Source organism: Micromonospora sp. C97 (assembly GCF_018070385.1).
GTDB lineage: Bacteria > Actinomycetota > Actinomycetes > Mycobacteriales > Micromonosporaceae > Micromonospora > Micromonospora parva.
In genome coordinates, this window is the sequence record NZ_JAGPXU010000010.1 from 171,751 (window position 1) to 213,285 (window position 41,535).

Annotated in this window: 35 protein-coding genes and 1 riboswitch (1 of these 36 only partly in view); of the genes, 23 read left to right on the plus strand and 12 right to left on the minus strand. The window is 73.0% G+C overall.

What is annotated here, in order from left to right:
- Together dapB and KBX26_RS16410 are read left to right on the plus strand one after the other, a co-directional pair.
- On the plus strand, positions 1-362 hold the 3' portion of the coding sequence (gene dapB, locus KBX26_RS16405) for a 4-hydroxy-tetrahydrodipicolinate reductase (RefSeq protein ID WP_210865795.1). Its footprint begins 391 nt before the window's first position; the window shows 362 of its 753 coding nt (coding positions 392-753); the start codon falls outside the window, past its left edge; its stop codon occupies positions 360-362.
- Between the two features lie 81 nt (positions 363-443).
- Entirely contained in the window at positions 444-914 is a 471-nt protein-coding gene (locus tag KBX26_RS16410) for a GNAT family N-acetyltransferase (protein WP_210865796.1), read from the plus strand.
- Between the two features lie 233 nt (positions 915-1,147).
- On the opposite strand, the gene KBX26_RS16415 is transcribed toward KBX26_RS16410, so the two are convergent.
- On the minus strand, positions 1,148-3,253 hold the full coding sequence (locus KBX26_RS16415; protein ID WP_210865797.1) for a glycogen debranching N-terminal domain-containing protein: 2,106 nt from the start codon (positions 3,251-3,253) through the stop codon (positions 1,148-1,150).
- Positions 3,254-3,399: 146 nt separating this feature from the next.
- On the opposite strand from KBX26_RS16415, the gene KBX26_RS16420 reads away from it, so the two are divergent.
- The 4 genes from KBX26_RS16420 to KBX26_RS16435 all read left to right on the plus strand — a co-directional run bounded on the left by KBX26_RS16420 (position 3,400) and on the right by KBX26_RS16435 (position 7,747).
- On the plus strand, positions 3,400-4,389 hold the full coding sequence (locus tag KBX26_RS16420) for a LacI family DNA-binding transcriptional regulator (RefSeq protein WP_210861581.1): 990 nt from the start codon (positions 3,400-3,402) through the stop codon (positions 4,387-4,389).
- Between the two features lie 24 nt (positions 4,390-4,413).
- On the plus strand, positions 4,414-5,664 hold the full coding sequence (locus tag KBX26_RS16425; RefSeq protein ID WP_210861580.1) for an extracellular solute-binding protein: 1,251 nt from the start codon (positions 4,414-4,416) through the stop codon (positions 5,662-5,664).
- 72 nt (positions 5,665-5,736) lie between these two features.
- On the plus strand, positions 5,737-6,858 hold the full coding sequence (locus tag KBX26_RS16430; protein WP_030336863.1) for a carbohydrate ABC transporter permease: 1,122 nt from the start codon (positions 5,737-5,739) through the stop codon (positions 6,856-6,858).
- Position 6,859: 1 nt separating this feature from the next.
- Positions 6,860-7,747 carry a carbohydrate ABC transporter permease gene (locus tag KBX26_RS16435; protein ID WP_030336860.1) on the plus strand — a complete coding sequence of 296 codons (888 nt, stop codon included), beginning with the start codon at positions 6,860-6,862 and terminating at the stop codon, positions 7,745-7,747.
- 43 nt (positions 7,748-7,790) lie between these two features.
- Here the strand turns inward: KBX26_RS16435 and KBX26_RS16440 are convergent, their stop codons facing one another.
- Complete coding sequence (locus tag KBX26_RS16440) at positions 7,791-8,366, minus strand: GNAT family N-acetyltransferase (protein WP_030336858.1); 576 nt, start codon at positions 8,364-8,366, stop codon at positions 7,791-7,793.
- A gap of 35 nt (positions 8,367-8,401) precedes the next feature.
- Between KBX26_RS16440 and KBX26_RS16445 the strand changes: the two genes are divergently transcribed.
- Positions 8,402-9,676, plus strand: coding sequence for a glycosyltransferase 87 family protein (locus KBX26_RS16445; protein WP_030336857.1), 1,275 nt, complete (start codon positions 8,402-8,404; stop codon positions 9,674-9,676).
- Here the strand turns inward: KBX26_RS16445 and KBX26_RS16450 are convergent.
- The gene (locus KBX26_RS16450; protein ID WP_030336855.1) at positions 9,575-10,126 is read right to left on the minus strand and encodes a GNAT family N-acetyltransferase; all 552 of its coding nucleotides are present in this window, start codon (positions 10,124-10,126) and stop codon (positions 9,575-9,577) included. The two genes, KBX26_RS16445 and KBX26_RS16450, sit on opposite strands and share 102 nt — an antisense overlap.
- 79 nt (positions 10,127-10,205) lie before the next feature.
- On the opposite strand from KBX26_RS16450, the gene KBX26_RS16455 reads away from it, so the two are divergent.
- The 5 genes from KBX26_RS16455 to KBX26_RS16480 all read left to right on the plus strand — a co-directional run bounded on the left by KBX26_RS16455 (position 10,206) and on the right by KBX26_RS16480 (position 16,397).
- The gene (locus KBX26_RS16455; RefSeq protein ID WP_210860208.1) at positions 10,206-11,435 is read left to right on the plus strand and encodes a winged helix-turn-helix domain-containing protein; all 1,230 of its coding nucleotides are present in this window, start codon (positions 10,206-10,208) and stop codon (positions 11,433-11,435) included.
- A gap of 55 nt (positions 11,436-11,490) precedes the next feature.
- Complete coding sequence (locus KBX26_RS16460; protein ID WP_307857826.1) at positions 11,491-12,012, plus strand: DUF2752 domain-containing protein; 522 nt, start codon at positions 11,491-11,493, stop codon at positions 12,010-12,012.
- A gap of 929 nt (positions 12,013-12,941) precedes the next feature.
- Positions 12,942-13,682 (plus strand): FAD-dependent thymidylate synthase, encoded by a 741-nt coding sequence (gene thyX / locus KBX26_RS16470; RefSeq protein WP_124816891.1) that lies wholly within the window; start codon positions 12,942-12,944, stop codon positions 13,680-13,682.
- A gap of 47 nt (positions 13,683-13,729) precedes the next feature.
- Entirely contained in the window at positions 13,730-14,656 is a 927-nt protein-coding gene (gene dapA / locus KBX26_RS16475; protein ID WP_210865800.1) for a 4-hydroxy-tetrahydrodipicolinate synthase, read from the plus strand.
- A gap of 52 nt (positions 14,657-14,708) precedes the next feature.
- Positions 14,709-16,397, plus strand: a complete 1,689-nt coding sequence (locus KBX26_RS16480; RefSeq protein ID WP_030336843.1) for a ribonuclease J — start codon at positions 14,709-14,711, stop codon at positions 16,395-16,397.
- A 64-nt stretch (positions 16,398-16,461) separates the two neighbouring features.
- Here KBX26_RS16480 and KBX26_RS16485 read toward each other — a convergent pair whose 3' ends face one another.
- Together KBX26_RS16485 and KBX26_RS16490 are read right to left on the minus strand one after the other, a co-directional pair.
- Entirely contained in the window at positions 16,462-18,120 is a 1,659-nt protein-coding gene (locus KBX26_RS16485; protein WP_081884068.1) for a YbjN domain-containing protein, read from the minus strand.
- On the minus strand, positions 18,117-18,596 hold the full coding sequence (locus KBX26_RS16490; RefSeq protein ID WP_030336839.1) for a YbjN domain-containing protein: 480 nt from the start codon (positions 18,594-18,596) through the stop codon (positions 18,117-18,119). The genes KBX26_RS16485 and KBX26_RS16490 overlap by 4 nt, the downstream gene beginning before the upstream one ends.
- Positions 18,597-18,709: 113 nt before the next feature.
- Here KBX26_RS16490 and KBX26_RS16495 point away from each other — a divergent pair, with 113 nt between their 5' ends.
- Positions 18,710-21,166 (plus strand): DNA translocase FtsK, encoded by a 2,457-nt coding sequence (locus KBX26_RS16495; RefSeq protein WP_036412384.1) that lies wholly within the window; start codon positions 18,710-18,712, stop codon positions 21,164-21,166.
- A 66-nt stretch (positions 21,167-21,232) separates the two neighbouring features.
- On the opposite strand, the gene KBX26_RS16500 is transcribed toward KBX26_RS16495, so the two are convergent.
- Both KBX26_RS16500 and KBX26_RS16505 read right to left on the minus strand, forming a co-directional pair.
- On the minus strand, positions 21,233-21,478 hold the full coding sequence (locus KBX26_RS16500) for a hypothetical protein (protein ID WP_030336834.1): 246 nt from the start codon (positions 21,476-21,478) through the stop codon (positions 21,233-21,235).
- 82 nt (positions 21,479-21,560) lie between these two features.
- The gene (locus KBX26_RS16505; protein ID WP_030336832.1) at positions 21,561-21,875 is read right to left on the minus strand and encodes a multidrug efflux SMR transporter; all 315 of its coding nucleotides are present in this window, start codon (positions 21,873-21,875) and stop codon (positions 21,561-21,563) included.
- Positions 21,876-21,936: 61 nt separating this feature from the next.
- Positions 21,937-22,007, minus strand: a riboswitch (guanidine-III (ykkC-III) riboswitch).
- Between the two features lie 92 nt (positions 22,008-22,099).
- Between KBX26_RS16505 and KBX26_RS16510 the strand changes: the two genes are divergently transcribed.
- The 7 genes from KBX26_RS16510 (at position 22,100) to KBX26_RS16540 (ending at position 28,463) form a co-directional block, all read left to right on the plus strand.
- Positions 22,100-23,023: an ornithine cyclodeaminase family protein gene (locus tag KBX26_RS16510; protein ID WP_030336829.1), complete on the plus strand. Its 924-nt coding sequence runs from the start codon at positions 22,100-22,102 to the stop codon at positions 23,021-23,023.
- 89 nt (positions 23,024-23,112) lie between these two features.
- The gene (gene rimO, locus KBX26_RS16515; protein WP_030336828.1) at positions 23,113-24,621 is read left to right on the plus strand and encodes a 30S ribosomal protein S12 methylthiotransferase RimO; all 1,509 of its coding nucleotides are present in this window, start codon (positions 23,113-23,115) and stop codon (positions 24,619-24,621) included.
- A 77-nt stretch (positions 24,622-24,698) separates the two neighbouring features.
- A complete protein-coding gene (pgsA, locus tag KBX26_RS16520; protein WP_030336827.1) occupies positions 24,699-25,289 on the plus strand; it encodes a CDP-diacylglycerol--glycerol-3-phosphate 3-phosphatidyltransferase in 591 nt (196 codons plus the stop codon).
- Between the two features lie 166 nt (positions 25,290-25,455).
- Positions 25,456-25,965, plus strand: a complete 510-nt coding sequence (locus KBX26_RS16525) for a CinA family protein (RefSeq protein ID WP_374224300.1) — start codon at positions 25,456-25,458, stop codon at positions 25,963-25,965.
- Between the two features lie 186 nt (positions 25,966-26,151).
- On the plus strand, positions 26,152-26,586 hold the full coding sequence (locus KBX26_RS16530) for a helix-turn-helix domain-containing protein (RefSeq protein WP_030336824.1): 435 nt from the start codon (positions 26,152-26,154) through the stop codon (positions 26,584-26,586).
- Between the two features lie 196 nt (positions 26,587-26,782).
- A complete protein-coding gene (locus KBX26_RS16535; RefSeq protein WP_030336822.1) occupies positions 26,783-27,655 on the plus strand; it encodes a PspA/IM30 family protein in 873 nt (290 codons plus the stop codon).
- Between the two features lie 22 nt (positions 27,656-27,677).
- Complete coding sequence (locus KBX26_RS16540) at positions 27,678-28,463, plus strand: hypothetical protein (RefSeq protein ID WP_030336820.1); 786 nt, start codon at positions 27,678-27,680, stop codon at positions 28,461-28,463.
- 29 nt (positions 28,464-28,492) lie between these two features.
- Here the strand turns inward: KBX26_RS16540 and KBX26_RS16545 are convergent, their stop codons facing one another.
- Together KBX26_RS16545 and KBX26_RS16550 are read right to left on the minus strand one after the other, a co-directional pair.
- The gene (locus KBX26_RS16545; RefSeq protein ID WP_210865801.1) at positions 28,493-32,110 is read right to left on the minus strand and encodes a hypothetical protein; all 3,618 of its coding nucleotides are present in this window, start codon (positions 32,108-32,110) and stop codon (positions 28,493-28,495) included.
- 165 nt (positions 32,111-32,275) lie between these two features.
- The gene (locus KBX26_RS16550) at positions 32,276-33,085 is read right to left on the minus strand and encodes an Fpg/Nei family DNA glycosylase (RefSeq protein ID WP_210865802.1); all 810 of its coding nucleotides are present in this window, start codon (positions 33,083-33,085) and stop codon (positions 32,276-32,278) included.
- A 108-nt stretch (positions 33,086-33,193) separates the two neighbouring features.
- Here KBX26_RS16550 and KBX26_RS16555 point away from each other — a divergent pair, with 108 nt between their 5' ends.
- Positions 33,194-34,444 carry a hypothetical protein gene (locus KBX26_RS16555; protein ID WP_030336815.1) on the plus strand — a complete coding sequence of 417 codons (1,251 nt, stop codon included), beginning with the start codon at positions 33,194-33,196 and terminating at the stop codon, positions 34,442-34,444.
- A 33-nt stretch (positions 34,445-34,477) separates the two neighbouring features.
- On the opposite strand, the gene KBX26_RS16560 is transcribed toward KBX26_RS16555, so the two are convergent.
- On the minus strand, positions 34,478-34,720 hold the full coding sequence (locus KBX26_RS16560; protein WP_030336813.1) for a CPCC family cysteine-rich protein: 243 nt from the start codon (positions 34,718-34,720) through the stop codon (positions 34,478-34,480).
- A 25-nt stretch (positions 34,721-34,745) separates the two neighbouring features.
- Complete coding sequence (locus KBX26_RS16565; RefSeq protein ID WP_210861142.1) at positions 34,746-35,546, minus strand: S-adenosyl-l-methionine hydroxide adenosyltransferase family protein; 801 nt, start codon at positions 35,544-35,546, stop codon at positions 34,746-34,748.
- A gap of 100 nt (positions 35,547-35,646) precedes the next feature.
- Between KBX26_RS16565 and KBX26_RS16570 the strand changes: the two genes are divergently transcribed.
- Positions 35,647-36,246 carry a hypothetical protein gene (locus tag KBX26_RS16570; RefSeq protein WP_030336809.1) on the plus strand — a complete coding sequence of 200 codons (600 nt, stop codon included), beginning with the start codon at positions 35,647-35,649 and terminating at the stop codon, positions 36,244-36,246.
- A 19-nt stretch (positions 36,247-36,265) separates the two neighbouring features.
- On the opposite strand, the gene KBX26_RS16575 is transcribed toward KBX26_RS16570, so the two are convergent.
- On the minus strand, positions 36,266-40,903 hold the full coding sequence (locus KBX26_RS16575) for an ATP-dependent helicase (RefSeq protein ID WP_210865803.1): 4,638 nt from the start codon (positions 40,901-40,903) through the stop codon (positions 36,266-36,268).
- A gap of 177 nt (positions 40,904-41,080) precedes the next feature.
- Here KBX26_RS16575 and KBX26_RS16580 point away from each other — a divergent pair, with 177 nt between their 5' ends.
- A complete protein-coding gene (locus KBX26_RS16580; RefSeq protein ID WP_210865804.1) occupies positions 41,081-41,467 on the plus strand; it encodes a hypothetical protein in 387 nt (128 codons plus the stop codon).
- Positions 41,468-41,535 lie beyond the last annotated feature (68 nt).

The following is a 41,535-nucleotide window of genomic DNA, read 5'->3' on the forward strand; positions in this document are numbered from 1 at the left end:
TCGAGATCATCGAGCAGCACCACCCGCGCAAGCTGGACGCCCCGAGCGGCACCGCCACCCACACCGCCCGGCAGATCGCCCGGGCCCGCGCCGAGGCCGGCCTCGGCCCGGTGCCGGACGCCACCAAGGACGAGGTGCCGGGTGCGCGCGGCGCCGACATCGACGGGGTACGCGTCCACGCGGTGCGCGCCACCGGCCTGGTCGCCCACCAGGAGGTGCTGTTCGGCGGCACCGGCGAGACGCTGACCATCCGACACGACTCGTACGACCGGGTGTCGTTCATGCCGGGCGTGCTGCTGGCCGTCCGCGCGGTGCGCAACCGCCCCGGCCTCACCGTCGGCCTGGACGCCCTGCTCGACTGACCGCAGATCTTGGACAGTTTCCGTTCTCCCGTGACGGAAACTGTCCAAGATCTCTCTGTCCGGGCCGGGTAGCATCCGCCGATGATCGATAACGCACACCTGGATCGGCTCGGTCGGCGGGTCACACTCCGGCCGGTCGACGACGACAACTGGCGAGCGGTCGCCGACGTCGCCCCGCGCGACGACCAGCGCCGGTTCGTGGCCGCGCTGGGTGCCCGCTACCTGCTGCTCAGCATGCGCTCCGACGTGTGGAACTCCCTGGCCGTGTACGCCGACGAGACCGTCGTCGGCCACGTCATGTGGGGGGTGGACGACGACGGCTCGCACTGGATCGGCGGGATGCTGATCGACGCCGCCGAGCAGGGCCGGGGCGTCGGCCGGGCCACCGTGCAAACCCTGGCCCCCTGGCTGGCGGCCCAGGACGGAAACCCCCCGGTCCGCCTCTCGTACCACCCCGACAACACCCCAGCAGCGGTCCTCTACACCTCCCTGGGCTTCCACCCCACCGGCGCGATGGACGACGACGAGCTGGTCGCCGAACAAGCCCGCTGACCCCCACCCCCGCGATCTTGCACTTTCTGCGGTGGCACAAGGGGCATTCCACGCATCCCGACAAGCGAAACCGCAAGATCGCCGGAGCCGCCCGGTCTGACCCTGTGTCGATCATGGAGTTGTGGTGCCTCGCAGAAGGGGCACACATGGAGCTTTCGCCCATCACAACTCCATGATCGACGGGGCCAGGGCCAGGGCCAGGGCGAGGGCGAGGGCGAGGGCGAGGGCGGGGGTTATTGGGGGAGGGGTTGGGTGGTGGGGCGGCGTTGGGTGGGGAGAGGTGGGGTCAGGGGGGTGGGCAGGCCGGTGATGGTGGCTTCGCCGGTGCGGTCGACGGTCACCGTCACCGGGGTGTCGGCCACGCGCAGGCTGTCGACGTGCAGCGCGCCGAGTTCGGGCCCGGCCAGCGGCGTCAGCCGGACCGTGCCGGCCGGTACGTCCGGGTAGAGCCCCGTGGCCGCCTGTAGCAGCAGCACCGCACCCGCCGCGGCCCAGGCCTGCGGTCGGCACGCGGCCGGGTACGGCACCGGACGGTTCACCAGTGCCCGGTCGTCGCCGCCGTACAGCTCCGGCATCCGGTAGTCGAACGCCTCGGCCGCGCTGAGCAGTCCGTCGGCCAGGCCGAGGGCGGCGTCGCGGTGCCCGGCGCGGGCCAACCCACCGAGCACGATCGCGGTGTCGTGGGTCCAGATCGAGCCACAGTGGTACGACAGCGGGCTGAAGCCGACATCGTCGCTGGACATGGTGCGCAGTCCGAACCCGGCGGCCATCGTATCGGTGGTGAGCAGGTGCGCGACCTGCGCCTCCTCGTCGCCGTCGAGCAGGCCGGTGCCGAGCAGGTGGCCGATGTTGCTGGTCAGCGAGTCGACGGGGCGCTTGTCGCGGTCGAGGGCCAGCGCTGGTTGTGGGCCGTGGCGGCCGTCGACCCAGAAGCTCTTCCGGAACCGGTCGACAAGCGCGGCGGCGTGCTCGCGCCAGCGGTCGGCGCCCGGTCGGCCGAAGGCGTCCAGCAGGGCGGCCCCGTTCACGGCGGCCTCGTGCGCGTACCCCTGCACCTCGGCAAGCACGATCGGCGCGGTGGCCAGGGTGCCGTCGTGGAATCGGACGGCGTCTCCGGAGTCCTTCCACCCCTGGTTCGACAACCCGCGACCGGTGGTGTCGACGTACTCGACCAGGCCGTCACCGTCCGGGTCGGCGTGCTCGCCGAGCCAGCGCAGCGCCGCCTCCAGGTGCGGCAGCAGGGGCTCGATCTGCTCGGCGGGCATTCCCCACCGCCACGCGTCGTGCAGCAGGTTGACCCAGAGCATGGTGGCGTCGACGGTGCCGTAGTACGCCGGTGGAAGGTGCAGGCCGTTCTCGGGCAGGGCGAACTCGTGGCGCCGCAGCTCGTGCAGGATCTTGCCGGGGGCCTCGCCGGTCGTCGGGTCGATCCGGGTGCCCTGCCGGCGGGCGAGGACGCGCAGGGTGCCGGCGGCCAGGTCGGTGCCGAGCGGCAGCATCATCCGGGCGGCCCAGAGGCTGTCCCGGCCGAACAGGGTGAGGAACCAGGGCACCCCGGCGCCGAGGAACACGTCCCCCGGGGCGCCGGTCTCGGCCAGCCGGAGGCCCCGCAGGTCGTCGAGGCTGCGATCGAGCAGCCGGACGAGGCGTCGGTCGTCGGCGCTCACCTCGGGTCGGGACCATTCGGGCTCGCCGGCCGGGCCGACGACGACGGCGCGCGGGTCGTCGACGGCCAACTGCCAGCGCAGCACGGTCTCGCCGCCGGGGGGCAGGTCGACCGGCCAGACCAGCCGGGGAGTGGTGGCCCGCTCGCCGTCGGCGAGCACGTCGGCGCCTGGCGCGGTGACGGTGACGGTGATCCCGGTGCCCGTCCAGGTGAGCGTGCCGGGCTGGCCGGTGCTGGCTGCCAGCGCGTCGGTGGCGCGACCGGACTTGACGACCTCGATGGGGGCGAGGTCGCAGCCGAGGTCGACGGAGACGGTGGCCCGTACGCCAACAGTGGCGGTGGAGCGGATGCGCAGCTCCTCGGTGAGACCGTTGCGGGTGGCCCGGCGGGTCCGGTCGACCCGGACGGTGGGGTCGGGTGTGGGGTCACCGAGCCAGCGGGCCAGGCTCACGAAGTGCGCGCCGTGCGGTCCGACGTCGCCCCGGGTCAGCCCTTCGAGCTCCTGGTCGTCGACAAGCAGCTCGGCGCGGGAGAGCACCCGGGCATCGGCGTGGAAGACGCCCTGGACGCCGGTCGGGCGGATCTGCCCGGTCGCGTCCCCCAGCGCGCTGGTGGGGGCGAAGACCACCCCGACCAACTCGTGCAGGAGGGGTTGCAGCTGGCGTTCGATCACGGTGTGGCTCCAGATCCTCGGGGTGCGGGGCGGACGTCTTGACAACGCGGCCCCTGGCGGTGCAAAGTGCGAAACATTCCAGAAACTTGAACGATCCAATCCTGCCTTATCCAAATTGGATCGTTCAAGATGGCGAGAGGGATTAAGTGGCCGAAAAGGTGACCATCGCGACGGTGGCCCGGCACGCCCGAGTCAGCCGGCAGACGGTGTCCAACGTGCTCAACGCCCCGCACATCGTGCGGCAGGAGACCCGTCAGCGGGTCGAGGACGCGATCAACGCGCTCGGCTACCGGGCCAACCAGGCCGCCCGGCAGATGCGCACCGGCCGGTCCCGCCTGATCGCCGCCCGGATCGAGCCGACCCGCGACGGCATCAACGGCTCCGTGCTCGACCGCTTCCTGCACGGCCTCACCGAGACCGCCGACGCGGCCGGCTACCGGGTGCTGCTCTACACCGCCACCGACGACGAACGGGAGATCGCCACCTACGGCGACCTGCTCGGCACCTACGAGTTGGACGCGTTCGTGCTGGTCGGCACCAAGTACGGCGACCCGCGTACCCAATGGCTCGCCGACCGGGACGTGCCGTTCGTGACCTTCGGCCGCCCGTGGGACGCGCTCGACGCACACCCCTGGGTGGACGTGGACGGCGCCGCCGGCACCGCCCAGGCCACCCGGCGGCTGCTGGACGCCGGCCACCGGCGGATCGCGTTCATCGGCTGGCCGGTCGGCTCCGGCGTCGGCGACGACCGGCGGGCCGGCTGGCGCGACACGCTGCACGCGGCGGGCGTCGACCCGACCGGGCTGCACCGGGAGACCGAGGACGGCATCGCCGAGGGCGAACGTCTGATGCGTGACCTGCTCGTCGCCGTGGCGCCGAGCGCGGTGGTCTGCGCCAGCGACTCGCTCGCCCTCGGCGCCCTCCAGGCGATCCGCGGCGTCGACCCGTCCGTGTCGGTGATCGGCTTCGACGACACACCGGTGGCCGCGGCGGTCGGGCTGACCAGCGTCAGCCAGCCGCTCGGCGAGGCCGCCGCCCGCTGCGTGGACCTGCTCACCGGGGTCCTCGACGGCGACCACGAGACCCCCAACCCCGTGCTGCTCCAGCCCTCATTGGCACTGCGGCACACCGCGTAGCCACACCCCCCACCAGGAGAAACCATGGCACCTCGAACAATCACCCGGGCAGCGGTGGCGGGCCTCGCCGCCGTCGCCCTCCTCGGCTCCGCGGCCTGCGGCAGCGGCTTCGACGACTCCTCCGGCGACACCGCCCAGTCCAGCGGCCCGGCCAGCCTGCAGATCCTCATCGGCTCGTCCGGCGAGGCCGAGACCAAGGCCGTGCAGGACGCCGCCGCGACGTGGGCCAGCAGCTCCGGCAACACCGCGACGGTGACCCCGGCCCAGGACCTCACCCAGCAACTCGGTCAGGCGCTCGCCGGCGGCACCCCACCGGACGTCTTCTACGTGGACGCGGCCCAGTTCGCCAACTACGCCAGCGTCGGCGCCCTGGAGCCGTACGGCGACAAGGTCAGCAACTCCGGTGACTTCTACGAGAGCCTGCGTACCGCCTTCACGTACGACGGCAAGCTCTACTGCGCGCCCAAGGACTTCTCCACGCTGGCCCTGCAGATCAACACGGACCTGTGGACCAAGGCCGGGCTGACCGACGCCGATGTGCCGACGACCTGGGAGCAGCTCACCGCCGCCGCCCAGAAGATCAAGGCCAAGGGGCAGGTCCCGCTGGCCCTCGGCGACACCCGGGACCGGATCGGTGCCTTCATGGTGCAGAACGGCGGCTGGCTGGTCAGCAAGGACGGCAAGCAGCCCACCGCTGACACCCCGGAGAACCTCGCCGCCCTCCAGTACGTCAAGACCATGCTCAGCACCGGGCTGGCCAAGTACCCCAAGCAGCTCGACGCCGGCTGGTCCGGTGAGGCGTTCGGCAAGGGCAAGGCCGTGATGACCATCGAGGGCAACTGGATCAAGGGTGCCCTGCAGAACGACTTCCCCAACGTGAAGTACAAGGTGGTGGCGCTGCCGGCCGGCCCCAAGGGGCAGGGCACGCTCTCCTTCACCCAGTGCTGGGGCATCGCCGCGAAGAGCAAGTACAAGGATCAGGCGATCAAGTTCGTCGAGGCGATGACCAGCGGCGAGCAGCAGATGACCTTCGCGAAGGCGTTCGGTGTCATGCCGTCCCGCCAGTCGGCGCGCGACCAGTACACCGCCGCCTTCCCGGCGGACAAGGTGTTCGTCGACGGCGCCGCGTACGCCCAGGGCCCGGTGAACGCCCCGAAGATGGACAGCGTCCTCAAGGACCTCGACACCGGGCTGCAGGGGCTGGCCAACGGTGACCCCAAGACCGTCCTGCAGAACTTCGACAAGAACGCCAAGGCTGCGCTCGGCGGCAGCTGAGGTGACGGCGGGGGCTCCGGCGACCACCGGGGCCCCCGCCGCACGTCGGCCGGAGAGAGGAAGGGAGGGAAGATGGCAACCGAGACACTGACCGCCACGGCCACCGCGACCGGGTCGAGCCCGCGCCGACGCGGGGGCGGCACCCGACGCGACGAGAACCTCGCCGGCTGGCTCTTCGTCGCCCCGGTGATCGTCATTCTCGGACTGTTCCTGCTGCTGCCCATCCTGATGGCGCTCTGGGTCAGCCTGACCGACTGGAACGGCCAGGGCAGTCCCTTCACCGGCGACGTCCCGTTCGTCGGCGCGCGCAACTACACCCAGTTGTTCACCGAGGACGGGCTGGCCCGGCGCGACTTCATGACCAGCATCCGCAACAACATCTACTACGTGGCGATCGTGGTGCCGGCGCAGACGGTGCTCGCGCTCGGCCTGGCCCTGGTCGTCAACAACCGGATGCTCAAGGGCAAGAGCTTCTTCCGCAGCGCCTTCTACTTCCCCTCGGTGACCAGCTCGGTCGCGATCAGCGTGGTGTTCCTGTTCCTCTTCGCCAACTCCGGCGCGGTGAACGCCCTGCTCGGCTTCGTCGGCATCGACGGGCCCGAGTGGTTCGCCGATTCCCGGGGCGTGCTGCACCTGCTGTTCGGCGTGTTCGGCGTCGACTCGCCGCCGGCGGCGCTGGCCGACGGCGGGCCGTTCGGGCTGAGCTGGTGGGACTGGTTGGCCGGCCCGAGCGTGGCGATGATCTCGATCATCACGTTGGTCGTCTGGACCACCTCCGGCACGTTCATGCTGATGTTCCTGGCCGGGCTGCAGAACGTGCCGGTCACGCTCGACGAGGCCAGCACCCTCGACGGTGCGTCCCGGTGGCAGCGCTTCCGGTACGTCACCCTGCCGATGATCAGGCCCACCACCTTCCTCGTGCTCACCCTCGGGATGATCGGCTCCTGGCAGGTCTTCGACCAGGTGTACGTGATGAGCCAGGGCGACCCGGCCAAGACCACGCTCACCCCCGCCTACCTGTCGTACCGGACCGCCTTCCGGGACTTCGACTACGGCTCCGGGGCGGCGATCTCGTTCGTCCTGTTCCTGATCATCATCGTGCTCACGCTGATCCAGCGCCGCGCACTGGCCGAGCGGGACACCGACCGGCCGCGCCGCGGCTGGCGGCGTCGCCGCGTACCGGAAAGGTCCTGAGATGGCCGTGCTCACCGACCGCCCGGCGGCGGTGCCCGCGCGGCGTCAGCACCGCGCGGCCCGCACCCTGGCCACCCGCTTTCTGGGGTACGCCACGCTGGTCTTCTTCGGGCTGGTGTTCCTCTACCCGTTCGTCATCCAGATCGGCAACGCGCTCAAGACCGAGCCCGACGCGGCGGCGAACCCGCTGTCACCGTTCCCGGACCCGCTCACCCTTGCCGGCTTCGAACGGATCTTCGCCGGCACCAACTTCCCCCTGTGGCTGGGCAACTCGCTGCTGGTGACGGTGCTGGTCACCCTCGGCCGGGTCTTCTTCGACTCGCTCGCCGGGTACGCGCTGGCCCGGCTGCGGTTCCGCGGCCGCAGCGGGCTGTTCGCCGCCGTCATCGCGGTGATGGCGGTGCCCGGGGTGGTGCTGCTGATCCCGAAGTTCCTGGTGCTCAACCAGCTCGGCATCTACAACAGCTACGCCGGTCTGGTGGTGCCACTGCTGGCCGACGCGGCCGGCGTGTTCATCATGAAACAGTTCTTCGAGTCGATTCCGGTCAGTGTCGAGGAGGCCGCCCGGATCGACGGGGCGAGCATCTTCCGCACCTTCTGGTCGGTGGTGCTGCCGATGGCGAAGCCGGCCCTGATCACCCTCACCATCCTGTCGTTCCAGGGCTCCTGGAACGAGTTCCCGCACAGCCTGGTGTCCGTGCAGGACCCGGACCTGTTCACCCTGCCACGCGGGTTGGCCGACCTGGTCAGCGGCTCGCTCGGCAAGGGCACCCAGTACCCGCTCAAGCTCGGCGCCGCGCTGCTGGCCACCATCCCGGTGGCGATCATCTTCGTGGTGTTCCAGCGCTACTTCGTCCGCGACGCCAACGACGGCTCGGACAAGGGCTGACCTGGTTCGGTGTGGCGGCCCCGATCCGGGTCCGCCACACCTGTCACTCGACCTTCTCGGCCGGAACGGCGACGTGCAGGCGCACCTGAGGCACCAGCATGTCGTCCACGTCGAGCGCGCGGGCCGCCCCGTCGGGCTCCCACCCGGTGCTGGTGAGGAACTTCCGGGTGGCCTCGTCGCCCTCGAACGCCCAGGCCACCGCCCGGCTCAGGCCGTCCTCCCGCCACAGGTCGACGGCGGCGGCGAGCAGCCGACTGCCGTGCCCCCGCCGGCCCCAACGCGGCTCCACCAGCAGGTCGGTCACCGCCGCCACGTCCGGGCCGAGCGCCTCGGCCGGCTCACCCGGCGCCAACGCCTCGCCGTCGGCCGGGCCGGAGGCCGCGAACCCCACCAGATACGATTGCTCGGCCTGTTCGACGGCGACCAGCACCCGGTGCTTGCCCGAGGGCGGCTCCAGCACCGCGGCGCTCCACCGCCGGGCGAGGAACGCCTCGTCCAGGTTGTCGAGCACATGCCGAGGCAGGATCCGGCGGTACGCGACCCGCCAGGTCGCGAGTTGGATGCGTGCGATCTCGCCGGCGTCCTCGGGACGCGCCGGGCGGACGTACCCGAGAGCCATGGGACGGAAGCCTACGCAGGGCGGGGGAGACGACGGTGGCGCAGGGTGCCAACAGGACGACCGCGCAGGTCGTCGGGGTGGTGGTGCTCGCCGCGGCGGTCACCGGGTTCCTGGCCGTGGCTGCCGTCCGGCACGGCTTCTTCGACCTGAAGGTCTACTACGGTGCGTTGACCTGGTGGGTGCACGACGGCGGGGAGATCTACGACTACCTCAAGCCGGGCACCCAGTACGGCTTCACCTATCCGCCGTTCGCCGCACTGGCCATGCTGCCGATGGCGTACCTGCCGTGGACGGCGGCGATCGTGGTGAGCGTGCTCGCCAGCGTGGCCACCACCACGGTGCTGATCTGGTGGCTGGTCGACCCGATCGCCCGCCGCGCCGGCTGGACCCGGTGGTTCGCCCTCGCCGTGGCGCTCTGCCTGGCCGCCGCGTTCGAACCGATGCGGGAGACTGTCAACTTCGGCCAGGTCAACACGCTGCTGCTCTTCCTGGTGGCGGTGGACCTGCTGCGGCTGCTGCCGGCGGGCAGCCGGTGGACCGGAGTGGGCATCGGCCTCGCCACAGCGATCAAACTGACCCCGGGCGTGTTCATCGTCTACCTGCTGGTGACCGGGCGGTGGCGGGCCGCGCTCACCGCCAGCGGCACGGCTGCCGGGGTGTCGCTGCTGGCCGCCGCGCTCTTCCCGGACGCGTCCCGGGAGTTCTGGACCGAGGCGCTGTGGAACACCGGTCGGGTGGGTGAGCTGGCCTTCGTCTCCAACCAGTCGCTGCGCGGGGTGGTCGCCCGGCTCGACCCGGAACACCCGAGCACGCTGCTGTGGCTGCTGCTGGTGCTCGGCACCCTGGCGCTCTGGGCCTGGCGGTCCCGGGCCGCCGTCGCGGCCGGCGACGAGGCGACCGGCCTGGCGCTGACCGGTGCGGTGATGTGCCTGGTCAGCCCGGTCACCTGGGTGCACCACCTGGTCTGGCTGCTGCCCGCGTTGATCCTCCTGGTGGACAACGCGATGGCCGCGCCGGCCGGCCGCCGACGGCGGGTCCTGCTGGTCGCCGCGACCATCGGGTACGCGCTGCTGATCAGCCGCACCGTCTGGTTCTGGGAGAAGGACTTCACCGGGGTGGACGGCTTCCTGGGCAGCAACGCCTACGTGTGGATCAGTCTGGCGCTGCTGGCCTTCCTGCCGATCCGCCGGTGGCTGACCCCGCACGGGTCAGCGGTCGAGGCGTCCGGCGTACCGCAGCTCGACCAGCCCGACCGGCGGGCCCCCGCCGGCCAGCGGCACCTGATAGGTCGACCGCTCACCGTCCGGTGACAGGCCGGCGCGCTCGCAGAACCGACGGGCCCGCCGGTTGTCCGCCAGCACCCACGCCCGGTACCCCGCCCAGCCGCGCTCGGTGAGCCCGCTCCGGGCCGCGTCCAGCAGCGCGGCGGCGGTCCCGTCACCCCAGCGGGCCGGCTCCACGTAGAGCGCCACCACCTCGCCGACCGTCTGGTCCAGGTCGTCCCGGTCCTGGTTGCGGCGGTACGGCCCGAAGGTGGTGAAGCCCACCACCAACCCGTCCACCTCGCCGAGCAGTGTGGTGAACGGGTGCTCCGGATCGGCGGTGCCGACGTCGCGGCGACGCTGCGCCCAGGCCACCACGTTGAGCCGCCCGAGCACCTCGTCCGGCATGAAGCCGGCATAGCCCGCCTGCCAGCCGTGCACGTGCACCCGGGCGACCGCCTCGGCGTCGTCCGGCTCCTCCCGACGGATGGTCAGCATTGCACCGTTCTATGCCTCGTTGGTCGTCACGTCCAGCTTCCCGCACCGGCGTCGTACCGATGAATTAAGGTCGCCGACGATGACCACACCGGAATCACTCTCGCTCGCCCAGGCCCGCCGCGTGGCGCTCGCCGCACAGGGCTTCGCCGACCCGGCGCCGACGGGTGTGCCCACTCGCCGGCACCTGCGTCGGGTGCTGAGCCGGGTCGGGCTGATCCAGATGGACTCGGTCAACGTGCTGCAACGCGCGCACTACCTGCCGCTCTACAGCCGACTCGGGCCGTACCCGACCACACTGCTCGACCAGGCCGCCTACCGGCGCCCGCGGGAGCTGTTCGAGTACTGGGGCCACGAGGCGTCGTTGGTCCCGGTCGAGCTGCACCCGTTGCTGCGCTGGCGGATGGCCCGCGCACACAGCGAATCCTGGGGCGGCATGCGGCGGATCGCGCAGGAGCAGCCGGAGCTGGTCGCCTGGGTCCGCGACGAGGTGGCCGCCCGGGGGCCGCTGACCGCCGCCGAGATCGAGCACGACGCCCCCCGGGAGACCGGCAACTGGGGGTGGAACTGGTCGGCCGTCAAGCGGGCCCTGGAGTTCCTGTTCTGGGCCGGGGAGGTGGCCGCCGCCGAGCGCAGCACCTCGTTCGCCCGCCGCTACGACCTGCCCGAGCGGGTGCTGCCGGCGGCGGCGCTGGCCGCGCCCACTCCGAGCGACGCCGAGGCGTACCGCACGCTGGTGGCCCTCGCCGCGCGGTCGCTCGGGGTGGCCGCCGAGCCGGAGTTGCGCGACTACTTCCGGTTGCCGTTGGCCGGCGCCCGGCAGGCCGTCGCGGAGCTGGCCGAGGCAGGTGAGCTGGTGCCGGTCACCGTGGCGGGCTGGCGACAGCCGGCGTGGCTGCACGCGTCCGCCCGGTTGCCGCGCTGGGTGCGCGGCAACACACTGGTCAGCCCCTTCGATCCGTTGATCTGGGAACGTGCCCGCACCGAGCGGCTGTTCGACTTCAGCTACCGGATCGAGATCTACGTCCCGGCGCCACAGCGGGTCTACGGCTACTACGTGCTGCCGTTCCTGCAGGGCGACCGGTTCACCGCCCGGGTCGACCTGAAGGCCGACCGTAAGGCCAAGGTGCTGCTGGTCCCGGCCGCCTGGCTCGAGCCCGGCGCCGACCCGGGGGAGACGGCGGTGGCGCTCGCCGCCGAGCTGTACCGGCTGGCCGGCTGGCTCGGCCTGGACGCGGTGGCACCGCCCGCGGCCGGCGACCTGGCCGGTCCGCTCACCGCCGCGTTGGCCGGCGTGTCCGGTGTACCGTGAGCGCGTGACGAGCGTTCCCGGACCGGTCGACAAGCCGCAGCCCGCCCCCGGGGCGGTGCACCAGGCCGCCCTGGCCGACGGTTCGGAGGGTTGGCCGGCGACCCCGCCGGGCGGTTACCCGGCACCCGAGCCGGACCGGCTCACCCGGTTCGTGCTGCGGCTCTACGAACGCTCCCCGCGCTGGGCGGTGCCGCTGGCCGCGGTCGGCTGCGTCGCCGTCGGTATGAGCTACGCGCTGCTCAGCAATCCGACGCACGCCGACCCGGATGCCGCGCCCACCTGTCTGCTCAAGTTGACCACCGGGTTGGACTGCCCGGGCTGTGGTGGCACCCGCGCCCTCTGGTACGTGCTGCACGGGGACCTTCCGGCCGCCGCCCGACACCACTTCGTGTTCATTTTCGCGCTGCCGTTCCTGGCGTACCTCTTCGTGGCCTGGGCAGGAAGTCAGGCGTTCGGGTGGCGAATGCCCGAGCTGCGGATCAGCTCGAAGGTCATCGGCGGCTTCCTGGCCGCATGGCTGGCCTTTTCGGTGCTCCGCAACCTGCCCTGGGCGCCGTTCACCTCGCTCTACGTCTGACCCCGTCGTCGCCCGACGCGCTGGTGCGCCGAGGTGCGCCATCGCCCGACGCGCTGTCCCGGCGTTCCTCGTCACTCATCCGCACACCCTCCGTCGTCTCCGTCCCGTCCGGCCCGCTGGTGCCCCGATGCTCCAGCGCGTAGATGTAGGGCTGGCATGCGTTGTTCGGCGTCCTTTGGAGCTGATCCGTTTACGACATCACGGGCCTCCTCCGCCGGTCGCCACTTGATCGACTCGGCATTCAGAAAACGGGGCCATCCACCCGACCCGGACACCCCGACTTACAGAAACGCGAGTCGATCACCAGTAGGCAGCCGGCAACCGCGCTCGCGGCGCACAGCGGCCGACGCATTCGCCCCGGGATCGTGCTCGATCCTGGATGTAGTGGTGTCAGGCGCGGGGGCTGCCACTACATCCAGGATGTTGCATGATCTGTGGGTGGAGCGGCTGCCAGGCCGCTCGGGTCGTTCGGGCCGCTCGGGTCGTTCGGGCCGCTCGGGTCGTTCGGGCCGCTCGGGCCGCTCGGGCCGCTCGGGTCGTTCGGGTCGTTCGGGCCGCTCGGGCCGCTCGGGCCGTTCGGGCGCGCTCGTCAGGTTGGGAGCCCGTCCTCGGTAGAGAGACGTGCCTGGTCGAGACAGCCCGATCCACCGTGCTGATGTCGCAAACGATTCAGCTCCAAAGGACGCCGATGGAACTGCCCGCCCCGATCCCGGGCCCAGCAACGATGGCGCCGGACGCCGGACGCCGGACGCCGGACGCCGGACGCCGGACGCCGGACGCCGGACGCCGGACCGGACGCCGGACCGGCCCCCTGGATCCCGGCCCGGGCTTCGGCGGCGCCACCACTGCCTGAGTGATCGACATTGCACGGGGCGCGCCTGAGTTGGGCCGACCGGCACCGCACCACTACAGTCCCAGGAATGCCGGACATGGTGCAGCCCCAGGTCAAGTTGATCGCGTGGACCCAATTCGCGGCCCCGGACGACGTGCCGTGGTCGACCGACGCGGAGGGTGGCCAGGCACTCGCGGAGTTCGCCGGTCGGGCCTGCTACCAGTCGTGGAAGAAGCCGAACCCGGCGACCGCCACCAACGCCGGCTACCTGGCGCACATCCTCGAGGTGGGTCACCTCAGCGTGCTGGAGCACGGGTCGGTCACCTTCTACTTCACCGGGGTGTCCCGCTCCTTCACCCACGAGCTGATCCGGCACCGGCACTTCTCGTACTCCCAGCTGTCCCAGCGGTACGTCCCGGAGCGGGACGCGGCCATGGTCGAGCCGGCGGTCATCGCCGACGACCCCGAGCTGCACAAGAAGTTCGTGGAGGCGGCCGAGGCGAGCGTTCGGGCGTACACCGAGTTGCTGGAGGGCCTCGAGCAGCGCTTCTCCGACGAGCCGAACCCGACGCTGCGCCGTAAGCAGGCACGGCAGGCGGCCCGGGCGGTGCTGCCCAACGCCACCGAGACCCGGATCGTGGTCTCCGGCAACTACCGGGCCTGGCGGCACTTCATCGCGATGCGGGCCACCGAGCACGCCGATGTGGAGATCCGTGAGCTGGCCGTCGAGTGCCTGCGCCAGCTGCAGGGTGTCGCCCCGAACGTGTTCGCCGACTTCGTGATCTCCACGCTGCCGGACGGCACCGAGGTGGCGGCCAGCCCGCACGAGGCGTCCTGAGCCCTTCCCCGGCAGGGCCCGGCTGGTCGTCCGCTAGGTTGGAGGGTATGACGCACGACCACCTCGACGCCGCGGCCCGACCGGCGTCCCGCCCTTTCGGCCGGCTGCTGACAGCCATGGTGACCCCGTTCACCCCCGACGGTTCCCTCGATCTCGACGGCGCCGCCCGGCTGGCGAGCCACCTGGTCGACGAGCAGGGCAACGACGCGCTGGTGGTCAACGGCACCACCGGTGAGTCGCCGACGACCACCGACGCGGAGAAGGAACACCTGATCCGGGCCGTGGTGGAGGCCGTCGGTGACCGCGCCAAGGTGGTCGCGGGCGTCGGCACCAACGACACCCGGCACACCATCGAGCTGGCCGCCGCCGCCGAGAAGGCGGGTGCGCACGGCCTGCTGGTGGTCACCCCGTACTACAACAAGCCGCCGCAGAGCGGGTTGCTGCGCCACTTCACCGCGGTGGCCGACGCCACCGGCCTGCCGGTGATGCTGTACGACATTCCGCACCGCTCCGGCGTGCCGATCGACACCGAGACGCTGGTCCGGCTCGCCGAACACGGCCGGATCGTCGCGGTCAAGGACGCCAAGGCCGACCTGACCGCGACCAGCTGGGTCACCAGCCGCACCACCCTCGCCTTCTACAGCGGCGAGGACGCGCTCACCCTGCCGGCGCTGGCCGTCGGCAGCGTGGGCGTGGTCGGCACCTCGACGCACTTCACCGGGGCGCTGACCGCACAGATGATCGAGGCGTACGACGCGGGGGACATGCCGACCGCGCTGTCCCTGCACCGGCGGCTGCTGCCGCTGTTCACCGGCATCTTCCGTACCCAGGGCACGATCCTGGTGAAGGCGGGCCTGGCGTCGCTGGGCCTGCCGGCCGGCCCGGTGCGACCCCCGCTCGTGGACGCCACCGACGACGAGATCGCCCAGCTGCGCGCGGACTTCGCGGCAGCGGGCCTGGAGCTGCCCGAATGAACGAACGAAACGATGGACGTCGAGTGACGGCGTCGCAGAACGAGGTGGACGCGTGACCGAGGCGCACATCGGGGCGGAACTACCCCCGCCGTTGCCGGAAGGCGGCCTGCGGATCATTCCGCTCGGCGGGCTCGGCGCCATCGGTCGGAACATGACCGTCTTCGAGTACGACGGCAAGTTGCTGATCGTCGACTGCGGGGTGCTGTTCCCCGACGTCGAGCAGCCGGGTGTGGATCTGATCCTGCCCGACTTCGGCCCGATCCTGGACCGGCTCGCCGACGTCCAGGCGATCGTGCTGACGCACGGCCACGAGGACCACATCGGCGCAGTGCCGTACCTGCTCGCCCACAAGCCCGACATCCCGCTGGTCGGCTCCCAGTTCACCCTCGCCCTGGTCGAGGCGAAGTTGGCCGAGCGGCGGATCCAGCCGTACACGCTGACCGTGCGGGAGGGTGGCCGCGAGCGGCTCGGCCCGTTCGAGTGTGAGTTCTTCGCTGTCAACCACTCGATCCCGGACGCCCTCGCGGTGGCCATCCGCACCCCCGCCGGCCTGGTGCTGCACACCGGCGACTTCAAGATGGACCAGCTCCCCCTGGACGGTCGGATCACCGACCTGGCCGGCTTCGCCCGGCTCGGCGCCGAAGGCGTCGACCTGCTGCTGTCCGACTCCACCAACGCGGAGATCCCCGGCTTCGTCACCCCGGAGCGGGAGATCGGGCCGGTGCTCGACTCGATCTTCGCGAAGGCCAAGGGCCGGATCATCGTGGCCTCGTTCGCCTCGCACGTGCACCGCGTGCAGCAGGTCTTCGACTCCGCCGCCGAGCACGGCCGCAAGGTCGCGCTGATCGGCCGGTCCATGGTCCGCAACATGGGCATCGCCCGGGACCTCGGCCTGCTCAACATCCCGGCCGGCCTGGTCATCGGGATCGAGGAGGCGACCACGCTGCCGCCGGAGCAGATCGTGTTGATGTCCACCGGTTCGCAGGGTGAGCCGATGAGCGCGCTGGGCCGGATGGCCAGCGGCGACCACCGGCACATCACCATCGCCCCCGGCGACACGGTCGTGCTGGCCTCGTCACTGGTGCCCGGCAACGAGACCTCGGTCTACCGGGTGATCAACCGGCTGGCCCGGGCCGGCGCGGTGGTCGTGCACAAGGACGTGGCCAAGGTGCACGTCTCCGGGCACGCCCCCGCCGGGGAGCTGCTCTACCTGCTCAACGTGGTCCGCCCCAGCAACCTGATGCCCGTGCACGGCGAGTGGCGTCACCTGCGCGCCCATGCCCGGCTCGGCATCGAGTCCGGGGTCGCGGCCGACCGGGTGGTGCTCTGCGAGGACGGCGACGTGGTCGACCTGGTCGAGGGTCGGGCCAGCCTGGTCGGGCACGTGAAGAGCCGGTACGTCTACGTGGACGGCCTCGCCGTCGGTGACGTCAGCGAGTCGTTGCTCACCGAGCGGCGGATCCTCGGTGACGGCGGTTTCATCGCCACCACCGTCGTGGTCGACTCGGTCACCGGCAAGGTGGTCGCCGGCCCGACGCTCTCCGCGAAGGGCTTCTCCGAGGACCCGGAGGCGTTCAACCCGGTGGTGCCGCTGGTCACCGAGGCGCTCAACCGGGCCGCGGCCGACGGGATCACCGACCCGCACCAGTTGCAGCAGATCGTCCGGCGGACCGTGGGGCGGTGGGTCAACGACAAGTACCGTCGTCGGCCGATGATCGTGCCCACCGTCGTCGAGGTCTGAGCGACGTCCGCTGACGCCGGTCCACCCGAACGGGGTGGGCCGGCGTTCGCCGTGTTCGGGGCGGTCAGGGCAGCGCGGCGACCGCCTCGGCGTACGCGACGCCGGTGGCGATGGCGGCGTCCATGAGGACCCGCAGCTGCGCCGGGGCGACCCCGTGCGCCAGGTCGGTGGCCACGTCGCCGGCAAGCACCAACTCGTCGCCGAGGTCGTGCGCGTACGCCTTGGGCAGCAGCCGGTCGTGGTTCCACGCGTTGCAGAAGGCGTACGCCTCGGCGCGGCGGGCCGCCGGCAGCCGACGGTTGGCCATGGCTCGGGCGTGCAGCACCTCACCGCGCTCACCGGCCCGCCGAAACTGGATCACCGCACCGTCAAAGTGGCCGACCACCGTCCCGCCCTCGTCCAGCACGTACCGGTCGCCGCGCCCGTCCAGGACGGCGGTGATCATGGTGAGGGAGAGCGCGGACACCTCGCGTTCACCCAGCTCGGCCTCGACGTCGCGGCGGTCGGTGTCGGGATCGTCGTGCCCGGCACCGTCGTCGTCGGTGGGCAGCGGAACCAGCGCCGCGAGGGGGTGCTCAGCCAACCAGGCGGCCATCCGTCCGGAGTGGTGCCCGGTCCCGTTGCGCGCGTCGAAGCTGCCGGCCAACTCGCTGGCCACCCCGAGCAGCAGCGCCCCGAGCGAAGCCACGTCCAGCTCGGTGGCGGTCCGCTCGCCGTACGCCGGGCGGGGCATCGTCCGCCCGCCGAGCCCTGCCTCCACGGCCAGCGCACAGACCAGTGCCCCGGCGGCGGCGAACTCCATGGCGGCCAGATCGTCGGTCGGCCGGTCCAACCGGGGCAGCTGCTCGGCCAGAATGGCCAGGCCGCGTTCCAGGTGCCCGCCCAGCGCGCAGAACCGCAGGTGCGCGGCGAGGTGCCCGAATGCCGCCCGCTCGTGCCGGTGCCGGCGGTAGGCCCGCACGTGTGCCGCCGCCGCCCGCGCCGGCTCGCCGGTACGCAGCGCCGGCAGCAGACCGGCGACCAGGTCCCGCTCGGGCTGGTCGGTGCAGGACCGTGGATCGCCGTCGGATGCGTCGAGTTCGGTGAGCGCGGCGCGCCACTCGCCCCAACCGGCCAGCAGCTCGGCACGCCGGGCCGAGGCGCAGCCCGGGCAGCCGCCGGCCGGGCCGGGCCGTTTCCCGGACCACCGCTCGTACCAGTGCCGGGCGGTGGGCTCGTCGCCCAGGTGATCGGCGATCCGGCAGTGCAGCTCCGCGACGGTCGGTGTGTCCGGGCCGTCCGCCCCGACGCGGTGGGCCAGGTCGTGCAGCAGGGACCGGGTCTGGTCCAGCCCGACCCTGGGGGTCCCGAGCAGCGCCTCCACCGCGTACCGCTGGTAGCGCAGCAGCAGCCCGTTCTCCGCGTCGGTGAGGAGGTCGGGCCGGTGGTCGGCGGCGGCCCGGCAGCGCCGGACCGGCTCGACCAGCCGCCACCGCTCCCCGTGCAGCAGGTACGCCTCGATCAGCGCGAACCGGGCGTCCATCCCGGACCGGACGTCGCCGGCCCCGTCGGCGCGTTCGGCGAGCCGTTCCAGGGCCACCTGCCGGGCCGAACCGTCGGGGAGGTCCCGGGCGTCGGCGAGCGCGGCCTCCAACGCCGGTACGCGGCCCCGGGCGAGGCGGTCACCGGGACCGGTGGGTGGCGTGCCGGTGCGGTTGCCGGTGGACTCGTCCCGGCCGGTCACGACGGCACCGCGCCGGGCAGTCGACGGACCGCCACGGCCAGCTGGCAGCCGGTGGAGATGCCACAGTCGAGCAGTTGGTCGAGCTGGTGGGGGGTCACCCCGCGTTCCAGGTCGGTGATCACCTCGCCGTACACCCGGGCTCGACCGTCGTCGTCGACGTGCACGAACGCCTTCGGCCAGAGCCGGTCGTGGTTCCAGGAGTTGCAGAACGCGTACAGGTCGGGAACCCGTTCGATGCCGAAGGTCGGATCGACCATGGTGCGGATCTGGAGCAGCTCCCCGTCACCGCCGACGCGGAGGAACCAGATTATGTTGTCGTCGAAGAGGCCCACCAGGTCGCCGTCGGGTGTCGGGCCGACGGACCGGCCACGGGCAGCGAGCACCGCGGAGACCAGGTCACCGGTCAGCGGACGCAGTGCGCCAGGGTGGCCGGCCAGCGGATCGTCCGGATCGCCCGCGAGTTCCGGCGACGCCATGGGGCATCCCTTCTGAGGCGGATATCACGACCGGCGGTGGGGTTCGTGTTACGACGCGCGGACACGACCCGGAAAAGCGGGGATCTGCCCGGCCCCACCGTTACCGTGACTCTATGGCGGGCCGTACCTCTCAGGCGAGCCGGCGGCGCGGCGCGTCGCCGCGCGGTGGCACCAACAGTCGTGCCCGTCAACCGGCGAAGAAGACCCGGGCACCGGTCCGACGGCGCACCACGCCGCCCCGACCCGGCCCCGCGGTCTACGTCGGCCGCGCGATCGGTGCACTGTGGATGGGGCTGGCCCACGGGATGGGCTGGGCCGTGCGCGCCGCCGGGCGGCAGGCCGCATCGGCCCGTGACCTCGACCCGGAGCACCGCCGGGACGGCGCGGGGCTGCTCATGTTCGGGCTCGCCCTGCTCTCCGCCGTGGCGCTCTGGCTGTCCGGAGCGGGGCCGGTGGGTGCGCGACTGGCCGACACGATCCGGCTGTTCCTGGGCGCGATCTCGGTGGTCGTACCGGTGCTGTTGATGATCGGGGCGTGGCGGCTGATGCGTCAGCCGGCGGACCCGGAGCACCGCGGCCGCGGGTTGATCGGTTGGGGTTCGCTGCTGGTGTCGACGGCGGCGTTGCTCCAGATCGGCCAGGACCCGGTGGACACCGTGGAACGTGACTTCGCCGGCGGCCTGATCGGCGCGGGCGTCGGTGGGCTGTTGGAGCGGGCGGTGACCGCCTGGGTGGCGGTGCCGCTGCTCGTCCTGTTGCTGCTCTTCGGCCTGCTCGTGGTGACCGCGACGCCGATCAACAAGATTCCCGAGCGGCTGGGTCTGCTCGCCGGCGGGCTGGTGGGCGCACCGGAGACCGACGAGGAGGTCGACGAGCCGGTCGCGAAGCCGGCCCGCAAGCGACCGGCCAAGCGGATGCCCCCACCACTGGACCCGGACGACTTCGAGGACCTGGACGGCGCTGACCTCCAGGAGACCATGGTGCTGCCGCGCAAGGCTCCGGCGAAGGTGCCGGCGAGCCGCAAGCCGCCGGTCGAGCCGCCGGAGCACTCGCCGGCGCCGACCCGGGCCGAGCAGCTCGCGTTGACCGGGCTGGCCGGGGACTACACCCTGCCGCCGGCCAACATGCTCAGCGCCGGGGCCGCCGCGAAGACCCGCAGCAAGGCCAACGACGAGGTGATCGCCGCGCTGACGGGCGTGTTCGACCAGTTCGATGTGGACGCCGCGGTCACCGGCTTCACCCGTGGTCCGACCGTCACCCGTTACGAGGTGGAGTTGGGCCACGGCGTCAAGGTCGAGCGGATCACCCAGCTGTCCCGCAACATCGCGTACGCGGTGAAGTCGCCGGACGTCCGGATCCTCAGCCCGATCCCGGGCAAGAGCGCCGTCGGTGTGGAGATCCCGAACACCGACCCGGAGAACGTCGCCCTCGGTGACGTGCTGCGCTCGCGGGCGGCGACCAGCGATCACCACCCGATGGTGGTGGCGCTCGGTAAGGACATCGAGGGCGGCTACGTGGTGGCCAACCTCGCCAAGATGCCGCACATCCTGATCGCCGGCGCGACCGGCGCGGGCAAGTCGAGCTGCCTCAACACCCTGCTGGTCTCCATCCTCACGCGGGCCACGCCGGACGAGGTCCGGCTGCTGCTGATCGACCCGAAGCGGGTCGAGATGACCGGCTACGAGGGCATCCCGCACCTGGTCACCCCGATCGTGACCAACGCCAAGAAGGCGGCCGACTCGCTGGACTGGGTGGTCCGCGAGATGGACATGCGCTACGACGACCTCGCCGCCAACGGGGTCCGGCACATCGACGACTTCAACCGCAAGGTCCGCAACGGCGAGATCAAGGCCCCGCCGGGCAGCGAGCGGGAGATGCGGCCGTACCCGTACCTGTTGGTGATCGTGGACGAGCTGGCCGATTTGATGATGGTCGCGCCGCGCGACGTGGAGGACTCGGTCGTCCGGATCACCCAGCTGGCCCGGGCCGCCGGCATCCACCTGGTGCTGGCCACCCAGCGCCCCTCGGTGGACGTGGTGACCGGTCTGATCAAGGCGAACGTGCCGTCCCGACTGGCGTTCGCCACCTCCTCCCTGGCGGATTCCCGGGTCATCCTCGACCAGCCGGGCGCGGAGAAGCTGCTCGGTCGTGGTGACGGGCTCTTCCTGCCGATGGGCGCCTCCAAGCCGGTCCGCATCCAGGGCGCCTGGGTCACCGAGCGCGAGATCGCCGACGTGGTGAAGTTCTGCAAGGACCAGCGGGAGCCGGAGTTCCGGCCGGACGTGCTGGCCCCGGCGCAGGAGAGCAAGAAGAAGATCGACGAGGACATCGGCGACGACCTCGACCTGTTGGTGCAGGCGGTGGAGCTGGTGGTCACCTCGCAGTTCGGCTCGACCTCGATGCTCCAGCGCAAGTTGCGGGTCGGTTTCGCCAAGGCGGGCCGCCTGATGGACCTGATGGAGACCCGGGGGGTGGTCGGGCCGTCCGAGGGGTCGAAGGCGCGCGACGTGCTGGTCAAGCCGGACGAGTTGGACGAGGTCCTGGGCGGCCTGCGCGGCGACGTGGACTGACCGACAGCCGACCCCGGACGCACGACGGGCCCGCCGGTAGCCGGCGGGCCCGTGACGGGGAAGAGGTCAGTTGTTGATCAACGCGCCGATGATCACCAGGCTGATGATCGCGGCGACGACGCTCGCCACGGCGGCGTACCAGCCCAGCGGCTTGTCGCCCAGCACGGCGCCGACGACGCCCGCGATGACGCCGAGTACGCCGAAGATGATCGGGTTGAGCAGCAGGGCCAGGACCGCGAAGACGAAACCCACGATGGTGACGATGCGGGCGGCGTTGCTGCGGGGACGGGCGGTGCTCGGCATGTCGGCCATGTCTTCCTCCGGTTGAGAGCCTGTCGTGACAGATCGATCACTACCCACTGGTGGGGCCGGTCACGCCTGTCGCCGGGACACCTCAGTGGAAGATTTTCAACCCGATCACGCCCGCGACCACCAGCAGCAGGCAGAGGATCCGGGGCAGGCTCGCCGACTCGCCGAGCGTCAGCATCCCGACCAGTGCGGTGCCGACCGCGCCGATGCCGACCCAGACGGCGTAGCCGGTGCCGACGGGAATGTCCCGCAGCGCGTACGACAGCCCGGCCATGCTCAGCAGCAGGGTCACCACGAACACCACGGACGGGATCAGCCGGCTGAAACCGGCGCTGCGGTCCAGGGCGATCGCCCAGGCCGTCTCCAGCAGTCCTGAGATCACCAGCACGAGCCAGGCCATCGTTCACCTCACCGGGAGCGCCCGGGGCTGCCGCGCCGGGACGAGTCGAGTCTGCACGTCACGCGGGGCGTCTTGGCCTGACCGGGTACGCCCACCACTCGTCCGGAGTGACCACGAGCATCCGGCCACCGGGTCCGACGCTAGCACCGCCCCCGGCGCCGTGGCGGTGACCACCGCCACGCTCCGTTGACCTCTACCTGACTTCAACATGCACTATCGCCAGCATGACCCTGCTCTACGCCGACCCCGAGGTCGCCGCCACGCTGGACGCCGCCACCACGGTCGACGCCATGCGCGCCGCGCTCCTGGCCGCGTACGAGGGACGCCTGATCGCACCGCCCCGGGCCGCCGCACCGCTCAACGGCGGGCGGATGGTGCTCACCGCCGGGCACCTGGTCGGCGAGTGGTACGGCTTCCGCTCGTACGACACCTTCGGTCACCCGCAGGGCGAGCAGTTGGTGGTGCTGCACGACGCCCGGACCGGGGCGGTCCGGGCGGTGGCTGTCGGCGAGGAGCTGGGCTCCCGTCGTACCGGCGGGTTGGGTGGTGTCGCTGTCGACGCGCTGGCCCGGTCCGACGCCGCCACCCTCGGTGTGATCGGCTCCGGCCGGCAGGCGTGGACCCAGGTATGGGCCGCCGCCGCGGTCCGCCCGCTACGCGAGGTGGTGGTGCACAGCCGGTCCGCCGCTCGCCGGGAGACCTTCGCCAGCCGGGTCCGTGCCGAACTGGGCGTGCCGGCCCGCGCGGTGGCCGACCCGGGCTCGGCCGTCGCCGGGCGGGACCTGGTGGTGCTGGCGACCACCAGCCCGACCCCGGTGCTGCGCGCCGCCGACCTCAGCCCCGGCACCCACGTCAACGCGGTCGGCTTCAAGCAACGCGACCGCAGCGAGTTCGGGACCGACCTGCTGGACACCGCCGATCTGCTGGTCACCGACTCACCGGTCCAGGCGGTCGACTACCAGCCGCCGATGCTCGCCGCCACGCCCCCGTACCTCGGGCGGTTGCGCGACCTGGGCGGCGTCCTGGCCGGCGCGGTCCCCGGCCGGACCAGCGCGGACCAGGTCTCGGTCTTCTGCTGCACCGGCCTGGCCGGCACCGAGGTGTTCCTGCTCGACGCGCTGACCCGGGTGGCCGCCCCGGCCCGCTGACCGGGCCCGGACGGCTGCCGGCCGACATTGTGTCGACCGTCTCCGCAGCCCGCGTGCGTGGGCTCACCGGGCCGGCCCGGTACCCTCGGATGGTGTCTGCCACCTCTCCTTCGCCCGCTGACCACGCCGAGGGCCGTCGTGTCGCCCTGCTGACCCTGGGCTGTGCCCGCAACGAGGTCGACTCGGAGGAGCTGGCCGCCCGCCTGCACGCCGACGGCTGGCAGGTGAGCACCGACGGCGAGGGCGCCGACGTGGTGGTCGTCAACACCTGCGGTTTCGTGGAGAAGGCCAAGCAGGACTCCATCCAGACCCTGCTCGCCGCCGCCGGGACGGGCGCCAAGGTGGTCGCCGCGGGCTGCATGGCCGAGCGGTACGGCAAGGAGCTTGCCGACAGCCTCCCCGAGGCGCAGGCGGTGCTGAGCTTCGACGACTACCCGGACATCGCCGCCCGGCTCAACGCCGTCGTCGCCGGCGAGCAGATCAGCGCGCACACCCCGCGCGACCGGCGGGAGCTGCTGCCGCTGACTCCGGTGCGCCGCCGCGACAGCGGGGTGTCGCTGCCCGGCCACGGCACCGTGACCCGCACTCCCACCGACACCGACGAGCACACGCCGGCGCACCTGCGCCAGGTGCTGCGCCGACGGCTCGACACCGGCCCGGTGGCCTCGCTGAAGTTGGCCAGCGGCTGCGACCGCCGCTGCGCGTTCTGCGCCATCCCGGCCTTCCGGGGGGCGTTCGTCTCGCGTACCCCGGACGAGCTGCTCGCCGAGGCGGAGTGGCTGGCCAAGTCCGGGGTGCGGGAGCTGGTGCTGGTCAGCGAGAACTCCACCTCGTACGGCAAGGACCTGGGTGACCCGCGCGCCCTGGAGAAGCTGCTGCCGCAGCTCGCCGCGGTGACCGGCATCGTCCGGGTGCGGGCGAGCTACCTCCAGCCGGCCGAGACCCGGCCGGGGCTGGTCGAGGCGATCGCCACGACCCCGGGTGTGGCACCGTACTTCGACCTGTCGTTCCAGCACTCCAGCGAGCCGGTGCTGCGCCGGATGCGGCGTTTCGGCTCCACCGACCGGTTCCTGGAGCTGTTGGCCGGTGCCCGTGCGCTGGCCCCGGACGCGGGCGCCCGGAGCAACTTCATCGTCGGTTTCCCCGGCGAGACCCGCGCCGATGTCGACGAGCTGGTCCGGTTCCTGACCGAGGCCCGGCTGGACGCGATCGGCATGTTCGACTACAGCGACGAGGACGGCACCGAGGCCGCCGGCCTGCCCGGCAAGGTCTCCGCCGCCACGATCAAGCGACGGTACGACCGGCTCAGCGCGCTCGCCGACGAGCTCTGCTCGCAGCGGGCCGAGGACCGCCTCGGCTCGACGGTCGAGGTGCTGGTCGACACGATCGAGGACGGCGTGGTGGAGGGCCGGGCGGCGCACCAGGCGCCGGAGGTGGACGGCTCCACCACCCTGGTCGCCCCGGCCGAGGGTGGGGTCGACCTTTCCGCGCTGCGCCCGGGTGACCTGGTGCGCGCAACGGTGACCGGCACCGAAGGGGTGGACCTGCTCGCCGTGCCGGATGAGATGATCTCGGCGGCGCCCGGCGCGGCACGGTGACGGCGGGCCCGAGCGGAGCGGGGGAGCCACGTGGTGCGGTACCGGGAACGCCACGGCGACCCGAGCGGGGTGCGGCGGTGACCGGGGCGACGGAGTCGACGCCCGGCCGGGTGGTGGCCGTGGTCCCCGTCGTCAACGCCGCCAACGCGCTGACCGCCCTGCGGCTGGTGCTGGTGCCGGTCTTCGCCGCCTCGGTGATCATGTCCGGGATGACCCACGCCGGGTGGCGGATGGCGGCCTGCCTGATCTTCGCCGTGGCCTCGGCGACCGACCTCGTGGACGGCTGGATCGCCCGCCGCTTCGGGCTGGTCACCTCGGTCGGCAAGGTGGCCGACCCGATCGCCGACAAGGCGCTCACCGGTGCGGCGCTGGTGCTGCTCTCCTGGTACGACCAGCTGCCCTGGTGGGTGACCGCGCTGATCCTCGTCCGCGAGCTGGGCATCACCGGGTTGCGGTTCTGGGTGATCCGGCACGGTGTGATCGCCGCCAGCCGAGGCGGCAAGGTCAAGACGGCGCTCCAGATCCTGGCCATCGCCTGGTACCTGTGGCCGATGCCGGCCGCGCTCGCCGCCGTCGGGCCGTGGATCATGGCCGCCGCCGTCCTGGTCACGGTGGCCACCGGCTTCGACTACATAGCCCAGGCCCTCCGCCTGCGCCGCCCCCGGTAACCCACCCCACCCCCGTTGACCATGAAGTTGTTGCCATCCGAGGCGGTGTGTCGTGGCAATAACTTCATGATCGACGCGATGGGGTTGGGGTTGGGGATCGGTGGGTGGGGAAGGACTGGGGGATGCGGCGAGGGGTGAGGGCGGGGTGGCGGTGAACAGCGCTGGGGTGAGTGGTGCCGAGGTGGACGGTGCCGAGGTGGGCAGCGCGGCGGCCGCGGTGGTGCACCGGTTGTCCGAGCGGCACGAGACGCTCGCCACCGTCGAATCCCTCACGGGCGGGTCGCTGGCCGCCTCGATCGTGAACATCGCCGGGGTCAGCGGGGTCTACCAGGGTGGCCTCGTGGTCTACGCCACCGAGTTGAAGGCGACACTGGCTGGCGTCCCCGCCGACCTGCTCGCCGAGCGAGGGCCGGTGGACCCGGAGGTGGCGGCGGCGCTCGCCGAGGGCGGCCGACAGCGGTGCGGTGCGGACTGGGGACTGGCCACCACCGGGGTCGCCGGTCCCGAACCGCAGGACGGCAAGCCGGTGGGCCTGGTCTACGTGGCGGTCGCCGGCCCGAACGGCGGTGAGGTCCGCCAGCTCGACCTGGACGGCGGGCGCGACCACGTCCGGGCGGCGGCGGTGGTCGAGGCGCTGCGGCTGCTCACCGAGCGGCTGGTCGCCGCGGCACGGTGAAAGCCGCCCAGGGGCGGGGTCGGCAGCCCGGCAGGCCCGCCCCGGCGAACCGACGGGCGGGGCGGGATGTCGCCCGGGCCCGCAACGGGTACGGTTGCGGGAAGGCTCCGACGTTCGGGGTCGGCGTGGTCCGCCGCGACCGGCTGCCCAGCGCCGGGCGCGAGGAATCCCTCTGGGGGAGGTGCGATGATCCTGCTACGCCGGGTGATCGGTGACGCACTGCGAGCGCGCCGGCAGGGCCAGCAGCGCACGCTGCGTGAGGTCTCCACCGCCGCCAACGTCAGCCTCGGCTACCTCTCCGAGATCGAACGGGGGCACAAGGAGCCGTCCAGCGAGCTGCTCGCCGCGATCTGTGACGCCCTCGGTGCCCGCCTGTCCGAGCTGCTGCGTGAGGTGAGCGACACCGTGGCGCTCGCCGAGCAGATGCCCGAGGTGCTCGTCTCGATGCCGGACGAGCCGGCCGCCGCCGAGCCCAAGAGCACCAACCGGGGGGTCCGTCGGGTCACCTCCGACGGCAAGGTCGCCGTCTCGGTCCGCCAGGACTCGCCGCTCAAGGCCACCCTGCGCAGCACCCGGGTCCGCCCGACCGAGCGCGACCGGGACGTGGTCTGCGCCGCCTGACGCCGATCCGGCTGACCGTGGGCGAGGTGGCCCCGGCCGCGTAGGGTTGCTCGCAGGAGCCGCCGGTGCTGTCGACCGCCCGGTACGGATGCCTCGTTGGCGTTCTGCTGGGACGATGGAGACCGGCCGGTGACGGTCGGTCGGTTCAGCCGGCCCGGCCGTGGTGGAGCGACGCTACTGAGGGGATACCACGGAGATGGCGAACCCGTTCGTCAAGGGTTGGAACTACCTGATGGCGCTCTTCGGTGCGAAGATCGACGAGCACGCCGATCCCAAGGTGCAGATCCAGCAGGCCATCGAGGATGCCCAGCGGCAGCACCAGGCGCTGGTCCAGCAGGCCGCCGCGGTGATCGGCAACCAGCGGCAGCTGGAGATGAAGCTGTCCCGGCAGATGTCCGAGGTCGAGCGGTTGCAGGGCAACGCCCGGCAGGCCCTGGTGCTGTCCGACCAGGCCCGGGCCAAGGGCGACGAGGCCGAGGCGGTGCGCTTCGAGCAGTCCGCGCAGACGCTGGCCAGCCAGCTCGTCTCCGCCGAGCAGGCCACCGAGGACCTGAAGACCCTGCATGACCAGGCGCTGGGCGCCGCCGCGCAGGCCCGCCGGGCGGTCGAGAACAACTCGATGATCCTCCAGCAGAAGATCGCCGAGCGCACCAAGCTGCTCAGCCAGCTGGAGCAGGCCAAGATGCAGGAGACGGTGGCCCGCTCGCTGGAATCGATGTCGTCGCTGACCGCGCCGGGCACCACCCCGTCGCTGGACGAGGTGCGCGACCGCATCGAGCGGCGGTACGCCAACGCGATGGGCCGCGCCGAACTGGCCGGCAACTCCGTCGAGGGCCGTATGTTGGAGATTCAGAAGGCCACCATCGACTCGGCCGGGTCCGCCCGGCTGGAGCAGATCCGGTCCAGCATGGCGGGGGAGCAGCTCGGCGGCGCGACCCAGCGACCGGCCGTACCGCAGGCCGAGAAGACCGGCCCGGCCAACGACCCGACCGCCGCCGCCCGACTGGACGAACTGCGCGCCAGCATGGCCCGCGAACGGGGCACCGGCGACCCCACCGCCGCCGGCTGAACGACCGGACCGAGGAGGCACTGTGGCAGACGAGCGGACCCGGTACTTCCGCAGGCTGGGTCGGCTTCGCCGGTCGGCCCGACGGTGGAGCGTGCTGGCCGGTGGGCTCGGCGGCGCGGCGGTGGTGCTGACCCCGTACGCCGGGCTTGGTCTGCCCGACGCGGCCTGGGCCGGCGCCGCGGGCAGTGCGGTGGCGCTCGCCGCCTGGCGGTGGATCGACGTGCGCGCCCTGGCCGCCCAGCCGGCACCCCCGGCGCTCGACCCGGCCGAGGCGGCGGCCCGCTCGCGGGCCCGGCTGGTCGCCGCCGTCGAGCGGCTGCCGGTCGGCGCGGGCGTGCTGGCCGAGGTGCGCCGGGTCCGTTCCCGGATCGCACTGCGTGGCACCGGAGCCGGGGAACAGTGGGTCCGCCTGGACCGGGCGGCGCTCACCCTGGCCGGGATGGCCCCCCGGCTCACCGGGCTGGCCGAGCCGGCGGTGCTGGAGGCAGCCGCCGCCGACCGTTCGCTGCGCGACCTGGCCACCCGGGTGGCCAGCGTCGAACGCGCGCTGCGGCTGGCCCCGGCCGACGCCCGGCCGCCGCTGGCCGAGGCGCACGCCGCGCTGACCGCACAACTGGAGGCCGGGGTGGCGGCGTACGAACGGCTGGTGGTCGCCGCCGCCGGCTATCTGGCCGAGGACGCCCGACCGGAGAGCGCCCACCCGGCCGCCGACCGGCTCACCGAGGCGACCGACCTGCTGCACGGGGTCGCCGGGGCCCTCGCCGAGCTGCGCGCCGTCGGCACCCCGCTGCGCGCGCCGACGCGCTGACCGCACACGCCCCCCGGAGCGCGGGCCCGTCACGGTGGGGTCGTCACCAGCACCGGTCCGGTGTACGCCGAGGTGCCAACGACGTTGAACGACCGGATCCGGTAGTGGTAGGTCACCCCCCGGGCCAGCCCCGTGTTGGTGAAGCCGCGGCCGGTCACCGTGAAAGTGGCCAGCTCCTGCTCGAAGGTCGGGTCGAGGGCCCGCTGCACGGTGAACCCGGACCCCGGGCCGCCGGGGGTGCTGGCCGCCCACGCCAGGATCACCGTCGCGGTGTCCGGCCCCGGCGCGGTGGCGGTGGCGCTCACCCCGCTCGGGACGCCCGGCGGGGGTGGTGAGGTCACCGTGGCGACCGTCGACCACGCCGAGGCGGCACCCAGATAGGTGGTCCGCACCCGGTAGTAGTACGTGGTGTCCGGTGCCACTGTCGGGTCCAGGTGGTTGTCACCGACCCCGATCGCCGTGGTGCCCGGGCCACTGGTGAACGTCGGGTTGGTGGCCCGTTGCACGTCGATGCCGGTGGCGAACGACCGGTTCGTCCAGCGCAGCGCCACCCGCAGCGGTGCCGCCGGCGGGAGCGTCGCCACCAGGGCGCTCGGCGCGGCCAGGTGCACCGAGGCGGGCACCCCGTTGGACCAGGACGAGTAGCTGACCGCGTTCTCCGCCCGGATCCGGTAGTGGTACGTCACCCCCGGGGTGACCGTCGCGTCGGTGTACCGGGTGGCGGCGGCCGCGACGGTGATCGTGGTGACCTCGCCGCCGAAGGTCGCGTCGGTGGCCCGTTGCAGCAGGTGGCTGGTGGCGGCCGGTCGCCCGCCGTTGCTGGTCCAGGCCAGCGCGATCGCGGGTAGCGCGGTGGCCGACCCGGGCACCGGGGTGGCGGTCAGGCCCGTCGGCGCCTTCGGCGCCACCCGCAGCACCAGCGGTCGGGTCATCCCGCCGTCGCGGTGGCCGGCGAGCTGGCTGTGCCAGCGGTACTCCCAGCCCAGGTTGACCAGTTGGTTGACCACAGTGGCGGGTCGCCCGTCGGCCGGGCTGACCGGCGTCGAACCGGCCCGCGCGCCGGCCGGGCGACAGGGGTCGAGCAGCCGGAGGCTGTCGCCCAGCTTGAACGGCAGCACCGGCGCGACCGGACGCAGCGCCACCACCACGTCCTCCCGGGGGTTGACCCGGACGATCCCCTTCCAACCCAGCTCCGTGTCGTGCGGAAGGCGCAGCGTGCCGTCCCAGCCGACCCGGTTGATCACCTGCAGGTCGCAGCCGTCGACCTGCACCGGCTCGGTCTGCCGGACGTTGCCGCTGATCCGCCAGAGCTGCGTGCCGTCGGTGGGGGCACCCACCGGTACGGCGGTGTCGGTGGCGAACAGCACCTCGGTGACCGGGTCGGTCGCGCCGAGCGGCAGCGTCGTCGGGTGGAGCGGCCCGGCGTGCGGGTGCCCCACGCCGAGCCGACCCGCCAGCCGGCCGTGGTCCGGCTCGAAGATCTGCTGTGCGGCCTTCACCGCGATCGGCACTGTCACCGGGCCGGTGCCCGCCGTCGGTGTGAACGTCACAGTGGTGGCGTGCACCGGCACCGTCGTCCGCGTCGTCGTCCGGGTGCCGAACGGCGGGTCGTACGCCGGTTGCGGGACGATCGGCGGGCGCTGGCTGGCCGCGTACGCCACGGGCAGCCGGTCGCGCAGCCGGTCCAGGTCGTACGGCGGCGCGGGTGTGCCGGTCACCCGGAACTGGAGCAGGGTGCGGGTGTTCGGGCCGTACCCCGGTTCGGTCGGGGGCGGGCCACCCTCGGCGGTGCGGTCCGGGGCGCCGGTGTGCTGGTCGTAGCGGCTGTCGAAGCCGGGCAGCGGGGCCGGAGCGTCGTTGTACAGGATCAGCGTGCTGCCCGGCGGCACGGCGGAGAAGTCGACGAGCACGTCGGCCCGTTCACCCGGTGCGAGCAGCAGAGTGTGCCCGTCGACGTTCAGCACTGTCGGGTCGAGCCGGTCGTACCGGTAACCGATCGGTCGGTTCGGCAGCACCACCGGGGCCGGCAGGAGACCGGCCTCGTTGCCGATCTGGATGAACTCCGGGCCGGCGGCGCGGGGGTCGGGCACACCGCCGTCGCGTCCGTCGGTCGGCCAGCCCGCCGGGTGGTCCGCCGCGCGGGTGGCCGGCACCATCGGCACCTCGCCGGCGTCGGGGTCGGCGAGCGCGCCGTCGGCCGTCCACATCGCCGCGTCGGAGCGGGCGCGGTAGAGCTGGAGGTTGAGGCTGCGGTCCAGGCAGGCGTTGAGGATCCGGAACCGGTACGCGCGCGGCTGCACCTCCAGGTACGGGTAGGCGACACCGTTGACCAGCGGGGTGTCGCCGTACGCCTCGGGGACGGCCGACGGGTGCGGGACGCCGGGGCTCAGCGGCGGCTCGTCCGGGGCGTCGACCGGGTCGTGGTACGGATTCGGCACCCAGCCGTCGGGGTGGGTGCCGTGGGCTGCGGCGTTGCTCGTCCAGGGGCCGTAGTCCCACCGGCCGGTGCGGTTGCGTCCACCGGATCGGTACGGGTTCTGCCGGGGTTGGTAGACGTGCGGGTGCCAGAGGCTGCCCCGGGCACCCCAGCGTTCCCGGTCCCAGGTCGGGTCCTCGGCGGCGAGTTGGGCGTCGTCCGGGACGAACGTCTTGTCCTCGATCACCAGGGGCACCTGGTCGGCCGGCAGCACCGCGTCGGCGACGAGCTGGTCCTCGGCCGGGTCGGTGAGCAGGTAGAGCGCGAGCTGTCCGCCGTAGACGGTGAGCCGGGCCAGGCCGAGGGTGTTGTCGTGGAACCACAGCAGCCGGCCACTCTGCTCGTTCGGGAAGTAGAGAGTGGTGGCGCCGGCGCCGGGCGCCGGCATGTCCGGCACGTGGGCCAGCCCGGGTCCGGTCGGGTACGGGGTGATCTCCCCGGCCGGGGTGATCCACTGCCCCGGGTTGCCCGCGCTGGTCCAGCCGGTCTGCGCCCCGGCCAGGTGCAGCACGGCCCGGTTCTGCGGGTACGGCGCCGGCCCGTCCAGCGGGCCGAGGCCGGCCCCCTCGATCGTGTCGTCGACCGGCAGGAACAGCTCGCCGGCCCGGCCGGTGGGGAGTTGGTTGATGAACTTCACCCGGACCGGTCGACCCCGACGGGCCAGGATCATCGGCCCGAGGTGCCACTGTCGCTCCGGTGGCACCACAGTGTTGTGGCCGGCCGGGTCGGTGCCCAGGTTGAGCTGCCGGTAGCCGCGCAGCCGGGTGGCCGGCAGGTCCCGGTGCAGCCGTTGCGCGTACTCCTGGAGGCCGATCTCGTAGTAGTCGCAGCCCGGATAGCTGATCGTGTCGGGCACTGCGACCGGCAGTTGGCTGCCGAGGTCGCCGCCGCCCGGCTGGCCGGGAAGGGGCAGCGGGTCGACGAACTTGCGCAGCCCGGTCCCGGCCGTCACCTGCCCGTCGGGGTCGCGGGTCGGGCGAGGGCTGTGCGCGAAGTTCGGCACGGGGCCGAAGTAGCGGGGCACCACTGCCGGGTCCAGGCTCGGTGTCGCGACGACCTCCTCGGCCGTCCGCGCGGCCGGCACCGCCGCCCCCCGACCGGTGGCGGGGGCGTCGGCGTCGCGGGTGGTCCGCGTGAGGAAGGTGGAGCGGAGTCTGCGGAACATCGCCATGACTCTCCCCGGTTCGGGGCGCGAGGTTCGCCACCCCGACGTGGGGAACCTCGGCACTCTGCTGACGGTCGGTGAGCGCTCAACCGCAGCATGCGACGTCGACGGCCGGTTAGGAATTACCCAATCGTCCGTTTCTACGCTGGGTCTCGATCGGTGGGAGCCTGGTCAGCCGGCAGATGGCGGGGCCGGGCGTTCGGGCTGGCAGACCGGGCACCAGTAGGTGACCCGTTCACCCAGTTCCTCCTTGCGGATCGCGGTGCCGCAGCGGCGGCAGGGCTGGGCGCGGCGGCCGTAGACGTAGCTGGTCTGCCCCCGGTGCAGCGAGCCGGTGCTGCTCTGCGTCCACCGGCCCCGGTTGGCGGCGAGCAGCCGTTGCGCGAGAGCCACCAGGCCCGGCAGATCGGGCACCCCACCGACCGGGGTCCACGGTGACACCCCGCGCAGGAACAGCACCTCGCACTTGTAGAGGTTTCCCACGCCGGCCAGGTTGCGCTGGTCCAGCAGCGCCTCGCCGATGCTCTGCTCCGGGTGCTCGGCGAGCCGACGGACCGCCTCGGCCGGGTCCCAGTCCGGCCCGAGCAGGTCGGGGCCGAGGTGGCCGACCAGGTGATCCTCGTCGGCGGTCGGCACCAGTGTCAGCTCGTGCAGGTGGTAGCCGACCGCTACCGCGCCGGGGCTGCGCAGCACCACCCGGATCAGGTGCGCGGGCCGGCCGCTCCAGCGTTCCCCGGGGGCGTACGCCCGCCAGGCGCCGTCCATCCGCAGGTGGGAGTGCAGGCTCCAGTGCTCCTCGGTGGGGGTGTCGAGCCGCAGCAGCAGGTGCTTGCCCCGGCTGGCCGACTCGCGGACGGTCCAGCCGGTGAGATCCGTGGTCGCCAGTTGCGGCACCCGGAAGTCACTGCCGGTGATCCGCGCGCCGGCCAGCGCGCGGTGCAGCACGCGCGCGGTGTTCCAGACGGTGTCGCCTTCGGGCACCCTGCCATTCTCCCTCTTCGAGCAAGATTCGCATGTGTCGCTATTTGTACACAGGTTCCTCATGATCTCCTGACATGCGAAGGTCAGGGGGTTCTGAGGAGAATGCCCATGACGCGACCCCGTTGTCGTATCCCATCCGTCGCCCTCATCGCCACCCTCACCCTCCTGCTCACCGCAGCGCTCCTACCCACCACCGGTAACGTCCCGGCCGCCAGCGCACCGATCGCCCTCGTCGCCGCCGCACCCGGCGACGAACGGTGGAGCGCCGACCTCACGATCGTCGACCGCGACGACGTCAACGTCCGACGCACCGCCGCCGGCCTCCGCCTGCGGGAGGCCCGGCCCACCTGGCGCGGCGCCCGCAGCCCGCACAGCGCCGTCGCCGAGGGGATGCTGCTGACCACACCCCGCACCCTCGCCCGGCCGGCCACCCGGGTCCGCGCCGAGATCGACGCCGCGGTCCCCGCCGGGGCGACGGTGGAGGCGCAGGTCCGCGGCTGGCGGACCGCCGGCTGGACGGAGTGGCGGGCCGCCGGCACCGTCTTCGACCGGCCCGTCACCCGGGTACAGGCCCGGGTGGTGCTCACCGCCCCCGACAAGGGAGCGACGGCGACGGTACGGGGCATGCGGCTCACCGCCGACGCGAACGCCGCCGTGTCCGCCGCCACACCCGGTCGCACCTACCGGGTGTACGCCACCCGCATCGGGCTGGTCGGTGAGGTGACCGCCAACGGCCGCACCGTGCAACCCCGGGACCACTTCGCGGCACTGCCGTCGCGGCGCGGACTCTCCCCGCTCAACACCGGCGACTACACCGTGCGGGTCTGCACCACCAACGGCGCCCGCTGCGAGTACGCCCCGGTCTGGGACGTCGGGCCGTGGAACACCCGCGACGACTACTGGAACCCGTCATCCGTGCGGGAGAACTGGAAGGACCTGCCGCAGGGGCGACCCGAGGCGCAGGCCGCGTACCAGTCCGGCTACAACGGTGGCCGGGACCAGTTCGGGCGGACCGTGCTCAACCCGGCCGGCATCGACCTGGCCGACGGCACGTTCTGGGACGGGCTGCGGCTGACCACCAACGCCTGGGTGGACGTCGCCTACCTGTGGACCGGCGGCGGCCCGCGCGGCGTGGTCGGCGACGGGCCGCTCAACATCCGCACCGGGGCCAGCACGTCGTACGCGATCCGTGGCCTCGCCGCCCGGCTGGCCCACGTGCCGATCCAGTGCTACGTCACCGGTCAGTCGGTCGCCGGCCCCTACCGCACCACCACCCGCTGGAACCGGCTGACCAGTGGCCAGTACGTCAGCCACGCGTACATCTCGAGTGTGTACGGCGGCAGCGTGCCGGTCTGCTGAGCCACGCTCACCCCGTCGGGCGCCGCCTCAGCGTCAGGGGCGCTCGTCGGGGCGAGCCGTGCGCACCATGTCCTGGTAGCGCGGGTGGCTGGCACCGTAGACGGCGTAGTTGAGACGGGCGTGGGTGAGGCTCAGGTCGCCGTTGGGGCCACCCCGGACGGCGTCGGCGTCGGCGTCGGTCTGGCCGTCGTCGGTCCAGAAACAGACGGGACAGGTCCCCCCGCCGGTCCGCGACGCACAGCAGGGACAGCCCGCAGGAACCACATGCTCACCCACCGGAGAAGCATTCCACAGTCGAACATCAGCCCGATACCCGCAGCAGGTCCCCCGCGGACACCGCGAGGAGGTCCACGGCCCGTCCGCCGTTGACAGCGACCGCGACCAGCCCGGCCGAGTCGACGTACGTCACCAGGCCACCGGCCGGGGCGTCGCCGAAGGTGCGCCCGTGCACCGCCGCATGGGCCGGCGCGGTTCCCGACGGACCCACCCGCAGCGTGGCCGGCAGCGGATCGAGCAGCTCGGCCGGTGCGGCCAGTTGGACGTTGCCGAAGTGGTCCACGGTCAGCACCTCGGCGGTGAATCCCTCGGCGTCCCGGGTCACCGTGGGCGTCGGCAGCCGCACCAGCCCGGCCGGGTCGACAGGTGGGCCCGCCTCGGCGAGCGGCGCGCCGAGCGCCAGCCGGGCCGCCACCGGCGCGAAGACGTCCCGCCCGTGGAACGTGCGGGACACCCGGGCGGCCAGCCAGCGCGGCTCGGTCAGCTCGACCGCGTCGGTCACCCCACCGAGCGCGGCGGCGGCGTCCAGCAGCAACCCGTTGTCCGGGCCGACCAGCAGCCCGCCCGGGGCGGCCAGCGCGACACCCCGTCGGGCGGTGCCGACACCCGGATCGACCACCGCCACGTGCACTCCCACCGGCAGGTACGGCACTGTCTGCGCCAGCACCGCGGCACCCCGCCGGACATCCCCCGGCGGCACCAGGTGGGTCACGTCGATCACCCGGGCGGTCGGCGCGACGCGGGCGACGACCCCGTGACAGGCGGCCACGAAGCCGTCGGTGAGGCCGTAGTCGGTGGTCAGCGAGATCCAGGGCACTGCGGACATGCCCGCAGGCTAGTGGAACCGGGTGGGCTGACGGATTCGGGACAGCGCAGTGGCCGACCGGCCCCTCCCGCCGCCGGATGACGTTGGGCAGACTGCCCTGGTGACAATTCGGAGCCTGCCCGCCGTCGGAATCCTGCTGGTAGCCGTGGCCGTCACCGCCGGCTGCGGCGGTGGCGACGCCGATCCGTCGAGTGCGGCCCCCACCCCCTCGTCGTCCTCGGCCCCGGCGGCCACCGGTCTGCCGAGCGCCCCGACGCCCTCGGCGGGGCCGCCCAGCGCCAGCGGCGCCGCGTCACCGGCAGCCCCGCCGGTGGCCCCGCCGTCCGTCGCCCCCCAGGGGCCCACGCAGCGCCGGCCGGCCAGCCCACCGCCGGTGGTGCTGCCCAAACGCCCGACGGGTGCGCCCGGTGCCACCCAGGTCGTCAACGCGTTCAAGGCCGCCGGCCTGAAGGTGCCGCACCCGAAGGACCGCTCGGTCGACTGTGGGCCGGACGGTCTCGGCCTGGGCTGTTCCGAGCTGATCGCCACCGACGCCGTCACGGTGTACGTGTTTCCCGACGAGATCAGCGCCAGCGACATCGCCGAGACGTGGGGCGGCCAGTCGTACCGGCGCGGTGCGGTGGTGCTCAACTACCTTGAGGCGAAGACCCCGGCCGCCGACCGGCCCCGCTACGAGAAGGTGCTCAACGGTCTGGGCTGACGCGGGCGCACAGGCCCGGTCAGCCGCGCAGGCGCAGGCCGCGCGGGGTGGCCCGGAAGCCGGCGGCGGTCAACGCGTCACGCAGCGGCGAGGAGTGCACCGCCTCGCCGTCGGCCCGCTCCACCGACATCGCACCCAACGCCCCGGAGTGGACGGCGTCGGCGAGCGCCTTGCCGGCCGCGGCGAGCGTCTCGGTGTCGTCGGTGAAGGAGAGCAGCGTCCGGCCGCCGCGTTCGACGTAGAGGACCAGGTCACCGCCGACCTGCACCACCAGGGCCCCCGCCTTGCGGCCGGCCCGGTGCCCAGTCGCCGGTGTGGCCCCGTCACCGGAGTCGACGACCCGTTCCGGCCAGGGCAGCGCCGCGCCGTACGGGTTGGCCGGGTCGGTGGCGGCGAGCACGGTGGCCACCGCGCCCCGCCCCCGGGCGCCGTCGGTCGGTTCGGCCAGCGCGCGCAGCCGGTCCACCGCGCCGGGTACGGCGAACTGCGCCGCGCCGAGCCCTTCGACGAAGTAACCCCGGCGGGCCGCGCCGCGCTCCTCCAGCGCCGACAGCACCGGGTAGACCGCCGAGAACCCGCCGACCACCTGCTCGGCCATGACCGCGCCCCGGGTGACCACCCCGTGCCGCTCCAGCAGCAGGTCGGCGAGCGCGGCGGCCCGCCGGGTCGGGTCGAGGTCCCGGTCCGGAAGGCGGGACCAGCGGCCGGCGACCGTCGGCGGGCCACCACGGGTCGGCAGCGCCACCCGGCCGGGCCGCCGGTAGCGGGTGCGGGGCGCGGACGGCCGGGAGCGGTGGGCGCCGCCGGCGCCGAGCACCGCGCGCAGCGGGGCGAGGGTGTCGTTGCTGAGGTGCCCCGCCCAGACCAGATCCCAGATCACCGCGGTCAGCGCGGCGTCGTCTGTCGAACCGACCCGGTCGGCCAGCGGGCGGAAGAACAACGCCTGCCCGTCGCCGAGCGCGTCGAGCACCGCGTCGTGCAGCGGGGTGCGGGTCAACGCCTCGTCGGGCGGAGGGAGCAGCAGTGGCGCGGTGTCCGCGTACGCCAGGGTGACCCAGCCGTCGCCTCCGGAGATCGCCCCCGACCCGGCCCACAGCACCTCCCCGCTCGCGCACAACTCGTCGAGGTGGGCGGGGGAGTAGTCCGCGACCCGGGCGGGCAGCACCAACCGCTCCAGGGCGGACGCCGGCACCGCCGCGCCCTGCAACTGCTCCACAGTTGCCGCGAGCGCCTCGACACCTCGGGCGGACGAGCCGACCTGCTGCCAACGGGGCAGGAACGTCGCCAGCGCCCGGGGCGGCACCGGCTCGATCTCCCGGCGCAGCGCGGCGAGCGAGCGGCGGCGCAGCATCCGTAGCACCTCGGCGTCGCACCACTGGGCGCCGGCCGAGTCCGGGGTGAACTCCCCGGAGACCACCCGGCCGGTGGCGCCGAGCCGGCGCAGCGCCTGCTCGACGACGAACACGCCCAACCCGAAGCGGGCCGCGCAGCTGGCGGCGGCGAACGGCCCGTGGGTGCGGGCGTAACGGGCCACCAGATCACCGAGCGGATCGGCCACCGGGGCGAGGTACGCCTCGGCCACCCCCATCGGCAGTGCCACGCCGAGTGCGTCGCGCAGGCGGGCGGCGTCCTCGACGCCCACCCAGCGCTGTTCGCCGGCGATCCGGACCCGCAGCACCCGGCGGGTGGCCTCCAGCTCGCTGAGCCACGTCTCGGGCACGCCCCGCTCGGTCAGCTCGGCGTCGCTCAGGTCACCGAGCACCCGCAGCAGCTCGACCACGTCCTCGGCGTCGCGGGGGCGGCGCTGCTCGGTCAGCCACCGCAGTTGCCGTTCGGTCTCGGTGAGCACCGCCGGGTCGAGCAGTTCGCGCAGGTCGACCCGGCCGAGCAGCTCGCCGAGGAGGGTGGAGTCGAGGGCGAGCGCGGCGGCGCGGCGCTCGGCCAGCGGGGCGTCGCCCTCGTAGAGGAACGCACCGACGTAGCCGAAGAGCAGCGACCGCGCGAACGGGGACGGCGCGCTGGTCTCCACCTCGACCAGCCGCACCTTGCGGGTGGCCAGGTCGCGCATCAGCCCGGCCAGCGCCGGCTGGTCGAAGACGTCCTGGAGGCACTCCCGGGCGGCCTCCAGGGTGACCGGGAAGTCCGCGTACTCGCGGGCCACGTCGAGGAGCTGGGCGGAGCGTTGCCGTTGCTGCCAGAGCGGTTGGCGGCGGCGCGGGTCGCGGCGCGGCAGCAGCAGTGACCGGGCGGCGCACTCCCGGAAACGGGCGGCGAAGAGGGCGGAGGTGCCGACCGACTCCTCCACCAGCTGGGTGATCTCGTCGGGTTCGAAGACCACCACGTCGGCGCCGGGCGGTTCGTCGGCGGTGTCCGGAAGTCGCACCACGATGCCGTCGTCGGAGGGCATCACCTGGGCGTCCACGCCGTACCGCTCGGCCAGCCGGCGGCCCACCGCGAGCGCCCAGGGCCCGTTGACCCGGGCGCCGAGCACGCTGTGCACGGCCAGCCGCCAGTCGCCCAGCTCGTCGCGGAACCGTTCCACGACGACAGTGCGGTCGTCGGGCAGCGAACGGGTGGCCTCCCGCTGATCGCGCAGGTAGGCCATCAGGTTGCCGGCGGCCCAGTCGTCCAGCCCGCCGTCGCGCAGCGCGGCCAGTGCGGCTTCGTCGGTCTGTCGCAGCAGGGTGCGCACCCGGGCGCCGATGGCCCGGCCCAGCTCCACCGGCCGACCCAGCTGGTCGCCCTTCCAGAACGGCATGCGCGCGGCCTGCCCCGGGGCGGGCGAGACGAGCACCCGGTCAGGGGTGATCTCCTCGATGCGCCAGGAGGAGGAGCCGAGCAGGAAGACATCGCCCACCCGGGACTCGTAGACCATCTCCTCGTCCAGCTCACCGACCCGGGCGGCCCGCTCGGCACCGGCCAGGAAGACCCCGAACAGGCCCCGGTCGGGGATGGTGCCGCCGCTGGTCACCGCGAGTCGCTGCGCGCCGGGGCGGCCGGTGAGCAGGTCGGTGGCCCGGTCCCAGACCAGTCGGGGGCGCAGCTCGGCGAAGGCGGTGGACGGGTAGCGACCGGAGAGCATGTCCAGCACGGCGTGCAGCGCCGAGTCGGGCAGCTCGGCGAAGGGTGCGGCCCGGCGGACCAGCACGGCCAGGTCGCCGAGCGCCCACGGCTCCAGCGCCACCATCGCGACGATCTGCTGGGCCAGCACGTCCAGCGGGTTGCGCGGGTAGTGCAGCTCCTCGATCGCGCCGTCGGTCATCCGCTCGGCGACCACCGCGCAGGAGAGCAGGTCGCCACGGTGCTTGGGGAAGACCACTCCACGGGAGACGGCGCCCACCTGGTGCCCGGCCCGGCCGACCCGTTGCAGCCCGGCGGCCACGCTCGGCGGCGCCTCGATCTGCACCACCAGGTCGACAGCGCCCATGTCGATGCCCAGCTCCAGGCTGGAGGTGGCCACCACCGCCGGCAGCTGGCCGGACTTGAGCGCCTCCTCGATGTGCTTGCGTTCCTCCCGGGAGACGCTGCCGTGGTGGGCGCGGGCGATCACCGGTGCCGCGCCGGTGGCCGCCCCGGACTGGGCCATCACCTCGGCCGGTGGCCGGTTGCGCACCGGGCCGGCAGGGCCACCCCACCGCTGCGCGCCGGTCGTCGGGTCGTCGTCGGCCGACAACCCTTCCGGTACGCCGGTCGCACCCTCGGTCGCCGCTTCGGCGGCCAGCTCGTTGAGCCGGGCGCAGAGGCGCTCGGCGCTGCGGCGGGAGTTGGTGAAGACGATGGTCGAGCGGTGCTGCCCGATGAGGGTGAAGACCCGCTCCTCCACGGCCGGCCAGATCGACGCCCGACGTGGCCCGGGGCCGCCGAGGTCGTCCTCCGGTGGCTGCTCCTGCTCGTCCAGGCGGGTCATGTCCTCCACCGGGACCTGCACGCTGACCTCGATGGTCTTCGGAGTGGCCGGCTGCACCACGTCGACCGGGCGGGCACCGCCGAGGAACTGCGCGCAGGCGTCGATCGGGCGGACGGTGGCCGAGAGGCCGATGCGCTGCGCCGGGGCGGGCAGCAGCTCGTCGAGGCGTTCGAGGGAGAGGGCGAGGTGGGCGCCGCGTTTGCTGCCGGCCACCGCGTGCACCTCGTCGACGATCACCGTCTGGATGCCGCGCAGTGAGTCGCGGGCCGCCGACGTCAGTAGCAGGAACAGCGACTCGGGCGTGGTGATGAGGATGTCGGGCGGGGTGCGGGCGAAGGCCCGTCGCTCGTCGGCGGGCGTGTCGCCGGTGCGCATGCCGACGGTGATGTCGGGCGGTGCCACGCCCAGCCGGGTGGCCGCCTGCCGGATGCCGGCCAGCGGGGCGCGCAGGTTGCGCTCCACGTCGACGGCGAGGGCCTTGAGTGGGCTGACGTAGAGCACCCGGCACCGCTGGCGGGGCTCGGTCGGTGCCGGCTCGCGGGCCAGCCGGTCCAGTGACCAGAGGAAGGCAGCGAGCGTCTTGCCGGAGCCGGTGGGCGCCACCACCAGCGCGTTGCGACCGGCGGCGACCGACCGCCACGCACCGATCTGCGCGGCGGTCGGCGCGGCGAAAGCGTTGTCGAACCAGGCGCGGGTGGCCGGGCCGAACCCGGCGAGCACCGCGCCGGCGTCTGCGTCTGCCCCGGTCACCGGTCCATCGTGCCCCTCCGGTCTGACATCCACGAACGGCTCACGACGGAATGGGCGAGCAAAAGGCAAAAAGCGTGGAACGTGCGCTTAATGCGTTAAGTCTCACTTAACTGCTTGCTTCTGAGGAGCAACATAAAGTAACTTCACTCGCAACGCGAACCGGGGTGAGGGGATGTGATGGCCGGCGAGCAGCGCACCGTCGAACCGGGCACCGACGTGCTGATTCGCAAGGTCGACAGTCATCTCGCCGCCCTCCGCGCCGGCCTGCACGGCCCGGAGCTCGAGCTCGCCGAACGTCTCGCCCGCTGCCTGCGCGAGCTGGTCCTCTGCACCGCCCAGGCCAGCGCCGCCGATCGGGGTCAGGTCCGCGTTGCCGTGCACTACTTCGTGCTGCGCCGCGAGAGTCGCGGCCGTCTGCTCGCGGTGCGCTCGCTGACCGCCGCGGAACGTGTCGTCGACCGGGTCGCCCGCCAACTCGGCCGCCCCGACCTGCTGGCCGAGCTACGCCGCGACCGCCCCGCCCCCGACGACGCCCAACCCCTCAACACCGCCCTCCTCCACTAACCCCACCCCCACCCCCTTTTCCCGCGTTGATCAAGAGGTTTGCGTCAAAAAGGCGGGCGCGGCTGACG

Coding starts and splice junctions, on each gene's coding strand:
- KBX26_RS16500 (WP_030336834.1), bottom strand. CDS start 21,478: ATGGCCGACATGCCGAGCACCGCCCGTCCCCGCAGCAACGCCGCCCGC.
- KBX26_RS16545 (WP_210865801.1), bottom strand. CDS start 32,110: ATGGCGATGTTCCGCAGACTCCGCTCCACCTTCCTCACGCGGACCACC.
- KBX26_RS16450 (WP_030336855.1), bottom strand. CDS start 10,126: ATGCTGACCATCCGTCGGGAGGAGCCGGACGACGCCGAGGCGGTCGCC.
- KBX26_RS16555 (WP_030336815.1), top strand. CDS start 33,194: ATGACGCGACCCCGTTGTCGTATCCCATCCGTCGCCCTCATCGCCACC.
- KBX26_RS16505 (WP_030336832.1), bottom strand. CDS start 21,875: ATGGCCTGGCTCGTGCTGGTGATCTCAGGACTGCTGGAGACGGCCTGG.
- KBX26_RS16425 (WP_210861580.1), top strand. CDS start 4,414: ATGGCACCTCGAACAATCACCCGGGCAGCGGTGGCGGGCCTCGCCGCC.
- dapA (WP_210865800.1), top strand. CDS start 13,730: ATGACGCACGACCACCTCGACGCCGCGGCCCGACCGGCGTCCCGCCCT.
- KBX26_RS16435 (WP_030336860.1), top strand. CDS start 6,860: ATGGCCGTGCTCACCGACCGCCCGGCGGCGGTGCCCGCGCGGCGTCAG.
- KBX26_RS16455 (WP_210860208.1), top strand. CDS start 10,206: ATGACCACACCGGAATCACTCTCGCTCGCCCAGGCCCGCCGCGTGGCG.
- KBX26_RS16535 (WP_030336822.1), top strand. CDS start 26,783: ATGGCGAACCCGTTCGTCAAGGGTTGGAACTACCTGATGGCGCTCTTC.
- thyX (WP_124816891.1), top strand. CDS start 12,942: ATGGTGCAGCCCCAGGTCAAGTTGATCGCGTGGACCCAATTCGCGGCC.
- KBX26_RS16530 (WP_030336824.1), top strand. CDS start 26,152: ATGATCCTGCTACGCCGGGTGATCGGTGACGCACTGCGAGCGCGCCGG.
- KBX26_RS16430 (WP_030336863.1), top strand. CDS start 5,737: ATGGCAACCGAGACACTGACCGCCACGGCCACCGCGACCGGGTCGAGC.
- KBX26_RS16440 (WP_030336858.1), bottom strand. CDS start 8,366: ATGGCTCTCGGGTACGTCCGCCCGGCGCGTCCCGAGGACGCCGGCGAG.
- rimO (WP_030336828.1), top strand. CDS start 23,113: ATGGTGTCTGCCACCTCTCCTTCGCCCGCTGACCACGCCGAGGGCCGT.
- KBX26_RS16580 (WP_210865804.1), top strand. CDS start 41,081: ATGGCCGGCGAGCAGCGCACCGTCGAACCGGGCACCGACGTGCTGATT.
- KBX26_RS16495 (WP_036412384.1), top strand. CDS start 18,710: ATGGCGGGCCGTACCTCTCAGGCGAGCCGGCGGCGCGGCGCGTCGCCG.
- KBX26_RS16510 (WP_030336829.1), top strand. CDS start 22,100: ATGACCCTGCTCTACGCCGACCCCGAGGTCGCCGCCACGCTGGACGCC.
- KBX26_RS16410 (WP_210865796.1), top strand. CDS start 444: ATGATCGATAACGCACACCTGGATCGGCTCGGTCGGCGGGTCACACTC.
- KBX26_RS16490 (WP_030336839.1), bottom strand. CDS start 18,596: ATGGCGTCGCCGGAACTCGCGGGCGATCCGGACGATCCGCTGGCCGGC.
- KBX26_RS16565 (WP_210861142.1), bottom strand. CDS start 35,546: ATGTCCGCAGTGCCCTGGATCTCGCTGACCACCGACTACGGCCTCACC.